54 protein-coding genes and 1 pseudogene (2 of these 55 only partly in view) are annotated in these 56,008 nt (G+C 61.5%); 21 read left to right on the forward strand and 34 right to left on the reverse strand.

Translation table 11 applies throughout. The annotated features are described in order from the left end of the window. Together Q0O99_RS03895 and Q0O99_RS03900 are read left to right on the forward strand one after the other, a co-directional pair. Window positions 1–252, forward strand: the 3' portion of a protein-coding gene (locus Q0O99_RS03895) for an SDR family NAD(P)-dependent oxidoreductase (RefSeq protein WP_293748745.1). It extends 528 nt beyond the left edge of the window; 252 of the gene's 780 nt are visible here — the last part of the coding sequence; its start codon lies beyond the left edge, outside the window; it ends in the stop codon at window positions 250–252. Window positions 253–343: 91 nt separating this feature from the next. Then, the gene (locus Q0O99_RS03900; RefSeq protein WP_293748747.1) at window positions 344–1,225 is read left to right on the forward strand and encodes an NAD(P)-dependent oxidoreductase; all 882 of its coding nucleotides are present in this window, start codon (window positions 344–346) and stop codon (window positions 1,223–1,225) included. Window positions 1,226–1,416: 191 nt separating this feature from the next. Here Q0O99_RS03900 and Q0O99_RS03905 read toward each other — a convergent pair whose 3' ends face one another. The 5 genes from Q0O99_RS03905 to Q0O99_RS03925 all read right to left on the reverse strand — a co-directional run bounded on the left by Q0O99_RS03905 (window position 1,417) and on the right by Q0O99_RS03925 (window position 7,358). Continuing rightward, window positions 1,417–2,910, reverse strand: coding sequence for a tripartite tricarboxylate transporter permease (locus Q0O99_RS03905; protein WP_293748749.1), 1,494 nt, complete (start codon window positions 2,908–2,910; stop codon window positions 1,417–1,419). Further along, window positions 2,907–3,374: a tripartite tricarboxylate transporter TctB family protein gene (locus tag Q0O99_RS03910; RefSeq protein ID WP_293748751.1), complete on the reverse strand. Its 468-nt coding sequence runs from the start codon at window positions 3,372–3,374 to the stop codon at window positions 2,907–2,909. The genes Q0O99_RS03905 and Q0O99_RS03910 overlap by 4 nt, the downstream gene beginning before the upstream one ends. Before the next feature lie 135 nt (window positions 3,375–3,509). After that, window positions 3,510–4,523, reverse strand: a complete 1,014-nt coding sequence (locus Q0O99_RS03915; protein WP_293748753.1) for a tripartite tricarboxylate transporter substrate binding protein — start codon at window positions 4,521–4,523, stop codon at window positions 3,510–3,512. A 305-nt stretch (window positions 4,524–4,828) separates the two neighbouring features. Then, window positions 4,829–6,550 carry an FAD-dependent oxidoreductase gene (locus Q0O99_RS03920; RefSeq protein WP_293748755.1) on the reverse strand — a complete coding sequence of 574 codons (1,722 nt, stop codon included), beginning with the start codon at window positions 6,548–6,550 and terminating at the stop codon, window positions 4,829–4,831. Between the two features lies 1 nt (window position 6,551). Next, a complete protein-coding gene (locus tag Q0O99_RS03925; protein ID WP_293748757.1) occupies window positions 6,552–7,358 on the reverse strand; it encodes a shikimate dehydrogenase in 807 nt (268 codons plus the stop codon). Window positions 7,359–7,463: 105 nt separating this feature from the next. Here Q0O99_RS03925 and Q0O99_RS03930 point away from each other — a divergent pair, with 105 nt between their 5' ends. The 6 genes from Q0O99_RS03930 (at window position 7,464) to Q0O99_RS03955 (ending at window position 15,670) form a co-directional block, all read left to right on the forward strand. Next, window positions 7,464–8,525 (forward strand): Gfo/Idh/MocA family oxidoreductase, encoded by a 1,062-nt coding sequence (locus Q0O99_RS03930; RefSeq protein WP_293748759.1) that lies wholly within the window; start codon window positions 7,464–7,466, stop codon window positions 8,523–8,525. Continuing rightward, window positions 8,522–9,355, forward strand: coding sequence for an IclR family transcriptional regulator (locus Q0O99_RS03935; protein WP_293748761.1), 834 nt, complete (start codon window positions 8,522–8,524; stop codon window positions 9,353–9,355). Before Q0O99_RS03930 ends, Q0O99_RS03935 begins: the two co-directional genes overlap by 4 nt. Window positions 9,356–9,371: 16 nt before the next feature. After that, window positions 9,372–11,780, forward strand: a complete 2,409-nt coding sequence (locus tag Q0O99_RS03940; RefSeq protein ID WP_293748763.1) for an FAD-dependent oxidoreductase — start codon at window positions 9,372–9,374, stop codon at window positions 11,778–11,780. Between the two features lie 6 nt (window positions 11,781–11,786). Beyond that, window positions 11,787–12,593 carry a TIM barrel protein gene (locus Q0O99_RS03945; protein ID WP_293748765.1) on the forward strand — a complete coding sequence of 269 codons (807 nt, stop codon included), beginning with the start codon at window positions 11,787–11,789 and terminating at the stop codon, window positions 12,591–12,593. Window positions 12,594–12,614: 21 nt separating this feature from the next. Then, window positions 12,615–13,775 carry an acyl-CoA dehydrogenase family protein gene (locus Q0O99_RS03950; protein ID WP_293748767.1) on the forward strand — a complete coding sequence of 387 codons (1,161 nt, stop codon included), beginning with the start codon at window positions 12,615–12,617 and terminating at the stop codon, window positions 13,773–13,775. Between the two features lie 320 nt (window positions 13,776–14,095). Continuing rightward, window positions 14,096–15,670 carry an acyl CoA:acetate/3-ketoacid CoA transferase gene (locus Q0O99_RS03955; RefSeq protein WP_293748769.1) on the forward strand — a complete coding sequence of 525 codons (1,575 nt, stop codon included), beginning with the start codon at window positions 14,096–14,098 and terminating at the stop codon, window positions 15,668–15,670. Window positions 15,671–15,688: 18 nt separating this feature from the next. Here the strand turns inward: Q0O99_RS03955 and Q0O99_RS03960 are convergent, their stop codons facing one another. The 9 genes from Q0O99_RS03960 to Q0O99_RS04000 form a co-directional block, all read right to left on the reverse strand. Then, a complete protein-coding gene (locus Q0O99_RS03960) occupies window positions 15,689–15,910 on the reverse strand; it encodes a 4Fe-4S dicluster domain-containing protein (protein WP_293748771.1) in 222 nt (73 codons plus the stop codon). Then, entirely contained in the window at window positions 15,907–16,740 is an 834-nt protein-coding gene (gene aroE / locus Q0O99_RS03965; protein ID WP_293748773.1) for a shikimate dehydrogenase, read from the reverse strand. Before aroE ends, Q0O99_RS03960 begins: the two co-directional genes overlap by 4 nt. Window positions 16,741–16,965: 225 nt before the next feature. Then, window positions 16,966–18,150, reverse strand: a complete 1,185-nt coding sequence (locus Q0O99_RS03970) for an MFS transporter (RefSeq protein WP_293748775.1) — start codon at window positions 18,148–18,150, stop codon at window positions 16,966–16,968. Then, window positions 18,147–19,100, reverse strand: coding sequence for a Gfo/Idh/MocA family oxidoreductase (locus tag Q0O99_RS03975; RefSeq protein ID WP_293748777.1), 954 nt, complete (start codon window positions 19,098–19,100; stop codon window positions 18,147–18,149). The genes Q0O99_RS03970 and Q0O99_RS03975 overlap by 4 nt, the downstream gene beginning before the upstream one ends. A 96-nt stretch (window positions 19,101–19,196) precedes the next feature. Next, window positions 19,197–20,075, reverse strand: a complete 879-nt coding sequence (locus Q0O99_RS03980) for a class III extradiol dioxygenase subunit beta (protein ID WP_293748779.1) — start codon at window positions 20,073–20,075, stop codon at window positions 19,197–19,199. Between the two features lie 36 nt (window positions 20,076–20,111). Beyond that, window positions 20,112–20,549, reverse strand: a complete 438-nt coding sequence (gene ligA / locus Q0O99_RS03985; protein ID WP_293748780.1) for a protocatechuate 4,5-dioxygenase subunit alpha — start codon at window positions 20,547–20,549, stop codon at window positions 20,112–20,114. A gap of 147 nt (window positions 20,550–20,696) precedes the next feature. Continuing rightward, window positions 20,697–21,644 carry an amidohydrolase family protein gene (locus tag Q0O99_RS03990; protein WP_293748782.1) on the reverse strand — a complete coding sequence of 316 codons (948 nt, stop codon included), beginning with the start codon at window positions 21,642–21,644 and terminating at the stop codon, window positions 20,697–20,699. Between the two features lie 194 nt (window positions 21,645–21,838). Beyond that, on the reverse strand, window positions 21,839–22,522 hold the full coding sequence (gene ligK / locus Q0O99_RS03995) for a 4-carboxy-4-hydroxy-2-oxoadipate aldolase/oxaloacetate decarboxylase (RefSeq protein ID WP_293748784.1): 684 nt from the start codon (window positions 22,520–22,522) through the stop codon (window positions 21,839–21,841). A 57-nt stretch (window positions 22,523–22,579) separates the two neighbouring features. Continuing rightward, complete coding sequence (locus tag Q0O99_RS04000) at window positions 22,580–23,608, reverse strand: amidohydrolase family protein (protein WP_293748900.1); 1,029 nt, start codon at window positions 23,606–23,608, stop codon at window positions 22,580–22,582. Between the two features lie 304 nt (window positions 23,609–23,912). On the opposite strand from Q0O99_RS04000, the gene Q0O99_RS04005 reads away from it, so the two are divergent. From Q0O99_RS04005 to Q0O99_RS04015, 3 genes are all read left to right on the forward strand, one after another. Then, window positions 23,913–24,824 (forward strand): LysR substrate-binding domain-containing protein, encoded by a 912-nt coding sequence (locus Q0O99_RS04005; RefSeq protein ID WP_293748786.1) that lies wholly within the window; start codon window positions 23,913–23,915, stop codon window positions 24,822–24,824. An 84-nt stretch (window positions 24,825–24,908) separates the two neighbouring features. Further along, complete coding sequence (locus tag Q0O99_RS04010) at window positions 24,909–25,391, forward strand: nucleotidyltransferase family protein (RefSeq protein ID WP_293748788.1); 483 nt, start codon at window positions 24,909–24,911, stop codon at window positions 25,389–25,391. Then, a complete protein-coding gene (locus Q0O99_RS04015; RefSeq protein WP_293748790.1) occupies window positions 25,376–25,708 on the forward strand; it encodes a DUF86 domain-containing protein in 333 nt (110 codons plus the stop codon). Before Q0O99_RS04010 ends, Q0O99_RS04015 begins: the two co-directional genes overlap by 16 nt. Window positions 25,709–25,930: 222 nt before the next feature. On the opposite strand, the gene Q0O99_RS04020 is transcribed toward Q0O99_RS04015, so the two are convergent. From Q0O99_RS04020 to Q0O99_RS04040, 5 genes are all read right to left on the reverse strand, one after another. Continuing rightward, complete coding sequence (locus Q0O99_RS04020; RefSeq protein ID WP_293748792.1) at window positions 25,931–26,098, reverse strand: DUF4113 domain-containing protein; 168 nt, start codon at window positions 26,096–26,098, stop codon at window positions 25,931–25,933. A 27-nt stretch (window positions 26,099–26,125) separates the two neighbouring features. After that, complete coding sequence (locus tag Q0O99_RS04025; protein ID WP_293748794.1) at window positions 26,126–26,275, reverse strand: hypothetical protein; 150 nt, start codon at window positions 26,273–26,275, stop codon at window positions 26,126–26,128. Window positions 26,276–26,403: 128 nt separating this feature from the next. Next, window positions 26,404–26,547, reverse strand: coding sequence for a hypothetical protein (locus Q0O99_RS04030; RefSeq protein ID WP_293748796.1), 144 nt, complete (start codon window positions 26,545–26,547; stop codon window positions 26,404–26,406). A gap of 172 nt (window positions 26,548–26,719) precedes the next feature. Next, window positions 26,720–27,694, reverse strand: a complete 975-nt coding sequence (locus Q0O99_RS04035) for an alpha/beta hydrolase (RefSeq protein ID WP_293748798.1) — start codon at window positions 27,692–27,694, stop codon at window positions 26,720–26,722. A gap of 79 nt (window positions 27,695–27,773) precedes the next feature. Next, entirely contained in the window at window positions 27,774–30,659 is a 2,886-nt protein-coding gene (locus Q0O99_RS04040; RefSeq protein WP_293748800.1) for an autotransporter domain-containing protein, read from the reverse strand. Between the two features lie 344 nt (window positions 30,660–31,003). Here Q0O99_RS04040 and Q0O99_RS04045 point away from each other — a divergent pair. Then, a pseudogene (locus Q0O99_RS04045) lies at window positions 31,004–31,363 on the forward strand (GTPase); the annotation flags it as partial. 97 nt (window positions 31,364–31,460) lie between these two features. Here the strand turns inward: Q0O99_RS04045 and Q0O99_RS04050 are convergent. Both Q0O99_RS04050 and Q0O99_RS04055 read right to left on the reverse strand, forming a co-directional pair. Next, window positions 31,461–33,059, reverse strand: coding sequence for an ABC transporter substrate-binding protein (locus tag Q0O99_RS04050; RefSeq protein WP_293748803.1), 1,599 nt, complete (start codon window positions 33,057–33,059; stop codon window positions 31,461–31,463). Window positions 33,060–33,149: 90 nt separating this feature from the next. Further along, complete coding sequence (locus Q0O99_RS04055) at window positions 33,150–33,368, reverse strand: hypothetical protein (protein WP_293748805.1); 219 nt, start codon at window positions 33,366–33,368, stop codon at window positions 33,150–33,152. Here Q0O99_RS04055 and Q0O99_RS04060 point away from each other — a divergent pair. After that, the gene (locus Q0O99_RS04060; protein ID WP_293748807.1) at window positions 33,367–33,894 is read left to right on the forward strand and encodes a heme-binding protein; all 528 of its coding nucleotides are present in this window, start codon (window positions 33,367–33,369) and stop codon (window positions 33,892–33,894) included. The two genes, Q0O99_RS04055 and Q0O99_RS04060, sit on opposite strands and share 2 nt — an antisense overlap. A gap of 87 nt (window positions 33,895–33,981) precedes the next feature. After that, window positions 33,982–34,338, forward strand: coding sequence for an HNH endonuclease signature motif containing protein (locus tag Q0O99_RS04065; RefSeq protein WP_293748809.1), 357 nt, complete (start codon window positions 33,982–33,984; stop codon window positions 34,336–34,338). Window positions 34,339–34,344: 6 nt separating this feature from the next. Here Q0O99_RS04065 and Q0O99_RS04070 read toward each other — a convergent pair whose 3' ends face one another. The 4 genes from Q0O99_RS04070 to Q0O99_RS04085 all read right to left on the reverse strand — a co-directional run bounded on the left by Q0O99_RS04070 (window position 34,345) and on the right by Q0O99_RS04085 (window position 37,788). After that, window positions 34,345–34,920, reverse strand: coding sequence for a pyridoxamine 5'-phosphate oxidase family protein (locus Q0O99_RS04070; protein WP_293748811.1), 576 nt, complete (start codon window positions 34,918–34,920; stop codon window positions 34,345–34,347). 53 nt (window positions 34,921–34,973) lie between these two features. Then, entirely contained in the window at window positions 34,974–35,843 is an 870-nt protein-coding gene (gene cho / locus Q0O99_RS04075) for an excinuclease Cho (protein WP_293748813.1), read from the reverse strand. Between the two features lie 174 nt (window positions 35,844–36,017). Continuing rightward, entirely contained in the window at window positions 36,018–36,833 is an 816-nt protein-coding gene (locus tag Q0O99_RS04080; RefSeq protein WP_293748816.1) for a fumarylacetoacetate hydrolase family protein, read from the reverse strand. A gap of 61 nt (window positions 36,834–36,894) precedes the next feature. Continuing rightward, complete coding sequence (locus Q0O99_RS04085; protein WP_293748819.1) at window positions 36,895–37,788, reverse strand: MBL fold metallo-hydrolase; 894 nt, start codon at window positions 37,786–37,788, stop codon at window positions 36,895–36,897. A gap of 96 nt (window positions 37,789–37,884) precedes the next feature. On the opposite strand from Q0O99_RS04085, the gene Q0O99_RS04090 reads away from it, so the two are divergent. Continuing rightward, the gene (locus tag Q0O99_RS04090) at window positions 37,885–38,565 is read left to right on the forward strand and encodes a transglutaminase family protein (protein WP_293748821.1); all 681 of its coding nucleotides are present in this window, start codon (window positions 37,885–37,887) and stop codon (window positions 38,563–38,565) included. Then, window positions 38,562–38,936 (forward strand): hypothetical protein, encoded by a 375-nt coding sequence (locus Q0O99_RS04095; RefSeq protein WP_293748824.1) that lies wholly within the window; start codon window positions 38,562–38,564, stop codon window positions 38,934–38,936. Before Q0O99_RS04090 ends, Q0O99_RS04095 begins: the two co-directional genes overlap by 4 nt. A gap of 16 nt (window positions 38,937–38,952) precedes the next feature. On the opposite strand, the gene Q0O99_RS04100 is transcribed toward Q0O99_RS04095, so the two are convergent. Continuing rightward, window positions 38,953–40,158 carry a C45 family peptidase gene (locus Q0O99_RS04100; protein ID WP_293748827.1) on the reverse strand — a complete coding sequence of 402 codons (1,206 nt, stop codon included), beginning with the start codon at window positions 40,156–40,158 and terminating at the stop codon, window positions 38,953–38,955. 150 nt (window positions 40,159–40,308) lie between these two features. Between Q0O99_RS04100 and Q0O99_RS04105 the strand changes: the two genes are divergently transcribed. Further along, window positions 40,309–41,811, forward strand: coding sequence for a M81 family metallopeptidase (locus tag Q0O99_RS04105; RefSeq protein WP_293748830.1), 1,503 nt, complete (start codon window positions 40,309–40,311; stop codon window positions 41,809–41,811). A gap of 107 nt (window positions 41,812–41,918) precedes the next feature. On the opposite strand, the gene Q0O99_RS04110 is transcribed toward Q0O99_RS04105, so the two are convergent. Then, on the reverse strand, window positions 41,919–42,581 hold the full coding sequence (locus tag Q0O99_RS04110) for a GntR family transcriptional regulator (RefSeq protein WP_293748832.1): 663 nt from the start codon (window positions 42,579–42,581) through the stop codon (window positions 41,919–41,921). Window positions 42,582–42,696: 115 nt separating this feature from the next. Here Q0O99_RS04110 and Q0O99_RS04115 point away from each other — a divergent pair, with 115 nt between their 5' ends. Then, window positions 42,697–43,665 carry a 4-hydroxythreonine-4-phosphate dehydrogenase PdxA gene (locus tag Q0O99_RS04115; protein ID WP_293748834.1) on the forward strand — a complete coding sequence of 323 codons (969 nt, stop codon included), beginning with the start codon at window positions 42,697–42,699 and terminating at the stop codon, window positions 43,663–43,665. Beyond that, entirely contained in the window at window positions 43,662–44,621 is a 960-nt protein-coding gene (locus Q0O99_RS04120; RefSeq protein WP_293748836.1) for a tripartite tricarboxylate transporter substrate binding protein, read from the forward strand. Before Q0O99_RS04115 ends, Q0O99_RS04120 begins: the two co-directional genes overlap by 4 nt. Here Q0O99_RS04120 and Q0O99_RS04125 read toward each other — a convergent pair. From Q0O99_RS04125 to tsaD, 7 genes are all read right to left on the reverse strand, one after another. Beyond that, entirely contained in the window at window positions 44,608–46,281 is a 1,674-nt protein-coding gene (locus tag Q0O99_RS04125; protein WP_293748839.1) for an FAD-dependent oxidoreductase, read from the reverse strand. The genes Q0O99_RS04120 and Q0O99_RS04125 overlap by 14 nt on opposite strands. Continuing rightward, on the reverse strand, window positions 46,278–47,474 hold the full coding sequence (locus tag Q0O99_RS04130) for an FAD-dependent monooxygenase (protein WP_293748841.1): 1,197 nt from the start codon (window positions 47,472–47,474) through the stop codon (window positions 46,278–46,280). The genes Q0O99_RS04125 and Q0O99_RS04130 overlap by 4 nt, the downstream gene beginning before the upstream one ends. Further along, a complete protein-coding gene (locus tag Q0O99_RS04135; protein WP_293748843.1) occupies window positions 47,471–48,472 on the reverse strand; it encodes a tripartite tricarboxylate transporter substrate binding protein in 1,002 nt (333 codons plus the stop codon). Before Q0O99_RS04135 ends, Q0O99_RS04130 begins: the two co-directional genes overlap by 4 nt. Before the next feature lie 30 nt (window positions 48,473–48,502). Next, on the reverse strand, window positions 48,503–50,245 hold the full coding sequence (locus Q0O99_RS04140; protein ID WP_293748845.1) for a thiamine pyrophosphate-requiring protein: 1,743 nt from the start codon (window positions 50,243–50,245) through the stop codon (window positions 48,503–48,505). Window positions 50,246–50,254: 9 nt separating this feature from the next. Next, window positions 50,255–51,700 (reverse strand): aldehyde dehydrogenase family protein, encoded by a 1,446-nt coding sequence (locus Q0O99_RS04145; RefSeq protein WP_293748847.1) that lies wholly within the window; start codon window positions 51,698–51,700, stop codon window positions 50,255–50,257. 185 nt (window positions 51,701–51,885) lie between these two features. Then, window positions 51,886–53,160, reverse strand: coding sequence for a branched-chain amino acid ABC transporter substrate-binding protein (locus Q0O99_RS04150; RefSeq protein ID WP_293748849.1), 1,275 nt, complete (start codon window positions 53,158–53,160; stop codon window positions 51,886–51,888). A gap of 92 nt (window positions 53,161–53,252) precedes the next feature. Beyond that, window positions 53,253–54,326: a tRNA (adenosine(37)-N6)-threonylcarbamoyltransferase complex transferase subunit TsaD gene (gene tsaD, locus Q0O99_RS04155; protein ID WP_293748850.1), complete on the reverse strand. Its 1,074-nt coding sequence runs from the start codon at window positions 54,324–54,326 to the stop codon at window positions 53,253–53,255. A gap of 88 nt (window positions 54,327–54,414) precedes the next feature. Between tsaD and Q0O99_RS04160 the strand changes: the two genes are divergently transcribed. Then, complete coding sequence (locus Q0O99_RS04160; protein WP_293748852.1) at window positions 54,415–55,104, forward strand: substrate-binding domain-containing protein; 690 nt, start codon at window positions 54,415–54,417, stop codon at window positions 55,102–55,104. A 52-nt stretch (window positions 55,105–55,156) separates the two neighbouring features. Next, window positions 55,157–56,008, forward strand: partial view of a DNA-binding protein YbiB gene (gene ybiB / locus Q0O99_RS04165; protein ID WP_293748854.1) — the 5' portion only. The gene runs 48 nt beyond the window's last position; 852 of the gene's 900 nt are visible here — the first part of the coding sequence; it begins with the start codon at window positions 55,157–55,159; its stop codon lies beyond the right edge, outside the window.

Consider the following 56,008-nt stretch of genomic DNA (forward strand, 5'->3'; position numbering starts at 1 on the left):
ATCGCGGTGGAGTACGGCGCCAGCGGCATCACGGCCAATGCGATTGCGCCTGGCTTTGTTCGAACCGAATTCACAGCGGGTCTGCAGCAGCGCGAAGGTTTTGAGGATTTCTTGCGCCAAGAAGTGCCACAAGCGCGTTGGGCCACGCCAGAAGACATCGCCCCTGTGGTCTTGTTTCTGGTGTCCCCCGCAGCGGGGTATGTGAATGGCCAGACGCTGGCCATTGATGGCGGTCTGCTGGCCCAGATGTGAAACGCTCAAAAGCGAAACACCCGAAGCGTCAGAGGTGACAGGACTGGCGCTTGGTACATTTCATACTTGCAAGCAATCACTTGGAGCAAGCATGAAAACAATCGGCATGATCGGCATTGGCATGATGGGCCATGGCATCGCGAGCAACTTGCTCAAGCATGAGCAAAGCCTGACGCTGCTGATTCACCCTGGCAACCAACCGCTGGACGCCCTGCTGGCCGCAGGCGCACGCACCTGCACCACGCCCCAGGCCCTCGCCGCAAAGTCAGATGTGATCATCTTGTGCGTGACCGGCACGCCACAGGTTGAGGCGGTGTTGCTGGGCGAAGACGGTGTCTTAAAGGGCATGCGCCCGGGCACCATCGTCATCGACTGCTCCACTGCCGTGCCCGCCTCCACCGAAAAAGTCGCGGCCTTGGTCATCGCCCAGGGCGGGCAGTTTCTTGATTCACCCATGACGCGCACCCCCAAAGAGGCCGCCGAAGGCCGTTTGAACTTGCTGGTGGGTGGCGATGCAGCCTTGTTTGAAAGCTGCAAACCCATCCTGGCCTGTTTTGCCGAAAACATCGTGCACACCGGCCCGATTGGCTCAGGCCACCGCATGAAGCTCTTGCACAACTACGTGTCGCTGGGCGCCGTGACCTTGCTGGCCGAAGCCGCAGCCTGCGCGCAACTTGCGGGCGTGGACGCCCACACCTTTGTAGAAGTGCTGTCCAAAGGCGGGGGCTGGGGCGCCGCGCTCGACCGCCTCAAGCCCACTTTGACGTCTGGCGACACCTCGGGCCTGCGCTTTTCGATGAGCAACGCGCTGAAAGACTTGAGCTATTACAACCAGATGGCCATCGACACGCAGGCCGACCACACCGTGGCTCAAGCGGTTAAAAATACGCTGGAGACCGCTTGCAAGGAAGGCGACCCGAATGCGCTGGTGCCTGAGTTGGTGGCGCTGCTGGTCAAGCGTCCAAAGGCCTGACCCTGAATGACCGTTGCGTCATAACCATTGGAGTCGCGTGATTGGCTTGCGGATCTGGAAAAAGGTCTTCTCATCACTGAGGCCAGTGAAGCTGCTCACCCGCGCCTGAGTGCCACCGAAATGGGTGAACGCTGCGGTATGACGGTCTTCAAGTCATTGGCTGGTCCTTGCAAGACAAGTCTGCAGAAAGATCAGTTCAGTCCGCGAAGACGCTTCCACCATTGCGTTTGGCTGACCACGGTGAACACAACTGCCGCCAAGATGACCGCAGAAAGGGGCGTTGTGAAAAACTCGGTGACAAACAACCACCCATCGTTGTTGGTGGCCATCATGGCCTGGCGGTAACTGCGGTCCATCATCGGGCCCAAAATCATGCCAAGAACCACGGGACCCACTTGGAAGCCGTACATCTTCAGGAAGTAACCCAACACACCGAAGCCCAACATCCAGTAAACATCGACCGGGTTGTTGTTGATGGCATAGGCCCCCACCGCCGACAAGACCAAAATCAAGGGCAACAAAACGGGCTTGGGGGTCTCCACAATCTTGGCAAAAATCTTGATACCAGTGAGGCCAAAGATCAGCAAGAAAATATTCGCCAAAGTGAGCGATCCCACCACAAACCAGAACAAGTGAGGGGTCTCGATCATCAGCATCGGACCGGGTTTGAGGCCATGAATGTAGAGCGCGCCAATGATCACAGCAGTCACGGCATCTCCCGGGATACCCAGTGTCATCATCGGAATATAAGCACCACCGACAGCCGCATTGTTTGCTGATTCAGGTGCCACAAGACCTTCGTATGCACCTTCGCCAAAGGGACGTGAAGGATTTTTGACCGTGCGTTTGGCATGGTCGTAGGCCATCAAAGCGGCAATATCACCGCCCGCACCAGGCAAAGCACCCACCACTACGCCAATCCCAGATGTTCGTGTGGCCAATGGCAGGTATTTTTTCAGCAAGCCCCATGAAGGGATGATTTTGCTCACGTTTTGCTTGACCGGCTTCAAATCCAACTGATGGATTTGCGCGATCACCTCGGCCACACCAAAAAAACCAATCATGGCGGCCACATAAGAAATGCCCGCCGACATCTGAAGGCTGCCAAAAGTCAGGCGGTTTTCACCGGTCATCGGGTCCAGGCCCACACAGGCAATCAAGGCGCCCAATGCGCCGGAGAATATCCCCTTGGACAGCGATTGGCCAGACAAGGTTCCCACCAGCAAGAGGCCCCACAAGGCCAACAAAAGGTATTCGCGTGGACCAAACATCAAGGCCAAATCGGCCACGGCAGGCGCTGCGATGGCCAGGGCCAAAATACCAATGAACCCTCCATAGACCGACACCACCGTGGTCAAACCAATGGCCTGCCCAGCTTCGCCACGTTTGGCCAAGGGATAGCCATCCAAACCTGTGGCAATGGCAGCGGGGGCACCTGGAATGTTCAACAAAATCGCACTGCGCGATCCGCCATACACACCGCCCAAATAAATACCCGAAATCAGTGCCAGCGCTTCGTTGATGTCCCACTTGAACGTGAATGAAATCAAAATGGACACGGCCATGGTGACCGACAGCCCCGGAATGGCACCGATGTAAATACCTGCAAAAGTTCCTGCTGCCGTCAGCAGCAACATTTTTACGTCCAGCCAGGACATGAAGAAATAACCCAACGATTCCATCATTTCAACCACTCCGGTGTGAAGGGTCCCAAGAAAGAACCTGCTGGCAAAATCACAGAAAACGCCGTTCGGAAAACAATGAAAATACAAATCAGAACCAAGGCACTGACCAGCAAATTGACAACCATCTTCTTGCTTCCCAAAACTTGCATCGACAGCAGAAGAAACACGTAGGATGAAACCAGAAACCCCGTCACCTCCAGCGCCAACATGTACGCCACGATCAGAGCCGTGAACAAAACCAGCTTCAAGGGTGCCAATTGAATGACAAATTGCTGAAACACCGATTGGCTGGCCTGCGCACTCGACGATGCTTTCCAAGCTTGACGCACACTCAACAGTCCCGTCACCACCATCAATGCGGCGCAAAGCATCGGGAAGACGCCTGGGGACGAGATTGAATCGAATTTGGAAATATGGAAAGACGTCCAGAGCATGAAAGCACTGAATGCCACCATCAATGCCATGAAAGTCAATTCACCCGGCAATCGTGGATGGTTGGTGTGCATGAAAAAAATTTCCTAAACAAAATGCACCCTTTACGGGTTCGGCAAAGCCCGCACATCAGGCCCACACAAAGGGGCCCAATGTGCCTGTCCGCATCAAGGCTTTGGAATGCCCAGGGTCGCTGGATCCACTTTGGCGGCACCTGCACCTTGGTACAACCACGCGGTGGTGGACTGGAACCGCTTGATGAACTGCTCGGCCTCAGTGCCGCTGAGGTTCAGCATGGTGGTGCCACGGCTGGTCATCATTTCTCGGTACTTGGGGTTGTCACCGGCCTTCTTGAAGGCTGCCACCAATTTGGCTTTGACATCTTCAGGTGTCTCTTTGCGCACAAAGACACCGTACCACGAGCCCCAAGGCAAGAACTTGGTGATGTTCTTGAGTGACGGCGCATCTGTCACGGGTGCAATACCCTGAAAAGGCTTGCTGTCCACCACACCCAGCGCTTTCAGACGACCAGCCTTGATGTGCTCGATGGCAGGGCCTGAAGCGACGAATCCGATGTCAACGTGCCCACCTTGAAGGGCAGCAATCGCAGGACCCTCTCCGTCAAAAGGTACTTTGATGGTTTCAAATTTGGTCAACGTGGTGACCATGGCGTTCATGGTGAAAGGCACCGTACCTTGTCCAGCAAGGTACTGCTTGACCTTGTTGGGGTTGGCCTGCACATGGCTGATCAAATCCTGCATGCTGTTCCACGGCGCATTGGGACGAGCCACCACCAAAATGCTGTTGGCCACGGCTGCGATGTTGATCGGGGTGAATTTGTCGTAATCAAAATCGGCCACACCCATCACGCGGAACAGCGCTTGTGGCTCGGCACCCATCAAAAGGGTGTAACCATCTGCAGGCTGTTGCAACACAAAGTTTGCGCCAATCACACCAGCGGCACCGGGTTTGTTTTGCAGCACGATTTTTCGGCCCAGTGCTTCTTCTGCATAGGGCGCATAACCGCGCATGGCCACGTCGGTACCGCCACCTGCGCCCCACTGGATCACTGCAGTCACATCACGGGCGGGATAGGCTTGTGCCAAGGCTTGACCACCCACGGTGACCGCAGTGACAGCAAGCAAGGCAGCGCTCAGAAATTGTCGTTTCTTCAAGGTCATTTTGTCTCCATCAAGTTTCATAAAAAAGACTCAAGTCCAATCACCCGGACTCATGGGTTTCACGCTTTTGCAGAACCCTCAGGTCAATGAACTTTAAAAGGGTCCAACCATATCTTGATCCATGCAGACCCTAAAAAGTATGGTTAACCTATTAGAAACCGTTCGACAAACGAACGCATCAAGGGTAAACGCTGATCTGTTCAGAGGCCTCAATCCAGCGGACTTGCAACCGTCAAATTTTGACAATGCCCATGCCACTGGGACACGACGATTCACGCCATGAACAGGACATTTCGTGCTCTTGCTCATGAGGCGTCTGCCAGTGCATTTTTCACGGCCAGGCTGGCAAAGACCAATGCCGGGCCAATCGTGATACCGGGCGCTGGGTAGACACCGCCCATGATGGAATTCATGTCATTGCCCACCGCATACAAACCGGCGATGGATTGGCCTTGTGCATTGAGCACCTGGGCATGTTCATTGGTCTGCAAGCCTTGCGCGGCTCCAATATCACCAGGGTAGAGCTTGACGGCGTAGTAAGGGCCTTGGCTGATCTCGCCCAAGTTGGCGTTAAGGCCACCGGCGGCGGCATCGCCAATGTTCTGCTGGTAGGCCGTCACGCCGCGCTGGAACTGGGTGTCCACCCCCACTCGCGCAAAGGCATTATTGTTGGCAACCGATAGGGCCAAACCGTCTGCCGAAATACTCAGCTTGTCCGCCAACTCTTGCAAGCTGTTGCCTTCGGTGAGGTAACCATCGGCCAAGAAAGGTGCCAAGCCTTTGCCACCCGGTCGCACCATGCCCATGCCATATTGGCGCAGGGCTTTGGCATCGGCGATCAAGTAAGCGGGAATGGCTTGCTGGGCCGACTGCATGCCCAGCGCAAACAGGTGGTAGGAAGTGCTTTCGTTTACAAAGCGCTCACCCGCCTGGTTGACGGTGATCATGCCGGGCTTGGCGCGGTCCATCACGAAGTGCGGGAACACGGCAGTGCTGCCATCCGCGCGTTGGCGCAAAGACACTGGCGCCCAAAATGCAGGGCTTTGTGCGCCCTGGCCCTCCACAGCGCCCAAACTGCGAGCCAAAGCCAACGCCTCGCCGGTGTGGCCAGGCGCACCTGGGCACCACCCGGCAGGAATACCGGGCAACTTCTGGGCGCGCAAAACCGGGTCGCGGTTGAAGCCACCACTGGCCAACACCACACCTTTTTGGGCCAGCACACGGGCATTGCCGGTGGCGCTGCCCAGACACACGGCCACCACACGGCCGCTTACATCGCGCTCCAACGAATCCACCGAAGTTTGCAGCGCGAGGGTAACCTTTTTGTGTTCAGACAAGGAATGCAACAAACGCCCCACCAAAGCATTGCCCATCACCAGACGGGTGCCACGCGCATGGCGCAGGCGGTCACCCAAATGGCGCAACACGATGCGAACCGAATACTTGAACGAGGCCCAGGACTTCGTCATGGCCAGCAAATGGTTGATGTCAGTGCGGTCCACCATCATGCCGCCCAGCACGGTAAATTCTGGGATGGGTGGGCGCAACAGTGGGAACAAGTCCCCCAGCAAGCGGCCATCAAACGGCACCGGCTCCAGCGCGCGACCGTTCAAGGTCGAGCCGGGCAAATCACTGATGTAGTCCGGGTGCTTGGGGTAAGGCCGGAACTTCACCGAGGACTGCGCTTCCATTTTGGCCACCGCATCGGGACCGTTCTTCAGGAAGGCGTCACGCAAAGCCGCAGGCGCTTGTGTGCCCACAGCATGGTTCAGGTAAGTCGTCACATCGGCCAGGGTGTCGTTTGGGTTGACTTGGGCCGCATGGTGCGTGCCCGGCACCCAAGTGGTCCCAGCGGACCAGGCGGTGGTGCCGCCGATCCATTCGGTGCGTTCGACCACCAGCACTTTGGCGCCATCCAAGGCGGCAAACAGCGCCGCCGACAAGCCCGCGCCGCCGGCACCGATAACCACCAAGTCAAACTCGGTGCCGTCTTGCAAGCCCTCCAGACCGCTCTTTAAAACTTGCACCTCATTTCCCCATCAAAAATTCGACCATCAGGCCTTTGACTTGGGCAAACATCTCTGTACCCGTCAGGGTGTTGCAACCCATCGCACGTGCTGCGGCAATCATCGGAGGCACAGCGGGCGCGGTGATCACGCAACCGACAAACATGTGCGGCTTGAACTTAGAAGCATCCATCGGGTGCGGATCGCCCTCTTTCATGCCGATGGGCGTGGCGTTGATGGCGATGTCAAAGCCTGTCGGGTCGCTGCTGCCTGCGACCACACTGCACTGACCCAGCGAGGCCAGGCGCTGCACCAAGGCATCGCGGCGCGCCGTGTCTTGGTCATGGATGGCCAGTTCGCGCAAACCGCCTGTGGCCAGGGCATACGCGATGGCCGAACCGGCACCGCCTGCACCCACCAGCAAGGCTTTGTGGTCCGCCAGCTTGAGGCCTTTCAAAGCCAAAGCCTGCACATAAGCTTGGCCATCAAACATGTCGCCATGCCAAGAGCCATCGGCATTGCGGCGCAATGTGTTGATGGATTTCAAAAAAGCACCCCGCTCCGAGGTGGTGGTGCACAAATCAAAGTAGGCGAACTTGTGCGGCACCGTGACGATGATGCCGTCCACGTTTTTGCACAAGGACACACCCGCCGCCCATGCGGCCAGATCGGCCGCAGCCACATGGGCCGGTATGCACAAGGCGTTCAGCCCCGCATCCTGAAAAGACTGGCTCACGCCCGCAGGCGATTTGACTTGGGCAATCGGATCTCCCACGATGAAATGGATGCGCGAAGCACCGTCCAGAGTCAAAGGTTTGTTCGTGTTCATGGCCGCGATGATACATAAAAACGGAATTAAATTCCATTTTTGAATTTATTTCCGAAAATCAATATACTTGCGCGATTGAACCCCCTTGCCACCCTGCAAAGCACCATGCAAAAGTTCCCTCTGGCCGTGATTGGCGCTGGCGTGATTGGCCGGACGCACATCGAGCGCATCCTGAAAACACCCGAGTTCGCTCTGGTGGGCGTGGCCGAGCCAGGTGAGGCTGGTCGCCAATGGTGCGTCGAACGGAACATCCCGGTTTTTCAAAACCACCAACGTTTGCTGGAAGCGACCCGCCCCCAGGGTCTGGTGATCGCCACCCCTAACGCCACGCATGTGGAGGTAGCGGCCGACTGCATGGCAAGCGGCACAGCGGTGCTGATTGAAAAGCCGGTGACCGACACGCTGGCCGCCGCCGAGCGGCTGATCCAGCTCGAACAAGACACCTGCGTGCCGGTGCTGGTGGGTCACCACCGCCGCCACAACCCGATCTTGCAAAGGGCACGTCAGCTCATTGCGGACGGTCGCTTGGGCCAAGTGATCAGTGCCAACGTGATGGCCAATTTTTATAAACCCGCTGCATATTTTGATGTGGCTTGGCGTCGCCAAGCCGGTGGGGGACCGGTGCTGATCAACCTGATCCACGACATCGACATGCTGGTGTTTCTGCTTGGCGAAGTGCGTGCGGTTCAAGGCAGCCTGTCCAGCGCCGTGCGGGGTTTTGAAGTAGAAGACACCGGCTCGGCCTTGTTCGAATTTGCATCTGGCACGCAAGCCGTGATGACGGTGTCAGACACGGCAGTGTCTCCCTGGTGCTGGGATTTTTGTGCGGGCGAGCAAAGCCAATACCCGCGTCAAAACGTGCAGTCGCACTTTTTGTCGGGCACGCAAGGCTCGCTGTCACTGCCCGATCTGGCGCTGTGGCGCTACGAGGGCGAGCGCCACTGGCACTATGAAATGATGCGCGAGCAAAGCCGGGTACACGAGATCGACGTGTACTTGCAACAGCTGCGGCATTTCCGCGCTGTGGCAGAGCGGCGAGAACAGCCCATCTGCTCGACCCTGGACGGCTGGCGCACCCTGCAAGCCACTTTGGCCTTGCTGCAGGCGGCCCGCAACGGTCAACGTCAAACCTGCCCCACCTTCAGGACATCAAGGAAACACACATGAGCGGCGTCCTCGAAAGAACCCTGGGCATTCTCGAGTTGCTCTCGCAACACGGCGAAGGCCTAGAGCTGGCCGCCATTGCCGATCAGCTCGACATTCCCCGCAGCGGCACGCACCGCCTGCTGACCGACTTGGTGCGCCTGGGCTATGTGCGCCAGACACGCGGCCACGGCGACTACCTGCTGACCACCAAGCTGGTGTCCATGGGGCTGAGCTACCTCAGCAACAGCGGCATCGTGGACATTGCACAACCGCTGCTCAACCGCTTGGCCGAGGTTTCGGGCGAGCTGGTTCGCCTGTCGGTGGTGGATGGCGAACGCCTGACTTGGGTGGCCCGTGCCCAAGGTGCTCGCCAAGGTCTGCGCTACGACCCCGACATGGGCAGCGATGCCCGCCTGTCCTGCTCGTCGTCAGGTTGGGCCTTGCTCTCCACGCTGAGTGATGACGCGGCCCTGGCGCTGGTGGCCAAACAAGGCTTGGGCTCACCTGAACAATTCGGCCCCGCTGCCCCGACCAGCTTGCAAGCCGTGATGGACGCCGTGACCCAAACCCGCGCGCGAGGCTACAGCATGACGACCGACACCTACAGCATTGGCTTGTCGGCCATGTCAACGCCAGTGCGCTTTGCCGGTCAGCCCGCATTTGGCGTGCTGACGATTGCAGGCCCCACGGTGCGCTTCACGCCCGAAAAAATGCAAGCCCTCGCGCCCGAGCTGATCAGCATCGCGCAACAGTTGGCCGCGTCCAGCGGTGCATCGCCCTTTTTCAGCCTGACCGCTGAGGTCGGCAACGCAGCACCCACCGATGGGCGCAAGCCGATTTACGCGCTCTGAGCCGAGCGGATCGCCAATGACTTCGAGCTTCACTCCTGACAACACCTGCGACTTGCTGGTGATCGGCTCTGGGGCCGGCGCCCTGTCTGCGGCCGTGACCGCGGCCCACTTGGGCCTCAAAGTCATCGTGGTCGAGAAAGACCCGCAATACGGCGGCACCACCGCCTGGTCGGGCGGCTGGATGTGGGTGCCACGAAACCCCCTGGCCGTCGAAGCGGGTCTGCTGGAGCGCATTGAAAAACCACTGTCGTACCTGCGCCGTGAGCTGGGCGACAAGTTCGACGAGTCCCGGGCCCTCGCCTTCCTGAACAACGCTCCGCGCATGATCGAGTTTTTCCGCCGCCACACTGCGCTGCAGTTCATCGACGGCAATACCATCCCCGACTTTCATGGCCACACCATCGATGCGGCCACCGGTGGCCGCTCGATCTGCGCCGCACCGTTTAACGCTCGCCAACTTGGCGAGCGCCTGCACGACCTCAAATCACCTTTGCACGAGACCACGCTGTGGGGCATGGGCATCGCCTCGGGTGCGGAGCTGCGCCACTTTTTGAATGCGCTGCACAAGCCAGCTTCGTTCTGGTACGTCACCAAACTGCTGCTGCGCCACGGACGTGACCTGTTGGTGCACGGCCGTGGCACGCGACTGGTCAATGGCAATGCCTTGATTGGCGGACTGGCCAAGTCAGCACTGGACCTTGGGGTGGACCTCCGGGTGAACAGCCCAGCCGTGCGTTTGCTGCAAGACGGAGCGCGTGTCACGGGCGCCGTGGTTCAAATGCCTCAGGGAGAAGTCAACATCCAAGCCCGCTGCGGCGTGGTGCTGGCCACAGGCGGCTTTCCGCACGACCCGGCCCGCAAGCAGCAACTGCTGCCCCACGCGCCCACAGGCCATGAGCACTGGTCTGCAGGCAACCGGGGCAACACGGGCGACGGCCTGCGCCTCGGCGAATCCGCAGGCGGTGTGGTGGCGGGCGATCTGGTGCAAGCCGCTGCGCTGGCCCCGGTATCACTGGTACCCCGTACCGATGGCAGCGTGGCGCACTTTCCGCACCTGATCGAGCGCGCCAAGCCCGGGCTGATTGCCGTCACGGCGCAAGGCCAGCGCTTTGCCAACGAGGCCGACTCGTACCACGACTTCATGCAGGACCTGCTGGCCGCGACACCCACTGGTCAGCCACCCGTGGCCTGGTTGGTCTGCGACCACGACTTCATCCGCTTCTACGGCCTGGGCGCGGTCAAACCGGCCCCCATGCCGCTCGGCCCCTGGCTGAACAATGGTTACCTGGTTCGCGGTCAGTCTCTGGCTGAACTGGCCCAGGCCTGTGGCATCGACGCTCAGGCCTTTAAAGCCACCGTGCAGCGCTACAACGCCCAGGCCCAGGACGGCAAAGACCGTGACTTTGGCAAAGGCGCAACGCCCTACAACCGCATCCAGGGTGATGCGATCAACGCCACACGACACGGCCTGCGCAACCCCTGCATGGGCCCCATCGAGCGTGGCCCTTTTTATGCCGTCAAAGTCGTCATGGGCAGCTTGGGCACTTTTGCCGGTTTGCGCGTGAACGACCACGCGCAAGTCACCAACGCCCAAGGCCAGGCCATTGCAGGTCTGTATGCCGGGGGAAATGACCTGAACAGCATGATGGGCGGCCACTACCCGGCCGGCGGCATCACACTCGGCCCGGCCATGACTTTTGGCTTCATTGCCGCGCACCACGCGGCTGGCTGCGACCCAGCCGCCACCTGCGAATACCCGATCACAACAACGTCAACCGACACCTCGAAAGCCCACACCATGTTCTACGAACTCGCCACCATGACCCTGCCCTTTGGTACCGCTGGCCAAGCCGCCACGAATGTGCAGGCCTTTGCCACAGCCCCCGAAGCGCAAGGCGAATTGCTGGGCTGCTGGTTCACCGACATTGGCGTGCTCAACCAGATGATCGTGTTGCGCGGCTTTGCCACGCTCGACGCCTTGCAGGCCGAGCGCGATCGCACCCAGCAAAGCACCAACCCCTTCGGATGTGGCGAGATTTATCAAACGCTGGAGCAGCACAGCTACAAAGGCTTTCCCTGGATGAAGCCCGTGCGCCCCAGCGCCGAATCCGGCATCACTGGCCCGGTCTATGAAATCCGCACTTACGGCATCAAGACAGGCGGCGTGCAACCCACCATCGACCTGTGGGAACAGTACGTGCCCGCACGCGACAAGCTCTCGCCATGCGTGATCGCGATGGTGGCACTCGACGGCCCGCTGCGTTTCACCAACATCTGGGCCTACGACAGCCTGAACGCCCGCAGCCAGATCCGTGGCGAAGCGGTGGCCCAGGGCATCTGGCCACCCAAAGGCGGCCCGGCGCAGCTGACCACGAACATGGTCTCGACCATCGCCATGCCCACGGCTGTCTCACCTTTGAAATAAACCCCCATGTCACGCATCTACTCCCTCGCCTACCTCGGCTCGCACCGCTGCTCGCCCGCCGAGGCCATCCGCGTCGCGGCGCAGACCGGCTACCACTTTGTGGGCCTGCGCCTGTGGCCCAACGCCCCCGGCGCACAACAGCAACACCTGCTGAACCAGCCAGAGGCCCTGCGCGAAACCCTGGCCGCACAACGCGACACCGGCGTGGGCGTGTTCGATCTTGAAATCATCCGCATCGGCGACAACTTTGACCCGCACACCTGGGACGCCTTGTATGCCGCAGGCGCAGCCTTGCAAGCCAAGGCCATTCTGGTGGCGGGTGACGATGCACACGAAGCCCGCCTGACGGAGAACTACGCCCGACTGTGCGAGGTGATGAAGCCTTTTGGCATGACGGCCGATTTGGAGTTCATGCCGTGGACAGCGGTGAAAGACGCCAAGACGGCGCTGCGCATCATGCAAAACGCAGGCATGCCTGCCAACGCGGGCATCCTGGTCGATGCCCTGCACTTTGGCCGGTCCACCACCACGCTCGACGACATCCGTGCCATCCCGCGAGAACTGCTGCACTACGCTCAAATATGCGATGCCCAAGCGGGACTTCAGTTCACGACCGAACAAATGATCCACACCGCCCGTTGCGAACGCCTCTTGCCTGGCGACGGCACGATTGACTTGCAAGGCCTGTTTGCCGCCCTGCCCTCGGACTTGCCGATCAGCGTCGAAGTGGTGAACCTGGGCCGTGAAGCCCTCACCTCGGAGCAAGACTGGGCCGCCGAATGCCTGGCCAAGAGCCGCCCCTTCACCGAATAAATTTCAAACACAGGACATCACATGGATTTTTCCCTCAATGAAGAACAGAAAATGATGATCGAAACGGTGCGCCGCTTCATCGCCGAAGAACTTCAGCCCCTCGAAAACGAGGTCGAGGAAACAGGTTTTCTGGACAAGACCAAAGCCCAGGCCATCCACGACAAAGCCAAAACGCTCGGCCTTTACGGCATGAACATGCCCGCTGAGATGGGCGGTGGTGGTCTGTCCAATATGGACCGCATCCTGTGCGAAGAGCAGTTCGGCCACACCACCGACATCCTGATCCGCCGCGCTTTTGGCAATGTGTATGAGCCTCTGCTGCACTGCAAGGGCGAGCAAATTGAGCGCTGGCTCAAACCCGCCGTGGCCGGCAAGCGCACCTGCGCCATCACCATCACCGAATCGGGTGCAGGCTCGGACGCGGCAGGCATCAAAACCAACGCCAAGAAAAATGACCAAGGATGGGTACTGAACGGCACCAAGCACTTCATCAGCGATGGCGAGTGGAGCGATTTCTTTTTGGTATCGGCCAAAACAGGCGAAAAAGAAATTTCGATGTTCATGGTGGACAAGGGCCTGGCCGGTTTCACCGTGGGCAAGGACCAGAAGATGATGGGTCTGCGCGGCACGCCACACTTGGAGCTGTTTTTTGACAACGTGCAAGTCGAAGACGCTGCCTTGCTGGGCGAGGCGGGTCAGGGCTTCAAATTGGCCATGGGCGCACTCAATGTGGTGCGCCTGGCCCAGGTGGGTGCCCGCGCCGTGGGCAAAGCCACGCATGTGTGCGAGCTGATGCTGAACTGGGCCAATGAGCGCAAGCAGTTCGGCACCAAGATCGGTGACTTCCAGATGGTGCAACAGATGATCGCCGACAGCGTGATCGAGATCAACGCGGCCCGCTGGATGGTGTACCACGCCGCCTGGATGCTGGACTGTGGGGCTGACGCACGCGAGCAGATTGCCATGGTCAAAGTGCACGCGGCTGAGACCCTGGGTCGCGTGGTGGACCGTGCAGTGCAGGTGTTTGGCGGCATGGGCTTTTGCAAGGAGCTGACCATCGAGCGCTATTACCGCGATGCCCGCATTTACCGCATCTACGACGGCACCAGCGAGATCCACCGGGGCGTGATCGCCAAGAGCGCGCTCAAGAAGGGTGCTGTGCTGTTTGATGTGAACCGCTGATGAGGGTGTGCCCGCTGTGTCTGCATGGCGGGGGCCGAGTGAATGGGATGGGCGGCCTCCTCATACTGGGGTACCAGAAATCGTCGGCCGCCCATCCCACTCACACGGCAGGTCTGCATAGACTTGAAAGATTGTCACCCCGGACTTGAAAGACTGTCACCCCGGACTTGATCCGGGGTACATGACTGCAAACCTGGATGCCGGATCAAGTCCGGCATGACAAAACCCGGCGACCACAACACCAAACCCGACCAACGCCAGAACAGACCCACGCAGCACACCAAAAACTGCCAACTCAGAAATAAGACGAGACTCAAAAAATGCAAACCAAATTCATGACCGCCACCCAAGCGGCTCAACTGATCCAAGACGGCGACACCGTGGGCCTCATGGGCGGTGGTGGCGGTCTGATGGAAGCAACCCACCTGTTTGAAGCGGTGCAAGAACGTTTTTTGAGCACGCAACAGCCTCGAAACCTCACCGTCATCCATGCCCTAGGCATTGGCGACAAGAAAACCAAAGGCATGAGCTGCTTCGCGCACGAAGGCCTGGTCAAGCGCGTCATCGGTGGCCACTGGGTCTGGTCACCGGCCATGCAACAACTGGCCCTGGCCAACAAGATCGAAGCCTATATCCTGCCCGGCGGCGTGAGCAGCCAACTCATGCGCGAGATCGGCGCAGGCCGTCCCGGCCTCATCAGCCATGTGGGCCTGGGCACCGTATGCGACCCGCGCCACGGCGGGGGCCGCATGAACGATGCCGCCCAAGACGACTTGGCCGAAGTCATCACCATTGATGACCGCGAATACCTCCGCTACAAGCCCTTCCCCATCCATGTGGCCATCGTGCGCGCCAGCAGCGCCGACGAAGACGGCAACATCAGCTTCGAGCACGAAGCGGCCAACCTGGATGCCCAATCGCTGGCCTTGGCAGCGCGCAACAGCGGCGGCAAAGTCATCGTACAGGTCAAGGAGCGCCTGCCCAAGGGCGCCCTCAAAGCCCGCGAAGTGCGCATCCCCTCGGCCTGGGTGGACGCCATCGTGGTCGATCCGCAGCAGTCCACCAGCTACGACATCCCGTTCGATGCGGCCTTCAGTGGCGAGCTGACCGGCGCTGAACGCTCGACCAGCGAAGCCCGGGACCACGCCCGTGAAGTGACCGCCTCGCAAGAGGCTTTCAGCGAGCGTCAAGCCGTGGCACGCCGTGCGCACCAGGAACTCTTCAACACCGACAAAGCCCGCCCGGTCATCAACTACGGTGTGGGCGTGCCCGACGCGTTGGCCAAACTGATCGCGACGCGCAACGAACAGCACCGCATCTACCAAACCATCGAGCACGGCACCTACGGTGGTACGCTCATGGACGGCGTGCTGTTTGGCTATGCCCGCAACGCCACCGCCATGCTGGACGCGGCCACGCAGTTCGACTTTTACGGCGGCGGCGGTCTGGACATCGCCTTTTTGGGCTTTGGCGAGTTCGACGAAAAAGGCTCCGTCAACGTGTCACGCTTGGGCGGCGTCACTGTCGGCCCCGGCGGCTTCATCGACATCGCGCAGAACGCCAAGAAAGTGGTGTTCTGCGGCACGCTCGCTGCCAAGGGCGTGAAGTTAGAGACCGGCGATGGCCAGATACGCGTGGCCACACAAGGGGCTGTGAAAAAGCTGGTCAAAAAAGTGGATCAAATCACTTTTTCAGGTCCCCAAGGCTTGGTGCGAAAACAAGAGGTGCTTTACCTGACCGAACGTGCCAGCTTTCGCCTCACACCCCAAGGGATCGAACTGTTCGAAGTCGCCCCCGGCATCGACTTGCAGCGCGATGTGCTCGACCAGATGGACTTTGCGCCTAGGGTAGCCCCAGATCTGAAGGTGATGGACAGCGCACACTTCAAAGCATGAAGTTCAAATCGCCCCGGATCAAGCCTGACGTCTGTCAGGCTTTTCTGTTTTTACCATCGTGATCACCCCAAACGGGCAGCGCCGCTCGCATTGGCTGCACCCGGTGCAGCCCTGCTCATCGTGCAGCACCGCATGCTTGCGCCAAGCCACCACCTGCAAACTCAGCACCCCCGGTGGACAAGCCGCCACGCACCAGCCGCAACCGGTGCAGCGGGGTGTGTGGATGTGGGGCAGCTTCACACCAAGGGCAACGTCAGCTGCGCAATCACCGCAGCGGTATCAGGCCGCACGCCGCGCCACCACGCAAAGGCCTCGGCCGCTTGTTCGGCCAGCATGCCCACGCCATCGGCCACTTGTGTCACCCCTACTTGTTGGGCCAGCTTCAAAAATGGTGTGAGACCTTTGCCATAGGTCAGGTCGTAAGCCAGGCAGCCGGGTGTAAACACGCTGGCGGGCAATGGCGGCAGCTCGGCCGTGAGGCTGGAGGATGTGGCATTCAGTACCACATCAAAAGCCTGCCCTTGCAAGGCGACGTAACCCAAGCCGAGCACTGGCACTTCACCTGTCTGGTGCTGGTTTGCCAAGGCCACCAACTCATGCGCCTTCGCCACAGTGCGGTTGACGATCACCAACTCGGCAGGCTGCTCGGCCAACAACGGCAGCAAGGCCCCACGCGTGGCACCCCCCGCGCCCAAAATCAACACACGCCGCCCTTGCAGCGGGCAGCCCAGGTTGTGCACCACATCGCGCACAAGCCCCACCCCGTCAAAGTTTTCGGCATACACCTTGTCGCCCTCGAACTTCATGGCATTCACGGCACCGGCCATTTGCGCGCTGAGGGCCAGGTCGGTGGCGTAGGCAAAAGCGTCAAGCTTGAACGGCGCGGTCACGTTCAGGCCCCGCCCGCCACTGGCGCGAAACGCGTCCACCACCGCCACAAACTCGCCCAAGGGGCCCAGCAACTTGCCGTAGTCGATGTCTTGCCCTGTGACCTGCGCAAAAGCGCTGTGGATCAAGGGCGATTTGCTTTGCGCAATGGGGTTGCCGATCACGGCGTAGCGGTCTGTCATGGGGTCATCTCGAACAACAATCCGTCGATCTTATCGCCGCAAAAGGCATGTGGTCGTCGTCTTGAGATTTGCCTCGCATCAAACATGCCAAAGCATTGATCATTCCGGGCAGATCCGACACCTTGGGACACGGCACCACCGGCAATTCGCGATTATTTAATTCAAAAAATAGGCAAATTGCTGCAGTCTGCCCCAAATTGCGGCGATGAAAAACCTACAGCACTTTCAGTGTCGCCCCACCAGCCGGTAAATCACCGCCCCCAGCACCCCCACCCCCACCGCAACGCCCGTGAAGGCATTGGCCAACCAGCCTATGTCCACACTTTGGGCCATGAGCAGCACCCCGATGGACTGGCCAAAAAACAGCGAGCAGGCAAACAAAGTCACCGCGGTGCCGCGTGCGGCCGGGGCCATTTGGGTGGCTTGTACCTGCAAGGTGTTGTGCAGCATGTAAAAGCCCAAACCCGTCATCAAACAAGCCAGCATGCCCACCCAGACACCACTGCCCCAGGCCAAGACCAGCAAACCGACCGCGACCAATGCCGCCCCTGTGCGCACCAGACCGCGCTCGCCCAGCCAGGCCAGCCAGCGCCGCGCCATCTGGCTGTAGAGCAAACCGCCCACGCCATAGAGCATCATCACCGAGCCGGCGGCCACCACACTCAAACCATACTGCTGGTGCAAATGCGTGGGCATGAAGGCCAGGGCGCCGATGACCAAGGCACCTTCGGTGGCCGTCACGCCCATCACCCAGCGTACCCGGGGCATGACCAACAACTGACCCGTCAAGCGAAACGAGTCGACGATACTGGGAGCCTGACTCGATGCGGGTGCGGATGACTTTTGTCGCTCACGCCACAACAGCAATGCAGGCCATGCGAACATCGCCGCCAACAAAACAAAGGCCGAGCGCCAGCCCAAGGTGTCGGCGGCAAAGCCTCCAAACCACAAGCCGCTCATCATGCCGATGACGGTGGCGCTCATCAGTTTGGCCAGGGTTTCCTGCCTGCGTTCATACGGCACCTGGTCGCCCACCCAAGCCATGGACAGCGGGATGATGCCCGCTGCCGCCGCGCCCATCAAGCCGCGCATGACCAAGAGCATGGGCAAGTTGACCGACAGCGCTGTGATGGTGCTGAACAGCGCACAAGCGGCCACCGCCAACGAGACCACACGCAGCTTGCCAAAACGCTCGCCCAAGGGGCCATAGAACAATTGCATCAAACCATAGACCACGGCGAACACCGAGACCACGCCCGATGCCTCGCCGGTGCTGACCTGAAATTCCTCACCCAGCACCACCAACATCGGATCACCAATGCGCATGGACGCCATGCTGGCAAAGCCAGCCAAGCCCAGCAATTGCAGGTGCCTGCGTTCTTGAGATGGCGTCAACAGGGTCAAGCTCAAGCCAGTTGCTGCTCCAGATCGTGCAAGATCTGGTAACAAGGCAAGACCTGTGCGATGCTCGAATTGGGCTCACGGCCTTCGTGGATGGCCGCAAAAAACTCGCGGTCTTGCAGCTCAATGCCGTTCATCGACACCGCCACTTGGGATACATCGATCTTTTCTTCCTTACCGGTGAACAGGTCGTCGTAGCGGGCCAGGTAGGTGCCGGTGTCGCCGATGTAGCGAAAGTAAGTGCCCAGAGGGCCGTCGTTGTTGAACGACAGACTCAAAGTGCAAATAGCGCCGTTGGCCGCCTGGAGCTGGATGCTCATGTCCATGGCGATGCCCAAAGCCAGGTGAATCGGACCCTGAACGGCGTTGGCTTTGACAATGGGGCTGCCGCACTGGTAGGCGAACAGGTCCACCGTGTGGGCCGCGTGGTGCCACAGCAGGTGGTCGGTCCAGCTGCGGGCTTGGCCGAGCGCGTTCATGTTGGTGCGGCGGAAGAAATAGGTCTGCACATCCATCTGCTGGATGTTGAACTCACCGGCCTTGATTTTTTGGTTGACCCACTGGTGGCTGGGGTTGAAGCGGCGGGTGTGGCCCACCATGGCCACCAAGCCAGTTTCCTTTTGGACCCGCAGCACTTCCTGGCCTTCTTTGTACACATCGCACAGCGGAATCTCGACCTGCACATGCTTGCCCGCCTTCAGACAAGCCAGGGTCTGGCTGGCGTGCATTTGAGTGGGGGTGCACAGGATAACGGCATCGACTTCTTTCAAAGCCAGTGACTCGTTCAAGTCGGTGGTGACGTGGCCAATGCCGTATTTGTCCGCCACCTCTTTGGTTTTGGTGAACTCGCGGCCGATCAGTGACACCACTTCCACGCCGTCGATGTTTTGGATGCCGTCCAGGTGTTTGATGCCGAAGGCACCTGCGCCAGCGAGGGCGACTTTGATGGTTTTGCGCATGGGTTGATCCTTATAGGGTTTCTGTAGGAGCGGTCTCTGACCGCGATGGGCTCGCGATAGGGCAGGGATCGCGGTCAGAGACCGCTCCTACGAGGTTCAGATGTTTTCGAGGATAACGTGCCCCACCGCCGTGTTGCTGGCAGGCACATGGTAGAAGCGGTGACGCAGCTGAGGCGCTGGGCCTGTGACTTTGCCGTCCTCGACGTCGCTCATCGCACCACGCGCGATCAACCACATGACCAGCTCAATGCCTTCGCTGCCCGCTTCGCGCACGTAGTTGATGTGTGGCGTGGCCGCGCAGGCCGCCGGGTCGTTGATGAGTTGGTCCAACCAGGCGTTGTCCCACGCGCTGTTGATCAGGCCTGCACGGGCACCCTGCAGCTGATGGCTCATGCCGCCTGTGCCCCAGATGTGCACGTTGAGGTCTTCGTCATAGCTTTCAACCGCCTTGCGGATGGCTTGCCCCAAATTGAAGCAGCGCTGGCCGCTGGGCACGGGGTACTGCACCACGTTCACGGCGAACGGGATCACCGGGCATGGCCAGGCGTCATTGACCGGGTCTTTTTCGCCGCACACCAGCGACAGGGGCACCGTCAGGCCGTGGTCCACGTCCATCTTGTTGACGATGGTCAGGTCAAAGTCTTGCTGAATGACCGACTGAGCGATGTGACTGGCGAGTTCTGGATGGCCTTTGACTAAGGGAACCGGGCGTGGCCCCCAGCCTTCGTCAGCGGGCTGGTATGCGGCAGCGGTGCCAATGGCGAAGGTTGGAATCAGGTCGGAGCTGAAGGCCGTAGCATGGTCGTTGAACACCAAGATGATCACGTCGGGTGGGTTGTCCTTCATCCACTGCTTGGAGAATTCATAGCCCGCGAACACGGGCTTCCAATAGTCTTCTTGCGTCTTGCCCAGGTCCATGGCTGCACCGATGGCGGGCACATGCGAGGTGTAGACGGATGCGGTGATTTTGGCCATATTTGTTCTCTCTAAATAATCGGGATCTGACCCCAATTAAAGTTTTTTCCCGGCTGCGCCTTGGGGCTGGTTGTGCGCCTGGGCGCTGCCGTTTTCGCCGATGTAGCGGTTGCCTTCCACGCTGCGGCCGCCTGCGATCATCATGTTGCGGTATTCCCCTTCGGTCATCCCGGTCATCGAGCCCGCCATTTGCTGGAAGCTCTTGCCATCGGTCGCGCCGATCTTAGCGAGGAAGTAAATGTTGCCGCCGGTGCGCATGCACCAGTTCAGGTCGCGCGCCAACACGGCCTGCTTTTGCTCTTCGGTCATTGGCCACTCGTCCAGATAGGCCCGCTCGTCGGCCTTGAACTTTTCACGGTTCTCGGCTTTCATGAGTGACATGCAGAATTGGTTGAGCCAATAGCCTTTGCGCGATTGCTCGGCATCAAAAATGATGGTGCCGGGCACGTCTGTGTAGGGTTTGTCTAGAGCCATCAGGTTCCTTGGGGTTTCAATGGTGGTTCAAAGCAGGATCGCCACGTCGCTTCGCTCCTCGCGATGACGGCGCACAATGATCCCTTCATAGAGATGGATGTCCCAATTTTCGTCATGGCGAGCGAAGCGTGGCCATCCATGTGGACGTCAAGCCATCTCTTCCGGCCAATACAAGCGCATCGGGTTGTCCACCAACAATTGACGTTGCAACTCGGCGGTCGGTGCGATGTGCGGGATGAAGTCGACCAACAGGCCGTCGTCGGGCATGTGGTCTTTCAGGTTGGGGTGCGGCCAGTCAGTGCCCCACAACACGCGATCGGGAAACGCTTGCACGATGCGCTGGGCAAAGGGGATCACGTCTTGGTACGCGCCCCGTTCCAAATCTTTTTCGCCATTCAAAGCCTTGGGGCCAGTCACCGACAACCGCTCGGGGCAAGACACCTTGCTCCAGACATTGGTATGCTCGCGCATGAATTTCTCGAACAACGCAAACTGCGGTCCATCCACAGGCAGCGACACATCGGGGCGGCCCATGTGGTCCACCACCACGGTGGTGGGCAGTGCGGTGAAGAAATCCCACAGCTCAGGCAGGTCCACGGCTTCAAAGTAAATGACCACATGCCAACCCCATTTCTGGATGCGGCTGGCGATCTCCATCAGCTCGTCCTTGGGAGTGAAGTCCACCAGGCGCTTGACGAAGTTGAAGCGCACGCCGCGCACACCGGCGTCGTGCATGGCCTGGATTTCTTGGTCGGTCACGCTGCGCTTGACGGTGGCCACGCCACGCGCTTTGCCGCCCGAGCTGACCAAAGCGTCCACCATGGCGCGGTTGTCCGCACCATGACAGGTGGCCTGCACCACCACATTGCGCGCAAAGCCCAAGTGGTCACGCAGCGCATACAGCTGGTGCTTGCTGGCATCGCATGGCGTGTACTTGCGCTCGGGCGCATAGGGAAATTCGGCGCCGGGCCCAAACACGTGGCAATGCGCATCCACCGCGCCTGCGGGCAGTTGGAAGCGCGGCTTGCTTGGGCCGGTGTACCAGTCCATCCAGCCCGGGGTTTTGGTGAAGTCACCAGTGGTCGGTTTGCTCATGTCGAATGCCTTTCAAATGTCTTTTGTAGGTCGGTGCCTTCAGGTCCGACATCTTCAGCCTCATCTCAAGGCCACGTCGGGGCTGAAGCCGCCGACCTACATGGAATCGGTCCTTTGTAGGTCGGTGCCTTCAGGTCCGACGCAGCGCACCCAAGGTCCTTGTCGGGGCTGAAGCCGCCGACCTACAAAGAAAATCAATCGATGTACTTCAAACCCGCAGCCGCCAGTGGCTCGCGCATCTTGTACATGTCCAAGCCCAACACGCCTTGGGCCAATTTTTCACGCTTGGCACCCTCATTGGCTTCACGCGCTTGCGACGCTTCCAGTGTCTTGGCCACCAAGGCTTGGGGGACACACACCACGCCATCGTCATCGGCCACGATCGCGTCGCCGGGGTGAACGATCATGCCCGCGCACACCACGGGGATGTTCACCGAACCGATGGTCGCCTTGATGGTGCCTTTGCTGCTGATGGCTTTGCTCCAGACGGGAAAGCCCATCCGTGTCAGCTCTTTCACGTCACGCACACCGGCGTCGATGATGAGAGCCCGTGCGCCACGGGCCATGAAGGAGGTGGCCAGCAGGTCGCCAAAGTAGCCATCGGTGCATTCGGCGGTGATGGCCGCGACCACGATGTCGCCAGGCTGAATTTGCTCGGCAGCCACATGCATCATCCAGTTGTCGCCGGGGTGCAGCAGGACCGTGACAGCCGTGCCGGACACCTGTGCGCCCGCATAGATGGGGCGCATGTAGGGCTTCATGAGGCCCACACGGCCCATGGCTTCGTGCACGGTGGCCGAGCCGAGGGTGGCCAAAGCATCGGTGCTGGCGCGGTCAGCGCGGGTGATGTTGCGGTAAACAACGCCGAGTTCGTACATGTTCTTTCCTTTGTTAATCAGTTGGTAAGAGAGCTAAAGATCTGTCACGCAAAGTCCTTAGATGCCTTTGGCCTTCAGCTGGTCGTCCAGCCGCTTGAACACTCGGCGCGCATTGCCTTCAAACACCTTATAACGCTCTTCGTCGTTCAGGTTGGCCGTGGCTTGCACGTAGCGCTTGGTGTCGTCAAAGTAGTGGCCGGTTTCGGGGTCGATGCCGCGCACCGCGCCGATCATCTCAGACGCAAACAAGATGTTCTTGACCGGGATCACCTTGGTCAGCAGGTCAATGCCAGGCTGGTGGTACACGCAGGTGTCAAAAAAGATGTTGTTCAGCAGGTGCTCGGTCAACAGCGGTTTTTTGAGTTCTTGCGCCAAGCCACGGAAACGGCCCCAGTGGTAAGGCACCGCGCCGCCGCCGTGCGGGATCAAAAACTTCAATGTTGGGAAATCTTTGAACAGGTCTGAAGTCAGGCACTGCATGAAGGCCGTGGTGTCGGCGTTCAGGTAGTGTGCGCCGGTGGTGTGAAAGCAGCTGTTGCAGCTGGTGCTCACATGGATCATGGCGGGGATGTCGTACTCGACCATCTTTTCGTAAATCGGGTACCAGGCCTTGTCGGACAGCGGTGGCGAAGTCCAGTGGCCACCCGAGGGATCGGGGTTGAGGTTGATGCCGACGTTGCCGTATTGCTCCACGCACTTGACCAGTTCGGGGATGCAAGTGGCCGGGTCCACACCCGGCGACTGGGGCAACATGGCCGCTGGCACAAAGTGGTCGGGGAACAGCTGCGCCACTCGGAAGCACAACTCGTTGCAGATCGCAGCCCAAGTCGACGAGACGTTGAAATCGCCGATGTGATGGGCCATGAAGCTGGCTCGCGGGCTAAAGATGGTGATGTCCGAGCCGCGCTCTTTCATCTTGGCCAACTGGTTGGTCTCAATCGTTTCGCGCAACTCGTCGTCGCTGATCTTCAATTCGGAGACTTTGGGCATGGACGCCGGGTCCTTGATGCCTGCAATTTGCTTGTTGCGCCACTCTTCCAGCGCCTTGGGGGCGGTGGTGTAGTGGCCGTGCACGTCGATGATCAAAGGTTTCGTTTGGCTCATGGCGGTTCCCTGCGTTGATGGTGTCGCGTCGGTCGATGACTGCCGGCCGGACTTTGCATGCCATGGTGCAATTTGTAGGTCGGAGGCTTTAGCCCCGACAGGCTTCACCGGTGCACTGTGTCGGGGCTAAAGCCTCCGACCTACAAAAGACATGCTTCAAATTTGAAGCCTAGATTGTGCAGGCACACCCTGCCCCCACAAAGGCCCATCACCATCTACCAGCTAGAACAAATTCGCATAGCCAAGCCCTGGGTATGACAAAATCAAACCCAGAGAAAGGCCGTTCATGGACCTCAAACAGCTCGAATACTTTGTGCGCGTGGCCGAACTGGGCAGCTTTACGCGAGCGGCCCAAGCCCTGAACATCGCCCAACCCGCGCTCAGCCGCCAGGTACGCCTGCTCGAAGTCGAGCTGCGGCAAAACCTGCTGGTGCGCAACGGGCGCGGCGCCACCCCCACCCAGGCCGGGCTGCTGCTGCTGGAGCATGGCCGGGGCATCTTGCACCAGGTGGAGCGCGCCCGCGAAGAACTGGGCCGGGTGCGCACGGGCCTGACGGGACGCGTGGCTTTGGGGCTTCCGCCCAGCGTGGCACGGGTGCTGACGGTGCCGTTGACCCGGGCTTTTCGCGCCAAAATGCCCGATGCCCAACTGTCCATCAGCGAGGGCCTGTCGAGCGCGATGCAGGAAAACCTGCAAAACGGTCGGCTGGACATCGCCGTGCTCTACAACCCCAGTCAAGTGGCTGGCATCCAGCACACGGCGCTTGCGAAAGAAGAGCTGCTGCTGGTGCAGCCGCGCCCGCCGGGCCTGCAAGAGGACCCGCCCCCGCCCGCCATCAGCCTGCAAGAAGTCGCCGCCCTGCCCTTGGTGATTCCCACGCGCCCCAACGCGATCCGCATGCACGTGGAGTCTGAAATGGCCGCCATCGGCTGCCGCCCCCTGATTGCGCTGGAGATCGACGGCGTGAGCGCCATCCTGGACCTGGTGGCCGACGGCGCGGGCTACGCCATCTTGCCGCGCAACGCCGTCATGCGCTCGGTGCGCCCATCGGCGTTTTCGGTGCGGCCCTTGAAGCAACCGGCGCTGCACATCCAGCTGACCACCGCCATCAGCGCGCAACGCCCCAGCACCCTCACCCAGCAAGCCACACTGGCCCTGCTGACCGAGATGGCGGTGCAGTGTCTCAGCCCGCCTTGACGGTTGCACGCCCTGCGCATAACGGCTACCGACAGGTGCCCTAACACGCGGCACCGCCCCCAGTCCGTATGACAAAATGATGCAATGCCAACCCCAACCGCACCGATTGAAGTCACTGCCCCAAAGCCGCCCGGCCAAGGGGTCGGCAGCACTGCGGACATCTCAGCCATTTCAGCCATTACGCAGTTGCCGCAAATCAGGCAAGCCCTGAGCGCAGTCGTCGGCTTGCGCTTGGCCATTGTTTTCGGGTCCTGCGCCAAAGGGCAGGCCAAACCCGACAGCGATCTCGACATGGCCTTGGCCTTTGACCAAGCCATGAGCGTGCAACAACACATCGCTCTGATCGAAGCACTGGCGCTGGCCACGGGCCGTCCCGTTGACCTGATCGACCTGCGCACCGTGGGCGAACCTTTGCTGGGCCAAATCATGCAACACGGCGTGCGCATCCTGGGCAGCGATGTGCTGCACGCGCAATACATGACACGCCACGTCATGGACGCCGCCGACTTCATGCCCTACCAGGCCCGCATACTGCAAGAAAGAAGGCAGGCATGGATGCACAAGTGATCGACCAAAAACTCGAATCATTGCGCCGTTGCCTGATGCGCATTGAGTCCAAACAGCCTTTTGATGCAGAACAACTGGCCAATGACTTCGACCTGCAAGACATCGTCTCACTCAACCTGACCCGGGCCGTTCAGATGGCAGTGGACATTGGCGCTCACATCGCAGCCAGTTACAACCAACTCGGCCCAGCCACCATGGCCGAAACCTTTGAACAACTCCATGGCATGGGTGTCATCAGCAGCGATCTGGCGATTCAACTCAAAAAGTCCGTTGGTTTCCGCAACATCGCGGTGCACAACTACAGCACCATCAATTGACAAGTGGTTCACGCCATGATCGCGGGCCATCTGGACGACTTCAAGGACTTTGCGCGTGCAGTGAGCCTGTGGCAGCACGGGTCATCGCGCCAAGCCAAAACCTGACCACCCCCATCAGCGCACAACGTTCCAGCGCCAGCGTGTGTCACGCTTGTGCGTCCGTGCCCACCATCAGCAATTTGGACCAATCGGTGGTGTAAGCCGACGACAGCCGCTCCTGTGTCATCCTGGTTTTGCCCCAATGCCACCAGCGCTGCTCAGCACCAGGCTGCCGCGTCCATAACGCTGGTTGATTTGGTCCATGGCTTGCATCAGGCGGATGCGGTTTTCGGGCATGGTGTCGTCAAAGTCCAGCGTCAGTTGTTGGCGGGTGGCCGGTTGCAGGTCCATCAGCATCACGCCGGCTTTGGCGTATTTCTAGCCGGGGCGGTAGATGTGTTTCAGGATGGCGCAGACCGTTTGGGTGATGTGCGCGCTGTCGCTGGTGGGGCTGGGCAGGGGGATGCTGGCACTGCGGCTGTATTGGGGGTCTTTTTCTCGGAAGGGGCTGGTGCGGATGAAGGCCATCAGTTGGCCGGTGTGGCTGTTTTATTTGCGCAGTTTTTCGGCGGCGCGGCAGGCAAATTCGGTGATGGCTTCTTGCAGTTCGTCCCACCGCGGATGCCGCTGAGGTCGACAAAGCTTTCGTCGAAGGATTAGACCTCTTGGTTGTGGCCCAGGCCTTCGGTCAGGCTCATCATGCGGTCGCTCATGTCGCCGTAGAGCGCAAAGTTGGCCGAGAGGGTGACGAGTCCGGCTTCTTCCTCCAAGTGGCGGATCTTGAACCAGGGCGCGCCCATCTTGATGCCCAGCGCTTTGGCTTCGTCAGAGCGGGGAATGGGGCAGCCGTCGTTGTTTCTGAATGACCCTAACTGTTAGTAAGGAATAAGTTCACAGCTATTTCACTAGCTAAGTCAGGACTAACACTTTTAGCAAAAAACATCACTCTAAAAAGCCAAATGTGTGCCCGGTTTAGGCACATAGCGGGTAATGAATGTTGCGATTTGACAGCCCTTTACCTGACATTGGTAAGTCGAGATAGATCGCCGGCTTTGGTGACCACATCATCCAAGTTGGAAGCTGCGATTTATCAGGTTTAATGTTTGAAATACTGCGCTCAATCTTTAATTTCATTCCATAACTGCGGCCAGTTTTTTCCCAGCAACAAGCGTGGTCGTATCCCTCCAGCACACGAACTTCCGGCCTACGCTGCGGAGAAAAGTGGGAGGAATAAGAATCTGCAACGAGCTTGGGCACCACTGTATCGGACGCCGCCACCAAATGCACCTGTTTGAGATGGGTCAGTTGCCCGGAGAAGTCTGCCGGATTCAAAGAACCATGGAGCGGCGTTGCACGAAAGTGCTCGGTCCAGGCCTGGGTGTCCAGGTTTCCAGCCACGGTCACCAGCAGTGTGACATCCGGCCGGTGCGCTGCAACCAATGCCGCGACCGCCCCACCACCGGAATAACCCACCAATTGAATCCGCCGTGCACCATAGCGACTTTTAAGTGCATCCACTGCGCTCGAGGTGGCCGCCACCACTTCTGGTGCAAAACGCTTGTCAGTCCAATAACTTAGCTGGCATGCAGATACATCGTCGCCAGCAACGTATTGGCAAGGGCGTGCTAGGTAAACCGCCACCCCGCCTGGATGTGCCAACGCCAGTTTCAAACCAACAGGGTCACGCGGCGTCGGGTCCGCAGAGGGCATGTCGCGGGTCACCCACGCCAGACCATCCCCCTCGATGTAAATAGTGAGCGTGTCTGTCGCAACGACTGCCACGGGAAGATAGGCAGTCAAGGTAAACATGCCGGCTGGCAAATCAGTACGTTGCCAACCTTTGGCGCCTGCCAGCGCACTGGCTGCTTGGCCGCGTTCCGAAGGCGTAGGCACGCTAACGCAGGCTACCAGGCAGCAGGCGCTCAACGCCAAGGATAAACGCAACATCAGGGCATTTTAGGCCTCAAGCCTTGCATCCAGTGCGCCGACAGCTATCAAATACGCAGCACTATTTTGCTGACCATGCTCAAAAAGCCCACCGCACCTTAGCGGACAGAGTCTGGTTTGTATAGCCCGCGCGGGCCTCCACGTCATAGCGGCCGGTCACCTCCAGCCCCATGGCATTCTTGCTCACCAACCCCACACCCAACCGGTAGGTGGTGGCCTCAACGTTCATGCCCCGCGTGGTAAACGCCAGGCCCGGGGCGCCCGCATACGCGGCCGTGATGCTGGACTGTTTCGCTTTGGCGTCATACGCCACGCCCAGGTTGACGTTGAGCGTGGTGGCCGGGCTGAGTGTGTGGGTTATCTTGCCGTCGAGGGCGTAGATGAGTTGTTCGCTGGTACGCCCGTTTACCACCAGGTTCAACACTCCCGCACCGGCCTCGGTATAGCCGTCGTCTTTGACCTGGGTGTAGTCCACCCGCACGGTGGGGGTGAAGCTGGTGGTCTCGTTCATGGGGTGGATGCGTCCCAGGCCTATGCCTGCATGCAGGCTCTGGCTCCTGTAGCTGGAGTCGGCGGCCAGGCCAAAGGAGGAGAGTTCGCGGCGCCCCTTGTTGGTGTTGTTGCCGATGCCACCCTGGTAGCTGAGTTCGGTATTCGCATCCAGGCTGGTACTACCGTAGCCGATGAGTTGGTAGACGTCGACCCGGGTGGCTTGAGGGGCGTTCGCCGAGTTGCTGTCGACTGCTGCATTCGCGTAGGCAAAGGCTGCGCCCAGCCGGGTGGTGTTGGATAGGGTGCCGTCGACGCCACCCGCGATGCCGTAGACACGGGCTTTGTAGCCGGAGACGCCACCGCTATCGTCCTGGCTTGCGGCGGAGCCAAAGGGTTTGAGCCAGACGTTTTTGTCGCCATAAAAGCTGTCGCCCGAGGACAGGCCGTTGTTGCCCTCGATGCGGGCCTGCACTACGCGGTTGATGCCCGAGAGGGCTCCTCTGGTGGCTACGGCGCTGTCGCCGGTGAGCAGGGGGAGGGTTTGCGAGGTGGCATCAGAGACTTTCTGCTCGGTGGTCAGGCGGCCGAACAAGCTGCCGATCGACCCAGTGGGATCGCTGTTGATGATGGCATCCAGCGTGGCCGCGGCACCCGTGGCGGGCGTATTGCTCTGGTTTGTCACGCTGGTCAGCACCGTGGTGGCCCGGGCAATCCGAAGGTCCACGGTATTGCCGTCCTTCACCGCGGAAAAATTGAACAATAGAGAATTGTCCGTTACCGCGAAGCTACCGTCTGAAACCAGCGTGGTAGCGCTGATGACGTCGGCCAGCGAGGTGGCGGTAAAGCTGAAGTTCGGGTCGGCGGCGTTGACGTTGATCTTGGCATTGCTGGGCAATGTCGCGGTGCCGTTCACCACCAGCTTGCCGTAGGTGGTGTTATCGGTCACATCGACACGGAAGGTGGCGCTGGCGGGCAGATTCAAGCTGCCATTGAGGGTGGCCGTGCCGGTGTTGACGCGCAGAACGTCGCCGCTGCCGCTGCTGCTGAGAACGACCCCGCCGTTCAGGGTCGAGCCTGCGCCGAGGATCAGGGTATGCCCACCGCCGGAAAATTCGATGGCATTGGCCCGCGTTGCACCCGCCAGGCCGCCAGAGATAGTGCCGAGGTTGGTGATCGTAGCCGTGCCGCCGGTGATCTTGATGCCCGCGCCGCCGGCGCCCTGGGTGCCGCCCGCGCCGCCCTCGATCAGGCCGCCCGCAAGGTTCCGCAGATTCAGCGTGCCGGCGCTGGAGAGCACTGCCGCACCGCCAACGCCGCCCACTGTGCCCGCAAGGCCGGCCGCCCCGCCAGTGCCGCCAGCGCCCCCAGCGCCGCCATTGCCGCCAGGGCCGGCATTGTCAGTCCCGGGAACATCTCCTCCAACCCAATTGCCGTCAGCGCCGTCAGCGCCGGCAGAGGCACCCAAACCCCCGGCATTGCCGCCAACACCGCCGAAACCGCCAGGGTTAAATCCATTGCCGCCATTGCCGCCATTGCCGCCATTGCCGCCATCGCCAGCAAGGCCGTTACTCGCACCAGGACCGCCCGCACCGCTAGCGCCGCCATTGCCACCAGCGCCGCCATCGCCACCAGCGCCGGCAAAGTCACCAACGCCGCCAACGCCACCAACGCCGCCAGTGGAGCCATTGCCACCGACGCCGTTCGCGCCCATTGCTGCTCCCGGGACGCCACCGGTGCCACCCCTAAGGACGCCCGCATTAATGAGCGAGAGTGTGCCGGTACCGGAATTAAGGACTGCCGACCCGCCAGTCCCGCCAATTCCACCATTGCCGCCATTGCCGGCATTTCCCCCACGGCCGCCAGCACCACCATTGCCGCCAGTGCCGCCATTACGGCCACCGGCACCACCATTACCGCCGGCACCACCATCACCGCCTATGCCACCGTTTCCACTTTCACCCCCTTCACCACCGGTGCCGCCCGTGATCGTGCCGGTGTTGTAAAACCCGGTGACATTTGCGGAAGTGTTCCCATAGGCTGCAACGCCGGTGCCGCCTGTACCGCCGACAGTGCCGTTATTGCCATTGCTGCCAGCGGTGCCAGCACTGCCGTTATTGCCAATGCTGTTAGAGGTGCCAGCGGTACCAACAGCGCCTGCGGTGCCATTGGTTCCAGAGACCCCATCCCCTGCGGTCGTACCAACGCTACCGGCGCCACCACTGACACTCGCTGCGTTCGTGTTGCCGCCGGTGCAGCCAGCCAGGTTGGTCTCGGTACAACTCGCGTTATCGGGGATATCCAAGGGCGCCGCGAAGGACACGTCAGTGCCGAGCGCCAGAACGGCCGACAGCGTGGCGAGTGCCACGGTAGAGCGCGCACTGCGCCCGCCCTTGCCTTTGGCAGTGGCTTTTTCATGGGTAACGATAAAGCAGCCGCGTGCTTCGCTCCACATCAAGCGAAAGTTCTTGTTCATGTGCATGCAACGGCGGGGCGCCATTTAGTGAGGAAAGTCTCCTCATTCTAAGCAAACCTGTGCGCCATGACACCAAACAAAATATGACGATATCTGACGTCTTATGACATCAACTAATGCGCAGCGCCTCCACGCAAACTGGGCGTGCTCAGCGCCCCGGCAAAGCGGTAGCCCACGCTATGCACCGTGATCACCGGAGGCTCGGCGATGCCCCTCTCGACAAAGCGCTGGCGCACTCGGCGCACAAGGGTGCTGAGCGCGGCCTGGGAGGACTCATCATCGCGGCCATAAAGGGACAGGCAGGCGACATTGCGCGGCACCGATTCGCCCACGCTTTTGCCCAGCAGGGCCACATCAAAGAGTTCATTGCCGCTGCGGGTGTGGGCCTGACCTCGCAATACATCGAAGAGTTTGGGCGCAAGCTGTTGGGCGGTTTGCTGGGCAAGGCCGGGGGCAAGCTGATCGGCGGTCTCGGCAGCCAAGCCACGGGTATGGCGTTTTCATTCGCCAGCACCTACGCGCTCGGCCATTTGGCCAAACGCTATTACGCAGGCGGTCGCGTCATGTCCACCGACTTGCTGCGCCAAACTTACCAAGGCCTGCTGGGCAGCGGCAAAACTCTGCAACAACAACATTTGGGCGACATCCAGGCCCGGGCGTCCACCCTGGACGCGGGCGAGGTGATGCGCATGGTCCGGGGCTGAATGGGTGCGGCGCCATCCAGCCAAGTCAAGCGCGCCAAGCCACAACCTCAGAAACCCGCAAGCAGCAGGTTTGCAAAGTGCGCGGCCCATAACGGGGTCACTTCTTGAACTTGACCCACTTGAACAGCATGAAACCGTCTGCACGCTGGTAAGCATCGACATTGGATTTGGCACCCCAGGTGACCATCTGCTGGTGCAAGGGGATGTGGCCGACATCGTTGGCATGCAGGGTCAGCGCCTCCTTGATCAGCCGGTTGCGCTGCGCCTCGTTGGTCTCGACCTGGATGCGGTTGGTGAGGTCATCGAGCTGCGGGTTGCTATAGGCACCGAAGTTCCACTGGCCCTGTGCGCCCGCCGGGGAGGCCAGCACGGTGAACAGCAGGTGGTGCGCGTCGAAGCCGGCCGGTGACCAGCCCAGCATGAAAAACGACAGCTCGCGCTTGAGCGCACGAGGGAAGTAAGTCGCTTTGGGCTCGGCCTGCAGCCGTACCTTCACATTGACGCGTGCCAGGTTCGCGGCGACCGCCTGGCAAATTTCACTGTCATTCGCATAGCGATCGTTGGGGCATTGCATCGTGATTTCGAATCCTGCAGGGTAGCCCGCATCGGCCAACAGCTTGCGAGCCGCATCCAGGTCAAAAGGCAAGCGCTTTTCCATGTCGGGTGAAAAGCCGCGAATACCGTCGTTGATCATGCCGCCCGTGGGCCGGGCCAGGCCGCGCATGACTTTGTTGGCAATGGTGTCGATGTCGATGGCCTGATAAAAAGCCATGCGCACCCGCACATCCTTGAAGGGATTTTTCCCTTTCACGCTGCTGCCCACCAGTTCATCGCGGTGCTGATCGAAGCCCAGAAAAATGATGCGCGCTTCGGCGGACTGCAACACGGTCAAGCCCTGTCGCTCCTTGACGCGCTGAAAATCTTGCAGGGGTACCGGATCAATCAAGTCCACTTCCCCTGAGACCAGCGCCGCGACGCGCGTGCCGTCGTTGGCAATCGGCATGAACGACACCTCGTCGATGTTGGTTTCGTGCTGTCCCCACCAGCTGGCATTGCGAACGATGACGGTGCGCACGCCGGGCTGGCGCTCTTTCAAGGTGAAGGGGCCCGTGCCGTTGGCCTTGAACGTGGCGGCGTTCTCCACACCTTTGCGCCGGTCGACCGGTCGGGTGGCGTTGTTGGTCTCGGCCCATTTCTTGTTCAGGATCAGGATGTTGGAGATCACATCCGGCAAGATGGGGTTGGGTCGCGAGGTCTCAATCTCGATCTGGTAGGGCCCCGTTTTGCGCACTTCCTTGACCGTGGCCAATTGCGAGCGCACATCCGAGCCCTCGCCCCGCGCGCGGTCCAGGGAGAACACCACATCGTCGGCACCAAAGGCGGCACCATCGTGAAAGACCACCCCTTGGCGCAAGTCAAATTGCCACACCGTCGGCGACTTGAGCCGCCAGGCTGTGGCCAGCGACGGCCCCAAGCGCAGCTGCTTGTCGCGGGTGACCAGCGATTCGAAAACGTTATTCAGGAAAGACAACTGGACCGCCTCATTGAGCGAGTGCGGGTCGAGCGACAGCACGTCGCCTTGGTTGGCCACCTTTAAAACCAGCGGCTGAGATGGGCTTTGGCTGTAGGCCGCTGGGGCCAGGCTGAGCCCAGCGAAAAGCGCAATGGCGATGGCGCGTACGAAGCGGTTTTTCATGTCTTAAGTCCCGAAAAAGTGTACGGTGATGAACTGTTGGCAAATGCTAACAGAGGCTCATTTTTCATGCGCCACACCTTGGCTTGTCTTTCAGGCCATCACCGCTAGGCAGCCGCACCGGGTCTGGCGTGATGGCGCACACAGATGCCTTAAAAAGCGGCTTGCGTGCGGTAAAAGACCGATGCTGCTACGATGAATCTGCTTCAATGCACCCACCCCAACACTGACTTTTTCCATGATGCGCTGGCTTTTTTCCTTATTCCCATCCCTCTTTTCATCCGTCTTGTTCCTTTTTTGTGGAGCCGCCATGGCCGTTGAAGAACCGCGCTACACCGTGCTCGTTTCAGACCCGCCATTTGAGGTGCGGCGCTACGCCGGCTTCACGGTGGCGCAAACGCAAATCAGTGGCGACTTCGACGCCGCCAGCAGCAGCGGCTTTCGGCGCATCGCGTCTTATATTTTTGGCGACAACCTGCAAGCCGGGCTGGGCGCACAGCGCAAGATTTCGATGACCGCGCCTGTCACCGTGGTGCCCGAAGATCAAGGTTGGCGCGTGCATTTTGTGATGCCTTCCGCCGAAAGCGTGCAGTCCCTGCCCCAGCCGCTCAACCCGCAAATCCAGCTGCGCACCGTGCCCGAGCACGAGGTGGTGGCGGTGCGCTTTAGCGGCTTCACCACGCAAGCGAGCATGCATGAGCAAACCGAGCGGCTGCGGGCCTGGGCGCAGGCTCGCCAACTCAAGCTCAGCCCCACAGCCCAAATCGCCCGCTACGACGACCCGTTCACCTTGCCGTGGAATCGCCGCAACGAGATCTTGATTGACCTGATGCCCTGAAAGCGACTGGGATCAATCGCCCGGTGCGGCCTGCGCCGCAGGCGGTCTGTTGTAGCCTTGAGCGATGGTCAACACAGTCTTGCAACCGTGACAGGGCGCATTCGCAAAAAACTCATTCAAGCCCAGCTTGAAGCCTTGCCCGCACCGCGCAGTGGCGACGTGCTGTGCCCCCTGTGTGACCGCCCCATTCCGCCCAGCCAGCAAGACGCGCACCATCTGGTGCCCAAGTCACACGGGGGCGCGCACACCGTGGTACTGCACCGCATTTGCCACCGCCAGATCCATGCGCTGTTCACCGAGACCGAATTGGCCCGCACCTATGCCACGCTCGAAGCCCTGAAACAACCCGAAGAGATGGCCCGTTTCATCCGTTGGGTGCAAACCAAGCCCGATGCGTTTTTTGAAAAAAGCCGCAAGAGTCAGCGGCTCAAAACTCGGCGCTGAAAGCATTCAGGGCGTGAGCCAATCCCAGGTGTTGGCGGCGAGCTGTGCCCGGCGATGCCCGTCGCGCGACAGCTCCAGCCAATCCATCTGAAGCACCTGCGCACGCAGCAAGGCAAAGCTGTGCGTTGGCGCGGGCACCTTGGCCTTGGCTGCATCGGCCATGCCACTGCCTGGTGGCAACACCGCACCCGGCGGCAGTGGCGACAAATAATCGCCTGCGGCGGCCGACTGCTGGACCCCTTGCCACAGAGCCTCGACCTCTGGGCCAGACGTGATGACCAAGCAGGCCACGCGCACCCGCAATTGCCAGCTCAAACGCGCACTCCAAAACACCAGCACCGCTGAGGCTTGAGCCTGCAGTTGGGCCACTTTGGGGCTGCGGCTGTCGGTGTAAAAAGTCAGTTGCCCAGCCTGGGCATCCACTTGGCGCAGCACCACGGTGCGGGCATCGGGCAAACCGTCTGCGTCGGCAGAGGCGAGCACCGGCGTGCGCCATTCGTGGTGCCGGTCCAAACTGGCACGGCCCAGCTCTTTCCAAATTTGCGGGCGAATTTCTTTGGGCGTTTGCAGGTGGATTTTCATAACTTTTGAGCTTGACGAAGTCATCTACCGAATGGGCTGATTGCAGTGCGGACTCACAACAACACAATGTCCACACTTTGCGTGAGCACCGGGCGGCACAAAATCTTGTAGCCGTCGGCATCAAAATGGGCGGCCACCTGGCTGGCTGACTGGCTCAGTTCGCGGGCCGATTCGGGGGTGGGGGCGCTGCCCAAATAACACCAGTGCTTCACCACGTGAATTTGCGTGAAATCGGCATCGCGCTCGACCAAACCCACCGCGCCCGGGTAGGGCCAGCATTCGACACGCAGCGCCAGCAGGCTGCTGAACAAGCGCTCGCGGTGCGCTTCGGGGGGTTCGTCTCCCCGACACACGCCCGCGCATTGGCGGATGGCCGCCCGAAAACAGGCTTTGCCAGGGCGTAATTTTTCCAGGCCCAGCGGTCCGTGACACAGCTTGTTCTGGTCAGCGATGGCGCGCAGGGCGGCCAGTGCCGCATGGCGGCTGGCGTACAAGCCATACAGCTCGGGCTGTCTTGCAAAGTCGATGTCACGGGCATAGACCACTTGCGGCACTTCGCCCGTCAGTTGCAGGCTGCACAGCTGCTGGTTGCGGCGCAGTTTTTGGTTGAACAAGGGGTGCTGGGCCTTGATCATTTGCGCCTCCAGCAGCAACGCGCCAATCTCGCCCGCCGTGCGGATGTGGCTGATGCGCTGGGTTTGGCGCAGCATGCGGGCCTCGTCGGGCGTGCGCAGGTGTGACATCAATCGCGCGCGGATGTTGATGCTTTTGCCGATGTAGAGCGGCAAGTCGCCTTCTTGGCCGTGGAAGATGTAAACACCCGCCCCGGTGGGTGCGTCTTCGATGGCTTGGCGCAGGTGCTGGGGGTATTCGTAGACCCGGCTGTCTTCAAAGTCGTCTCGGCGGCGGCGTGGCAAGGGCATGGTGGGTGAAGGGTGGATCAGGATCGAAGCTGGAAAATACTGTTTATATTTACAGTATACTGGCCTCGTCATGCTTCTTGCAATTGCCTGACATTTTTGTTGATTTACGCCCCGGACTTTGCGGCCCGGGGCGTTTTTTTGCCCCTGCCTTGTGGCACGCCTTGTGCTCCGCCATCAACGCATGTGGGCGCTCAGGCTGCCCAGGGGTGCAGAAAACTCGGCGCGCCAGTGCTCGCCCACTTGCAGCGGCCAGGCGTCGGTCCAGGTGCCGGTGGTGACCACATCGCCCGCTTGCAGGTCCACCGCGCCGGGGCATTGGCGCAGTTCTTTCAAAAAGTGGTGTAAGGCGTTGAGCGGGCTGTCGAGCACGTTGGTGCCCACGCCCTGCTCCACCGCTTGGCCGTTTTTGAACAGCGTGACGCGGGCCTGCGCCAGCAGGGTGTGCAGGGCCTGTGCATCGGCGGCCAGTTGCTGAACAGGCAGGCTTTGGCCCACCAACAGGCGGGCGTGCAAGCCGCTGTCGGCCATGGTGTCGGTGGCGGTGAACTTCCAGTCCAGGCCGTGCGACTGCACGACTTCAAAACCTGGTGCGATCCAGTCGATGGCTTCAAACAGCTGCTGCATGCTGGCGTTGGCCGCTGGCGTGGCCTTCATGCCGAAGACAACTTCGGGCTCCAGCCGGGGCTGACAGGTATGAGCCAGGTCGATGCTGCCTTCGGCAGTCCCCGATGCGACGGGCTCGGCAACGCTGAGGCCTGTATCCCAGACCGTGCCCCACATGGGGCCAAACACCTCGTAGCGCTGCCACAGCGTGCGGTTGGTAAAACCAATCTTGTAGCCTTTGGCCACTTCGCCACGCTGCTGGCGCAACTGGCGCACGGCCAAGGCTTTTTGATAGGCCGCCGCCGTGTCGGGGCCGCCCACCACGCCGGGGGGCTGGTCCCACAAACGGGCTTGGTCGTGGTGCTGCAAGAGTTGTTCGGGGGTCATGTGTTGTCTCCTGTTCGGGTGTGGGGTAAGGGCGTTGCAAAAAAATCAAAGCACCAGTCCATCAAACAGCCAAAAAGCGGCCATCGTCCAGCGTCTGGATTTGCCCCTGGGTCTGCAGCTCGGCCAGGTGCATGCCGATGGTGTTGCGCTCGGCGCAGGGCACAAAGGGCACATCGTAGCCTGTGGGGTACAGCAGGCGGCGGCTGACCAGCTCTTGAAGGCTGTGCGGGGTCTGCAGGTAGCCCAGCAGTTGCGCGCTGCGCTCATCGATCTTGCTGGCAAAGCGCGCCAAATCGGCCAGAAACTGCGCCCGGTCGGTGATCACCGCCTTGTGGTGCGAGGTGGCCCAGATGCGGGCGTCCAGCTCGGCCACCTTCTTCAGGGTGCGGCGAAAGTCGCTCAGGCTGGAGGTGGCGTCGCCGTAATAGGGGCCAAAGCCGCTCAGGTCGATGTCGCCAATGAAGGCCAAGCCTTCACTTTCCACCACCAGGGCGCAGTGGCCTGCCGTGTGGCCCGGCAGGTGGTGCGCCCGCACGCGCACGCCGCCGCCCAAGTCCCACAGCGCGCCATCGCTGTAGCCGGTGGCGTCGGGCCGGGGCTGGTAATGGAAATCCTTTTGCACGATGGCGTGCATGGCGTCCAACACGTCGGCGGGGTAACCGTAGTGTTGGCACAGGCCATCCCACGATTGGGCGGCGGCCAGATCGGCCTCGTGCACCTGAACCGGGGCGTGGGGCAGGCGGTGCAGCCCCGCCATGTGGTCCTCGTGCACATGGCCCAGGATGACCAGGTCGACCGTGTCCAGCTCGGGGCCGATGCGGTTGGCCACCTCGGGCGTGTCAAAGGCCACGCGCATGTCGGCCCCTTGCACGATCAGCTGATTCCCGTCGGGGTATTTGCCCGATTTTTCGCCCAGGTGCACACGCACCGCTCCGAAATTCAACACCGACGCCATGAGGGCCTTTCCTGAATTGCGCCCCGTCCAGGGCACGACAAGCCACTATAGCCAGCGTGACAGCTCGGCGCTGGCACACGCGCTACAGTGATCCGCATGACCGACGACCTGCCCTCCCCCGCCACGCTGGCCGCCACGGCCTTGATCGACAGCGACCACCCTGATGTGATTGCCTTGGCGCGCCAGCACGCGCAAGGCGCCACCGACCGCGAACGCGCTGTGTCGCTGTACCTGGCGGTGCGCGACCAGTTCCGCTATGACCCCTACCGCATCGAGCTGTCCACCGAAGGCATGCGGGCCAGCTCGGTGATGGCCCAAGGCTCGGGCTGGTGCGTGCCCAAAGCGGCCTTGATGGCGGCGGCTTGCCGCGCCGCCGGTCTGCACGCCCGCCTAGGTTACGCCGATGTGCGCAACCACCTGAGCACCGAGCGCTTGCGCCAGACCATGCAGACCGATGTGTTCATCTGGCACGGCTATGCCGACATTTGGCTGGACGGCCAATGGGTCAAAGCCACGCCCGCCTTCAACATCGAGCTGTGCGACAAGTTCGGCCTGTTGCCGCTGGAGTTTGATGGTCGCAACGACTCGATCTACCACCCCTTTGACAAGGCGGGCAACCGGCACATGGAGTACGTGAACCAGCGCGGCACCTTTGACGACATGCCGCTGGCCCAGATCGTGGCCGATTTCCAAACCGTCTACAGCGGCTGGATGGCCGAAAAAGCCCCCTTGAAGGCTGCCAACTTCGAGCAGGATGTGGCAAGAGAAACGCGATGACGCAGCGCGCACTGGTTTTGTTGGACTCGATTGCGCTGGTCAACGCCAGCCATGCGGACACAGTGATCGTGTCGGGCTCGCACGGGGGCTTGTCGGCCTCGCATTTTGTGACCGCACAAACCCACAAACCTTTTGCAGTGGCCTTCAACGACGCCGGTGGCGGCAAGGACGATGCTGGCCGCGTGGCGCTGCATGAATTGCAGGCGGTGGGTGTGCTGGCGATTTTGTATGCGCACACCTCGGCCCGCATTGGCGAGGCGCAAGACGGGCTGGACAACGGCGTGGTCAACGGCCTGAACGCGCTGGCCCTGGCGCAAGGCCTGCAGCTGGGCATGTGCGTGTCAGACGCGGTGCGGCACTTGGGCGCCTGAGCGCCCAGCAGCTCCCTCAGGCAGGCAGTGCCGCCCTGGCCAGAGGCACCGATTCAAACGCCACGCGCGAGGGCACGTCGCAGGCCACCCACATGGCCGGGGGCTGGGTGTGCATGACGATGCCGGCCACGCTTTCGACCCGGCTTTCAGGCGGCACGCTGGGGTCGGGGCTGCGGCAGATGGACAAAAAGCCATCCGATTCGTCGCGCAAAAAGTGTTCCAAATCAGCCTGACCGATGGGGGTTTTCAAAGCGTGTTGCCCGGCGGTGCTCAGGCGGTTGTGGCTTGACAAACCCGGGCCCATGGGGGCTTGTTCGGCCAACAGCGATTCACACACGAAATGGTTGGTGTGCACCACCACGCCGTCGGTGGGCGTGACTTCGGCCCAGCCTGCGGGTGAGACTTCAAAACAGGCGACCTGGCCCTTGGCGTCGGCGCAGGGCACGTTGGAAGCGGCACCAAAACCCAGCCCCAAATCTGACTGCAAAGCCTGCAAACGCTCACGGGCATGCGCCACGGAATCGCAATCGAGCAAATGCCGCAGCAGCACATGCACTGGCACGCCCAGGCGGCTGCCGTCGCGGTGGGAGCGCAGGATGTTCAGGCCCAGCGCAAAGCCCGACTGGTTGATGCCGATCTTGGCCAGCATGCCGGCCTCGGTCAGGGTGGTGATGCTTTGGCCGCTGGGGCCTTGGGTGTGCAGCAGCACCAGGGCTTCGCGCTGGCGGCCCATCCAGTCCCAGTTTTGCGCAAGCCAGGCTTGGCCCGTGCGGCTGGCGGCGGCGGTCACGCCCATGGCGGTACATTCGCCGTCTTTCAAAGCGCCGTCCCAGGGCGCATCGGCCAACCAGTCGGGCAGGCCTGCGGCGCGGTTGGCGGCCATGGCGGCCAATGCGGCTTCTTTCTGGTGTGGGGCGTCCGTCAAAAACGTGGGCGGCAAGATTTCGGTGCGGCAGTTCAGCGCCATCAGGCTGCCCAGGCTTTGGCCACTGCCTTGGGCCATGCCGCGCAACTCGGCCATCAGGTCGGCGTCAACCTGCTCGATCACCGGCTCAAAGCGCATGGCGCGCTCACAGGCGTTGGCCCAGTCGATGCCGCAAGCGGCAAACAACCGTGCGTAGGTGATGACGCTGTGCTGGATGCGGTCTTGGGCCTGGCGGCCATAGATTTGGCCGCGCTCGTGGGCCGATTCCGCGCTGAGTGTGTCGATGCAAGGGAACATGCCTCATCTCCTTAAGGGCGTTCAGTCTTGATCCCGCGAGACTGGCTGTCAATCCGGACAAACGCACATCCTTGACCACGCTGGCACCTCGGTGACTGTGCCCTGCCAGCGCACGGGGCGATCATGGGCGTCTGTTGAACTGGAGGCCCTATGCGTTTGCTGATCGCGATGATGATGCACGAGACCAACACCTTCTCGCCGGTGCCCACCGACTTGCAGCGCTTTGCGCTGGGGCCAGGTGAAGCGCCACCGCGAGGCGAGGCGGCCATTGCAGCGTTTCGCGGCACGGGCACGGCCACCGGGGCGTTCATTGATTTGGCCGAGCAGGCGGGGGCCGAGTTCGAGCTGGCCCTGGGTGCGCACGCCGCGCCCAGCGGGCTGGTGTTTGACCAGGCCTATGAGGCCATGAGCCAAGCGATTTTGCAGGCCGTGGCGCGGGGCGGTTTTGACGGCATCTTGCTGGACCTGCATGGCGCCATGGTGAGCCAGAGCCACGAGGACGGCGAAGGCGAGTTGCTGCGCCGCATCCGCGCCCTCGACCCCCTCACCCCCATCGGTGTGGCTTACGACATGCACGCCAACGTCTACGCCGACATGGTCGAGCTGGCGCAAACCGTGGCGGGTTACCAGACCTACCCGCATGTGGACATGTACGGCACCGGCGTGCGGGCGGGATCGGCCTTGCTCAAGCTGCTGCAGGGCCAGGCGCAGCCCACCACGGCCTGGGGGCGCTTGCCGATGATCCCGCACATCATGCGGCAAAGTTCCCTGGACGAGCCCAACCGTTCCATCCAAGCGCGCGCCCAGCAAATGGAGAAAGAAGGTGCTTTGTGCGCCAGCGTGTTCACCGGTTTTCCGCATGCCGACATCGAAAACGCGGGCCTTTCGGTGGTGGTGGTGACCGACAACGACCCAGCGCTGGCCCAGCGTCTGCGCGACGAGCTGATGCAAATGGCCTGGGACAGCCGGGCGCAGTGGGTGTACGAACTGGAACCGCTGGCCGCGTCGGTGGCCCGCGCCAAAACGCTGACCGACTTTCCAGTGATGCTGCTGGACCATTACGACAACGCCGCTTCGGGCGGCACCATGGACACCACCGCCGTGCTGGCCGAGGTGTTGCGCCAAGGCTTGCACAACGTGGCGGTGTTTGCGATTTTTGACCCGCAAGCGGTACAAGAAGCCATTGCAGCGGGCATCGGCGCGCAGGTGCGATTGCAAGTGGGCGGCAAGATGGCCATGCCGCTCATGCCGCACCACAGCGCCCCCATCGAGTTGTCGGGGGTGGTCAAGCTGATCTCGAACGGCAAATACCGCAACAAAGGCCCGATGAGCCAGGGCGCCCGGCAGAACATGGGCCAAGCGGTGGTGATCGACACGGGCGATGTGGAGGTGGCGCTGATCTCGCGGCATGTCGAGCCCTTTGACGTGAACGCCCTGCTGTGCCTGGGCATGGACCCAACGCAAAAGCGTTTTGTGGTGCTCAAAAGCCGGGTGCACTGGCGCGCAGGCCTGGGCCACCTGGCCGGTGCCACGGTGGAATGCGCAGGAGCCGGGGCCTGCACATCGGACTACAGCGAGCTGCAGTTCAAAAATTTGCGGCGACCGATTTACCCACTGGACGCGGGGGTGGACTGGTCAAAGGCCGCGCAGTAAGCGCCAGGCAGCCCCCCGCAAAGGTTTTTTTTGGCGCAAAGGCGTGATCCGTCTTGCGCGGAAGTCATGGGCCAACGCGGGACAAGCCCAGTTTGCCGCAAATGGTCTCAGTTCACCACATCCTGGATGCGCGGCCAGGTGTTGCGGATGTGCTCGCCCATGATGCGCGAGAGGGCCTGCCCGTCGCGGGCGGCCAGGGCCACCATCATCTGCTCATGCTCGGACATGGCCGCAGTCCAGTTTTCCGGAGTGGAATTGCCGCTGTAGCGCAGGCTGCGCATGCGTTTGCTCAGCGTGGCGTGAGTCATGCTCAAGGTGTCGTTGTCGGCCAGCGCAATCAGGGCTTCGTGGATGCGCTGGTTGAGCGCGAAATACGCCAGCCTCTGCCGGGCTTCAAACAACCGCTTCATCTCTTGGTGCATCTCCAGGATCGCGTCGATCCGGGCTGGGTCGGCCTGACATGCCCGCTCGCCCGCATAGGTCTCCACCAGAGCGATCACCTCCAGCATGTCGCGCGCATCCTTGGCCGAAAAAGCCTTCACGATGGCGCCGCGCAAAGGCAAAAGCTCCACCAGGCCTTCGGCCGTCAAGACCTTGATCGCCTCGCGCACCGGTGTGCGAGACACGCCCAACAATTGGGCCACCTCCAGTTCCTGGATGCGTTCACCCGGCCGCAGGCGCAAGGACACGATCATGTCGCGCAATCGGTGGGTGACTTCTTCGTGGAGCGGGACGCGCTCAATCTGGCTGGAGGGGTCTTGTGAGGGCATGGGGTGGAAGTATGGGGGAAAACCAGAGCTTGACCGGGTTCATCCGCCAACTTAGCATTATCCGTAATTACGGATTACGCGCATCCGCCAGTGCCCCTCACCCACATATCCATCCATGACACTCCCCACCTTGGCCCTGTTCACGGGCGACCCTGCAGGCATCGGCCCTGAGCTGGTCGAAAAAATGCTGCAAAACCCCTCGTGGACAACGCACGCTCGGGTGATCCTGATCGGCCAAAAGGGCGTGATTCAGGCCCCCCCCGAAGTGGTCTGGCACGACTGGTCTGGCGCCAATGCCTCTATTTTTGAACGCGGTGTGGCCAACGCCCACAATGGCCGCTACATGATCCAGGCCTTGGCCGCCGGGGTGGACCTGGTGACCTCAGGCCAAGCCGATGCCTTTTGCTTTGCCCCGCTGAACAAGTCAGCCCTGCGCCAAGGCGGCATGACACAAGAAGACGAACTGCGCTGGTTTGCCGAACACATGCACTTCACCGGCGTGTGCGGCGAGCTCAATGTGCTGAAAAACCTCTGGACCGCGCGCGTCACCTCGCATGTTCCCCTGAGCGAAGTCTCCAGCTTGCTCAGCCCTGAGAAAGTGGCAGACGCCATCCGCATGATTTCGCAGGCCCTGCAGGCCTCTGGCGTCGCCAGTCCGCGCATCGCGGTCTGTGGACTCAATCCGCACAACGGCGACAACGGCAACTACGGCGACGAGGAAGGCCGCATCATCACGCCGGGTGTGCAGCAAGCTGCTGCCCTGGGTTTTGCCGCCGACGGCCCCTTCCCAGCGGACACCACCTTTGTGCGTGCCATCCGTTCGCCAGGCGGTTACGACGGTGTGGTGACCATGTACCACGACCAAGGCCAGATCGCCATGAAACTGATGGGGTTTGAGCAGGGCGTGACGGTGCACGGCGGCCTGCCCTGCCCCATCACCACCCCGGCCCATGGCACGGCGTACGACATTTCAGGTCAGGGTGTGGCCAATCCCCAAGCCATGATCAACGCTTTTGAATTGGCCGCCCGCATGGCCACCTCACACCGTCAAAACCTCACCAGCCCCCAGGAGACCTTGTCATGAAGTTGAAGAAAATTTTGATCACCGCCCTGCTTGCCGCCCCGTTGCTGGGCCTGGCGCAAAGCTACCCCAACAAGCCGGTGCGCATCATGGTGGGGGCCAACGCAGGCGGCGGCACCGACATCATTGCCCGGATGCTGGCCGAAAAAATGGGCGAGGCCTTCAAGGGCTCGTTTGTGGTCGATAACAAACCCGGTGCCTCCAACACCATTGCCGCCGACCTGACGGCCAAAGCCCCAGCCGACGGCCACACCTTGCTGGTCGCCACCAACACCGGCCAGGCCATTGCTCCGCATCTGATCAAACTCAGCTTTGACCCGATCAAGGACCTGACTCCTGTGGGCCTGATCGTCACGGTGCCCAACGTGCTGGTGGTGGGGGCCAACGTGCCTGCCAACAACGTGGCCGAATTGGTCTCTTTGATGAAAGCCAAGCCCAACGAGTTCAAATACGCGTCGTCCGGCGTGGGCAGCACCCAGCACATTGCGGGCGAGGGCTTCAACCTGGCCGCTGGCGTCAAGAGCATCCATGTGCCCTACCGGGGCAGCAGCCAGGCGCACCTGGACATCATCGGGGGCAACGTGCAGATCATGTTCGACACCACCTCGTCGGCCATGGGCCAGATCAAGGCCGGCAAATTCAAGCCCTTGGCCCTGACCACCGCCACCCGCAGCAGCGAGTTGCCCCAAGTGCCCACGCTGGCCGAGGCCGGCGTGAGCGGCTTCGAGATGAGCACCTGGTACGGCATGTTCGTGACCAGCGGCACCCCACCCGAAGTGACGCAGCGCCTGCAAACCGAGCTCGCCAAAATCCTGAAAATGCCCGACATCCAGACCAAACTCAAAGGCCTGGGTGGCGAGCCGGGCAGCATCTCGCCCGAGCAATTTGCGCAATTGAACCGTCAGGAATTCACGCGCTTTGGCGATCTGATCAAGAAGGCCAACATCAAGCTGGAGTAAGGCCGACTCGGCCACACAAAGTGGCCACCAAGGCTTGGGCTGACGCGTCATCCAGCCCATGCCCACGCCACACGGTGTGGGCGTCAGCCCGCACCATGAGCAAGGGGTGCTGGTATTCGGCCGGCAAGTCGTTCAGGCCCGACACGTCCAGCACCCGCAGCGGCATGCCCTGGTGTTCGGCCGCGGATTGCAGGGCCTCCAGTGCGTCGTCATGCCCCGGCTTCAGGCAAAGCAAGGTGTAAGCGGGCCCCAAGGCGTCGTACAGCGACTGGCCTTCACCCAGCCAGAAATGCGGTGCACGGCAACCGGGCACGGTGGACGCCGTGAAACTGCCCATGCTGTACTCGGGCGCTTGGTCGCCGTCGTACACCATGACGGGCGACTGGTCGTAGTAGTAGCCAAAGTTCAGGCCCGCGCAGCAGTATTGCTGCACGTTCAGGTCGTATAAATTTTGACCAAAGGCCTCGCGAGCGGCTTGCCCCTCTGGGCTGTCGTCTTCCAGATTCAAAGGAATCTCGCGCCGACGCTGGCTCATGGCGTGCGCGTGGTTCATGGCAAAGCGCGAGACCTGCTCGGTGATCGGGTGGCGTTCTTTTGCGTAGGCCGACAAGGCTTCGGGCGCGGCCCAGCCTTCGATTTGCGCCGACAGGTGCCAAGCCAAGTTGGCCGCATCGGCCAGCCCCGCGTTCATGCCATAACCGGCGTAAGGCACCCACAGGTGCGCGGCGTCTCCGGCCAAAAACACGCGGCCTTCGCGCAGTTTGTCACTCACCAGGCGGCGGCCAATCCAGTCTTCGCGGCTCATCTGTTCGTACTCGAAGTCTTCGCCCACGCCCAAAATGGTGCGGATGGCCCAGTCGCGGTCCACCGCGTCAAAGTCGGCTTCGTGGTCGCGCAGGTAGTTGTGGATCAACCAGACCTCTTGGCCGTCGATGGCGTAGATGTTGCCGCTGCGCCGGGGGTTGACAGTGAACATGGCCCAGGCCGCCGGGGCCTGCAGGCGCGCCATCAAGCCAGGCGCGCGGATGCAGGTGCTTTGCACCCGCTGCACCACCTCGTCGCCCACCAGTTGGGCCCCAATGGCTTTGCGCACCGCCGAGCGGCCGCCGTCGCAGCCCACCAGGTAGGCCGCTTGCAGCTGCAGCGGTGGCGCATCGGGCGTGTCCAGGTTTTGAATGCGCACGCCCACCTGGCTGTCGGTTTGCGCGAAGTCGAGCACTTGGTGCCGGTACAGCATGGTGATCAAAGCTTGCTTTTGCACATGCCCCGCCAAAATCGGCTCGATGTAGCGCTGGTTGATGCGGTGCGGTGGCTCGGGCGTGGGCCAATCGCCGTCGGGGCCGGAATGGTCGGTCAGGCGGGTGCTGCGCCCGGGAATGTGGATGCGGGCAATTTCTTGCCCCACGGTGCTGGTGCGGTAAGACACGTCGTGCGGATAGTCATCGGGCAAGCCTGCGGCACGCAGGTCTTGGGCCACGCCCAAGGCGCGAAACAGCTCCATGCTGCGGGCCGAGATGTGGTTGCACTTGACATCGGGCAGCGCGCCCGCAGGCCGCATCTCGACCAAGGTGCAGGCGATGCCACGGCGCGCCAGGCAAAGCGCCAGGCTCATGCCCACCGGCCCTGCGCCCACTACCAACACAGGCGTGTCCAGGCTCATAGCGGCACTTTCAAGGGGTCGTATTCAAACAGCCAGTCATAGCGGCGGCGCACTTTTTCGGGCGCCCACTCGCTGCTGACATAGTCCACCGCTTTGGCGGGGTCCGACAGCTGGGGGTTGTGAAAGCGCTGGGCATTGTCACGCGACAGGTTGACGATGTCGGCGGTGCGCTGCCAGCGCAGTTTTTCAAAGCGGGCCAAGGCGTGCTCGGTCGGTTCATCCAAGGCCAGGCAGCGCGCCATGACGGCGGCGTCTTCGATGGCCATGTTGGCCCCCTGCGCCAAAAACGGCAAGGTGGGGTGCGCGGCGTCTCCCAGCAGGCAGATGTTTCCCAGCGCCCAGCCGGTTTGCGGGGCACGGCCGAGCAGGGCCCATTTGAAAGGCTGCTCAATGGCCGACATCAGCTCGCACACATCGGCATGCCAGTGGCCAAAGTCTTGCAGCAGCTCGGCGTGGGTACCGCGCTCGGTCCAGGACTCGCTGCGCCAGCCTTCACGCTCGATGATGCCCACCACGTTCATCAAGGCCCCGCCACGCACCGGGTACGTGATGACGTGCGCGCCCGGGCCGACCCAATTGGTGCCAACCTGCGCCCGAAGGTGTTCAGACACGCGCTCCACAGGCACCAGCCCGCGCCAGGCCAGCAAGCCGGTGAATTGCGCTTTGTCTTCGCCCAGCAACTGCTCGCGCAGCACCGAATGCACACCGTCGGCCCCCAGCAAAGCATGGGCGCTGTGCTGCGAGCCATCGTTCAATTCAAAAGACACGCCCGAGTCAGTGCTGCGGGCCTTGACCACCCGCGCGTTCAAGCGCACGGGGCGGTCCGCCCGGGCCTCGAAAGCGTCTAGCAAGACCCGGTGCAAGTCGCCCCGGTGCACCATCCAATAAGGCGCACCAAAACGCACCAGGCAATCGTCGCCCAGGTCAAACAACTTCCAGCGCTGGCCGGTGTCCCACATGCGGATTTCTTTGCCCCGGGCCTGGCACACACAGGCCTGCAAAGCCTCACCCAAACCCAGCGACAGCAAGACGCTTGAGCCGTTGGGCGAGATTTGCAAGCCCGCGCCCAGCTCACCCAGCTGCGCGGCTTGCTCGAACACATCGACCTTGAAGCCTTGCTGCAGCAAGGCCAGTGCGGTGGTCAATCCGGCAATGCCCGCCCCGGCGATGGCGATGCGCTGAGGTGTGCTCATTGCGCCTTGATGTTGTTGTCTTTGGCGACCTGGGTCCACAAGGGGATTTCTGTGGCAATGGTTTTGGCGAAGTCTGCACTGCTGCTGCCCACGGGACGGATGTCCAGCTTGGCCATGCGCTCGACCACGTCCGGCAAGGCCATGATGCGGGCCATCTCTTCTTGCAAGCGCTTGACGATGGGCGCAGGCGTGCCCGCCGGGGCCAGCAAACCGCTCCAGAAATTCACCGCCAAATCGATGCCCTGCTCTTTGAGCGTAGGCACTTGCGGGTAGCTGGCCAGGCGTTGCTCGGACGTGACGGCCAAAGCGCGCAACTTGCCGGACTTGACCAGCGCGGCGATGGGGCCCGAGTCAATCAAGGTCATTTGCACTTCTTGCGTCAGCACCGCGTTGATGGAGGGCGCGCTGCCCTGGTAGGGCACATTCAGGGCTTTCAGACCCGACTTGGCCTTGACCAGCTCCATCACCAACTGGAAGGAGGCCGAGGGGTAGGAATAGTTCGTTTTGTCCGCGTTGGCTTTGGACAAGGCGACCAACTCGTTGAAGGTTCTGGCTGGCGAGGCTTCGTTGACGGCCAGGATCATGGGGAAAGAACCTGCCAGAGAAATAGGCACCAGATCGGTGATCGGGTTATAGGACAGCTTGGCCACCAGTGCCGGATTGAACACGATGGGGCCACTGGCGGCCATGAGCAGGGTGTAGCCATCGGGCGCGGCTTTGACCACAAATTCGGTGCCCACGGCGGCACCCGCGCCGGGTTTGTTCTCGACCAACACCGGCTGGCCCAAAACAGGGGCCAACTTTTCTGCGACCACGCGCGCCAAAATGTCGTTGGCACCACCGGGTGCATAAGGCACCACGATGCGCACAGGCTTGTTGGGCCAGGCCGCTTGTGCCCAAGACAGGGCCGGGGCCAAAGTGGCCCAAGATGCGGCCAACGACAAGGCGGCGGTGGCCACCAGCTTGCGGCGTGCGGGGGATGTGAGGCGGGTGGTCATGGTTTGTCTCCTGTTTTATCGGGGTGAAAATCAAATCTTGGCGACAGAAGTCACCAGCAAGGCGGCGCGGCCTTGGTCCAGCGCCTGCAGGCAACGGGCGATGGCCGCTGACAAGTCTTCGGCGCGGGTGACCCTTTCGCCATGCGCACCAAAGGCCTGGGCCACCTGTTCAAACTGGCGCTTGTCGCCCTTCAGGCGGGCCTGAAACTCGCCCGCTTGGGCCGCGGGCCCGTCGGGGTGCATGCGCAGCACAGCTTCCTTGACCGCTTGCCAGCCGCCGTTGTCCAGCACCACGGTGAAGATCGGCAGGCCTTGGGCTTGCGCCACCGCATAAACGGAAGTGGGGGTCGAAAAATGAAAGCCGCCATCGCCTTCGATGTGCACCACCCGGTCGCTGGGCCTGGCCAGCTTGACGCCCAGCGCCATGCCGGCGCTGTAGCCCAGGCCCCCGCCCGCACCCCCTAAGAAACTCATGGGGCGGGTGCGTGGGATTTGCTGCAACACCGCAGGCGAATTGCGGATGGCTTCGTTGATGACCACGTCGTCTGGACGCAGCTGCAGGCCGATTTGGGCGCAGACCCAAGCCGGGTTCAGGGCGTCTTCTATCCCCGGATTTTGTGCGGCGGCGGCCACACGTTCCAGCCGCTGCTGGCGCTGCGCAGGCCAGCGGGCCATGCGCTCAGCGACCTTCCGGTGAAAGGCCTCGTCGGCCAGCGACAGCACGGCCTGGTGCAGGTCGCGCAAGGCCTGCGCGCAGTCGGCAGGCCAGCGCACATCGCTGGCAAAACCCCAGGCCGGAAAGTCTTTCTTGATCGGGTCCACGTCGATGTGCACCCATCGGGTGTCTTCGCGGGGGCGGGTTTGGTGGGGCAGCCAGGGCACGTCGATGTCCAGCAACAAACCCCAATCGGTCTCGGGCAAAAGCGGCGTGGCGTCAAAGCCAAAAAAGCACGGCGATTCGCGCGAAATGCACAGCCAAGTGGGGCTGAATTCCACCACCCGAATGCCACACACTTCGGCCAAATCCTCCAGCGCCTGCACCGCCTCGGGCTTGCGACCTAAATAAGAAGTGATGACCAGCGGGTTCTCGGCCGCCATCAACTCGCGGGCAATTTGCAGCGTGGCTTCGGCAGGCAAGGCGCCCATGTGCACCGCGCCATAGCGGGCGGCGGGGTAAGACTTGACCTGCTCGGGTGCCCAAGTTTCAGCCAAGGTCTCGCGCGGCAGCGTCATGTACACCGGACCCGCAGGCTCGGTGTGCATCACGCTGTGGGCGCGGCGCATCACCTCTTTGGCCACCACGCCCGAGGGCAGGTTGTATTCCCACTTGACGTAGGGGCGCACCAGCGAGGCCATGTCGAACGGGTCTTGCACGTAGTGCACATAGTTGTCGCGGGCACCGGGCACTTCGCCATGCAGGGCATAAGGGGCCTTGCCCGCCATGAGCAGCACCGGCAAACGCGCCCGCATCAGGTTGTGCATGCCCATGGCCGCATTGGCGGTACCAGCATCCACATGCACCATGACGCCCTGCCCTTGCCCTGTGACGGCGGCGTAACCGCCCGCCATGTGGATGGCCACGTTTTCATGCGGGCACAGCACCACCTCGGGCATGGCCTGGCCCTCGGCTTGCAGGCGGGCCATCTCGTCGATCAGGGTCACATGGTCGGTGCCCAGGTTGGAAAACAGGTAACGGATGCCGGTCTCTTGCAGACCTTCCAAGAAGAAACGGGCGGTGGTGTGTGGCGTCTTGGGCGGAGTCGAATCGGTCATCGGCGAGGGTCAATCGTGGCAGGGCATGAACACATGCTTGGTTTCCATGAAATCGTTCAGGCCTTCCACGCCATGCAAACGGCCAAACCCGCTTTGCCGGTAGCCACCGGTCTCGATTTCGGCAAACAAGCGGTTGTGCGCGTTCACCCAGACATTGCCAAATTTGACACGCCGTGTGATTTGGCGAGCCGCCCGGTGGTCGGCGGTCCACACCGAAGCGGCCAGGCCGTAACGCGTCGCGTTGGCACGTTGCACGGCTTCCTCGTCTGAAGCGAAGGTCTCCAGGGTGATCATGGGGCCAAAAATTTCGTCCTGCACAAAATGGCTGCTCAGGTCTTGCGTGGCCACGAGCGAGGGCGTGATGAACGCACCCCCGCGGGGCGTGTCAGCCGGGACTTGGCCCGCCAACAGCACGCGGCAATCGGTCGCAGCCGCGCGCATCTCTTCCAGCAAACGGGCTTGGTTACGCTGGTCAATCAAGGGGCCCATGCCAGAGCTCGGCTGGTCGCCTGGCCCCACTTTGACCTGGGCCAAAGCCTGGGCCAGTTGCGCTGAGAATTCGGCGGCCAGCGATTCGTGCACCAGCACCCGGCTGATGGCGGTGCACATCTGCCCGGCCATGACGCAAGCGCCGCCCACAATGCCGCGCACAGCAGCGCTCATGTTGGCATCGGCACGCACAATGGCGGGTGCCTTGCCGCCCAACTCCAGCGACAAACGGGTCAGGTTTTTGGCAGTCGACAAGGCAATTTGTTGGCCCACATGGGTCGAGCCGGTGAAGCTGATGACATCGACTTCGGGGTGGGTGCACAGGTGCTGCGTGGCCACGATGTCCTGCTCAATGAAGGAGTTGATGACGCCTGCCGCAATGCGCTCGTCGGCCACCAGACAGGCCAACACTTGGGTGTGCACCAGCGCGGTCTGGTGCGCCGCCTTGATGACCACGGTGCAGCCTGCGGCCAGCGCCGGAGCCAAAGAGCGCACCAGCAAGGTCACAGGTGCGTTCCAGGGCACGATGATGGCGGCCACACCGATGGCTTCGCGCTCGATGTGCGAGTAAACATCGGGCTCCATCTCGATGACCCGGCCAAACAGGTTGCGCGCCAACCCGGCGTAGTAACGCAGCTCGGAAATGCCGGCCATGACTTCGCCCTCGGCCTCGCGCTGCAATTTGCCATTGAGCTGCACCAGCGTTTGCACCACTTGCGCCTTGTTATGCTCCAGGCGATCGGCGAACAAACGCAGCACGTCCGAGCGCAGCTTGGGTTGCTGCGCCCAAGTGGTGGATTCAAAGGCGGTGCGGGCGCTGGCGATGGCGGCGTCCACCTCTTGCACGCTGGCGGCTACAAATTGGGCCGCTTTTTCGCCTGTGGCCGGATTCAAGGAATCCCCGATGGCGTGAACGCCGCTGGGCTTGAGCCATTGGCCGTCGATGTAATTGTGTGCGATGTGCATGTCAGGGGGTGCTGGGATGGTGCTGGCGGGTCTTGAACAGAACACGGCAAACCCAAGGCGGGAGCGCCAACGCCAGATGCTTAGCAAGTTAAGTAAATCAGGCCTTTATGCTAGCTGCTGTGACGCCATCGGCCATTGGGTCAAACCCTGCGTCAGGGTCATTGAAAAAAGGCCGGAAAAATCCCTCAGGACCCTGGCCGCACCATCTGGCAGGTGCTGGGCAGGCGGGCCTGCTCAGCCTTGATTTGGCGCACCGCTTTGAAACCGTAACCCGAGCCTTCTGCGTCAAAAGGCACACCCGGTGTGCCCTGGCGGGCCATCACGCCCACGACCAGTGGCTGTTGAAACTGGTGGTCTTGTGCCCGCATGCTGCCGGATTGCCCAGCGATGGTGATGCGGGCTTTTTCCAGCTGCAAGGCCACCGCCACCGGATCGGTGCCCCCGGCTTTTTCCACCGCCTGTGCCAAAGCCTCGATCATGAGTTGCATGCGCAGGTGCACATAGTCCTCGGAAGGCTTGGGAAAGCGCTGGCGGAACGACTTGTAAAACTGCGCACTGGCCTCGCCCGGCACATTGGGCAACCAGTCAGCCACCGCAATCACACGCCCCAAACCGGCCTCGCCGATGGCGGCAGGCGCGCCCAAGGCGTTGCCATAAAAGGTGTAGAACTTGCCTTCGTAACCCGCTTCGCGCGCGGCCTTGACCAAGAGCGTCAGGTCATTGCCCCAGTTGCCCGTGATCACAGCCTGTGCACCGCTGGCCTTGATCTTGGCAGCGTAGGGCAAGAAGTCTTTGACGCGGCCCATGGGGTGCAGCTCGTCGCCCACGATCTGAACATCCGGGCGCTGCGCGCCCAACTGCCGCCGGGCCTCGCGCAAAACGGCCTGACCAAAGCTGTAGTCCTGACCGATCAAATAGGCCGACTTGACGTTTTGGTCTTCGCGCAAGACCTGCATGAGCGCTGCCATGCGCATGTCGGCATGGGCATCGAAACGGAAATGCCAGAAACTGCATTTCTCGTTGGTCAAGGCCGGGTCGACTGCCGAGTAATTCAGAAAAAGCACGCGCCGGTTGGGCTCGCGTTCGTTGTGCTTGTTGATGGCGTCGATCAGGGCCGCCGCATTGGCCGACGAATTGCCTTGCAACACGACCTGTGCGCCGTCGTCGATGGCCGATTTGAGGGCCGACAAAGCCTCTTCACTTTGCCCTTTGCTGTCGTGGCGAGTCAACAGCATGGGTCGAATGCCTTGAGCGGTGGGGACGCCACCGCGGGCATTGACCCGCTCGACCGCCCAGGCGATGTTGCGCACCACCGATTCACCCGTGTTGGCAAAGGGGCCGCTCAGGCCCTCGATCAGCGCCAGACGAATGGGCGCAGGAGAGGCATGGGCAGGCGCCCAACACAAGGCAAAAGCCAAACTCACCCAAGTGCGTCGAGAAAAAAGAAACAGTGAAACCATAAACAGAGTGACGCCAGGCCGTGACCCATCGCGCGCTAGCAAAGGGCCGGAGTTTAACCAGCCCAGGCACACACCCTCGGGTTAACCCGCATTCAAACGGGGCTTACACAGGGAACTCTAACGGGGCTAAGTTCCTGCAAGGGCCAGCGCGGTTTGACGTCAAAGCTGTAAAGCGCTTGGGCGGTTTGCACCCCGGCTTGCAAACGCATGGCCGCGGCCATGGCGATCATGGCGCCGTTGTCGGTGCACAGGTGCAACTCGGGGTAATGCACCCGCACTTGGGCTTTGGCGCAAGCCGCATTGAGCTGGGCGCGCAGCTCGCGGTTGGCCCCCACGCCACCGGCCACCACCAAGCGCTTCATGCCAAAGGCCTTGAGCGCGGTCGTCGATTTTTTGACCAGCACTTCGACAATCGCAGCCTGGGTCGATGCGGCCAGGTCGGCCCGCTCGGGCGCGCCCTCAGTGCGGGCAGCAGGGCCAATTTTCTGGCTTTGGGTCAGCACCGCTGTTTTGAGGCCCGCAAAAGAAAAGTCCAGATCCCCGCTGTGCATCAACGGGCGCGGCAGCTTGTAAGCGGCTGGGTTGCCCTGCTCGGCCAGACGCGACAGGCCCGGGCCACCCGGGTAGGGCAGGCCCATGAGCTTGGCCGATTTATCAAAGGCTTCGCCCGCGGCGTCGTCGATGGTTTCGCCCAGCAATTCATAGCGGCCCACGCCGTCCACCCGCATCAACTGCGTGTGGCCCCCCGACACCAACAAGGCGATGAAGGGGAATTCGGGCGGGTCGGCGCTCAAAAATGGCGAGAGCAGATGGCCCTCCAAGTGGTGCACACCCAGCACCGGCTTGCCCAGGGCTGCGGCCAAAGCACAGGCCACGCCCGAGCCCACCAGCAAAGCCCCGGCCAGTCCTGGCCCCCGGGTGTAGGCCAGCACGTCAATCTCGGCCAAAGTGGCCCCGGCCTCGGCCAGCACCTGGCGCGTGAGCGGCAACACCCGGCGGATGTGGTCGCGGCTGGCCAACTCGGGCACCACACCCCCATAGGCCTGGTGCATTTCGATCTGGCTGAACAGCGCGTGCGACAACAGGCGCGGCATGGCACTGCCCGTGGTCTCCACCAAGGCCACGCCTGTTTCGTCGCAAGAAGATTCGATTCCCAAAATTCTCATGACCGCGAGTTTAAGCGGCGCACGGGTGCGGGCCAGGCCTTTGGCCATAATCCAATGGCCAACGAAGCCTCTTTTCAAAGCCCCCACCATGACCACACTGCGACTGATTTCTTCCATGGCCACCAAGCCTTTGCTGGCCGATCTGACGGCGCTGTACAAGGCGCAAGCGCCTGACGTTCAGGTGCTGATCGAGTCGGTCGGCGGCGTCGATGCCGCCAAGCGCGTGCAAGCCGGTGAAGCCTTTGACGGCGTGGTGCTGGCCAGCGACGCCATCGACAAACTTGTCGGCAGCGGCCATGTGTTGGCAGGCAGCCGCGCCGACCTGGTGCGCTCGGGCGTGGCGGTGGCCGTGCCTGCGGGCCAACCCGTGCCCGACATTTCGACCGAAGCCATGCTCCAAGCCGCTGTTCTGGCCGCGCCCACGCTGGGCTATTCCACGGGCCCAAGCGGCGTGCAATTGGCCAAACAGTTCGAGGCCTGGGGCATCGCCGAAAAAATCAAGGACCGCCTCGTTCAAGCCAAACCCGGCGTGCCGGTGGGCTCGCTGGTGGCGCAAGGCGAAGTGGCGCTGGGCTTTCAGCAGCTGAGCGAAATGTTGGGCGTGCCGGGCATCACCATCGTGGGCGGACTGCCCCCGTCGGTCGAGATCATCACCACCTTTTCGGGCTCGGTGGCGGCGTCTTGCGCCCAGCCTGATGCCATGCGTGCGCTGCTGGCCTTCTGGCAGTCGCCTGCCTGTGATGCGCTCAAGCGGCAGCACGGCATGGCACCGGCCTGAGCGCCATACACATATAACGAAAAGTTATCTGGTATCCCGCACAATCGCCGGCATGGGAATCGGCCACTACATCAAGGACATTGGACGCGGCAAAGACGGCGCGCGTGCGCTTGGCCGCGCGCAAGCGGCCGACCTGATGGGGCTGATCCTGGACCAGCAAGTGAGCGACCTGGAGCTGGGCGCGTTTTGCATCGCCATGCGCATCAAGGGTGAGACTGCTGAGGAGATGGCCGGTTTTCTGGACGCCACCCATGCGCGACTGAACAAGGTCCGTAACGGCCAAGCGCCCACCGTGGTGCTCCCCAGTTACAACGGCGCGCGCAAACTGCCGGTGCTCACGCCCTTGTTGGCCCTGCTGCTGGCGCGCGAAGGCGTGGCGGTGGTCCTGCATGGCACGGCCACCGAAGACAAGCGCGTGAGCAGCCAAGCGGTGCTGGCCGAGTTGGGCATGGCCGCTTCTGGCCAATCACCGCAAGCGAAAGCCGGTGAAGTGGTTTTTGTGCCCACGGATGCGCTAAACGCCGGGCTTGAACGCCTGCTTTCCGTTCGCCGCGTGGTGGGCCTGCGCAACCCCGGGCACAGCTTGGTCAAGCTCATGAACCCCTGCGATGGACCCGCGCTGGTGGTGAGCAGCTACACCCACCCTGAATATTTGTTGTCAATGTCGGCCACCTTTGCCCTGACCGGTCAGCACGCCCTGCTGCTGCGCGGCACCGAAGGCGAAAGCGTGGCCGATGCCCGGCGCACGCCTGCGATGGATCTTTTCAAAGACAGGCAAACACGGCGCGTGCAGGCCCCACAAGAAGGCGCGCTGTGGCAAGTGCCCGACCTGCCTGGCCCGGATGCTGCGGCCACGGCGGCTTACATCCAACATGTTTTGCGCGATAAATTGCCCGTGCCCCAG

The sequence above is a fragment of the Limnohabitans sp. Rim8 genome (genome assembly GCF_945901735.1).
GTDB lineage: Bacteria > Pseudomonadota > Gammaproteobacteria > Burkholderiales > Burkholderiaceae_C > Limnohabitans_A.

Bases quoted from the DNA above. Each gene is read 5' to 3' on its own strand.
- Q0O99_RS04005 (WP_293748786.1), top strand. From the start codon at position 23,913: ATGGACCTCAAACAGCTCGAATACTTTGTGCGCGTGGCCGAACTGGGC.
- tsaD (WP_293748850.1), bottom strand. From the start codon at position 54,326: ATGAGAATTTTGGGAATCGAATCTTCTTGCGACGAAACAGGCGTGGCC.
- Q0O99_RS04055 (WP_293748805.1), bottom strand. From the start codon at position 33,368: ATGGCGGCTCCACAAAAAAGGAACAAGACGGATGAAAAGAGGGATGGG.
- Q0O99_RS03910 (WP_293748751.1), bottom strand. From the start codon at position 3,374: ATGGCATTGATGGTGGCATTCAGTGCTTTCATGCTCTGGACGTCTTTC.
- ligK (WP_293748784.1), bottom strand. From the start codon at position 22,522: ATGTACGAACTCGGCGTTGTTTACCGCAACATCACCCGCGCTGACCGC.
- Q0O99_RS04035 (WP_293748798.1), bottom strand. From the start codon at position 27,694: ATGTTGCGTTTATCCTTGGCGTTGAGCGCCTGCTGCCTGGTAGCCTGC.
- ligA (WP_293748780.1), bottom strand. From the start codon at position 20,549: ATGGCTCTAGACAAACCCTACACAGACGTGCCCGGCACCATCATTTTT.
- Q0O99_RS04115 (WP_293748834.1), top strand. From the start codon at position 42,697: ATGACACTCCCCACCTTGGCCCTGTTCACGGGCGACCCTGCAGGCATC.
- Q0O99_RS03930 (WP_293748759.1), top strand. From the start codon at position 7,464: ATGCAAAAGTTCCCTCTGGCCGTGATTGGCGCTGGCGTGATTGGCCGG.
- Q0O99_RS04140 (WP_293748845.1), bottom strand. From the start codon at position 50,245: ATGACCGATTCGACTCCGCCCAAGACGCCACACACCACCGCCCGTTTC.
- Q0O99_RS03935 (WP_293748761.1), top strand. From the start codon at position 8,522: ATGAGCGGCGTCCTCGAAAGAACCCTGGGCATTCTCGAGTTGCTCTCG.
- Q0O99_RS04025 (WP_293748794.1), bottom strand. From the start codon at position 26,275: ATGGCCTTCATCCGCACCAGCCCCTTCCGAGAAAAAGACCCCCAATAC.
- Q0O99_RS03925 (WP_293748757.1), bottom strand. From the start codon at position 7,358: ATGAACACGAACAAACCTTTGACTCTGGACGGTGCTTCGCGCATCCAT.
- Q0O99_RS04030 (WP_293748796.1), bottom strand. From the start codon at position 26,547: ATGGGCGCGCCCTGGTTCAAGATCCGCCACTTGGAGGAAGAAGCCGGA.
- Q0O99_RS04130 (WP_293748841.1), bottom strand. From the start codon at position 47,474: ATGAGCACACCTCAGCGCATCGCCATCGCCGGGGCGGGCATTGCCGGA.
- Q0O99_RS04020 (WP_293748792.1), bottom strand. From the start codon at position 26,098: ATGGACCTGCAACCGGCCACCCGCCAACAACTGACGCTGGACTTTGAC.
- Q0O99_RS04085 (WP_293748819.1), bottom strand. From the start codon at position 37,788: ATGGCGTCGGTGTTGAATTTCGGAGCGGTGCGTGTGCACCTGGGCGAA.
- Q0O99_RS04105 (WP_293748830.1), top strand. From the start codon at position 40,309: ATGCGTTTGCTGATCGCGATGATGATGCACGAGACCAACACCTTCTCG.
- Q0O99_RS03940 (WP_293748763.1), top strand. From the start codon at position 9,372: ATGACTTCGAGCTTCACTCCTGACAACACCTGCGACTTGCTGGTGATC.
- Q0O99_RS04070 (WP_293748811.1), bottom strand. From the start codon at position 34,920: ATGAAAATCCACCTGCAAACGCCCAAAGAAATTCGCCCGCAAATTTGG.
- Q0O99_RS03980 (WP_293748779.1), bottom strand. From the start codon at position 20,075: ATGGCCAAAATCACCGCATCCGTCTACACCTCGCATGTGCCCGCCATC.
- Q0O99_RS04125 (WP_293748839.1), bottom strand. From the start codon at position 46,281: ATGAGCCTGGACACGCCTGTGTTGGTAGTGGGCGCAGGGCCGGTGGGC.
- Q0O99_RS03950 (WP_293748767.1), top strand. From the start codon at position 12,615: ATGGATTTTTCCCTCAATGAAGAACAGAAAATGATGATCGAAACGGTG.
- aroE (WP_293748773.1), bottom strand. From the start codon at position 16,740: ATGACAGACCGCTACGCCGTGATCGGCAACCCCATTGCGCAAAGCAAA.
- Q0O99_RS04110 (WP_293748832.1), bottom strand. From the start codon at position 42,581: ATGCCCTCACAAGACCCCTCCAGCCAGATTGAGCGCGTCCCGCTCCAC.
- Q0O99_RS04135 (WP_293748843.1), bottom strand. From the start codon at position 48,472: ATGACCACCCGCCTCACATCCCCCGCACGCCGCAAGCTGGTGGCCACC.
- Q0O99_RS04095 (WP_293748824.1), top strand. From the start codon at position 38,562: ATGACGCAGCGCGCACTGGTTTTGTTGGACTCGATTGCGCTGGTCAAC.
- Q0O99_RS04090 (WP_293748821.1), top strand. From the start codon at position 37,885: ATGACCGACGACCTGCCCTCCCCCGCCACGCTGGCCGCCACGGCCTTG.
- Q0O99_RS04145 (WP_293748847.1), bottom strand. From the start codon at position 51,700: ATGCACATCGCACACAATTACATCGACGGCCAATGGCTCAAGCCCAGC.
- Q0O99_RS03915 (WP_293748753.1), bottom strand. From the start codon at position 4,523: ATGACCTTGAAGAAACGACAATTTCTGAGCGCTGCCTTGCTTGCTGTC.
- Q0O99_RS03955 (WP_293748769.1), top strand. From the start codon at position 14,096: ATGCAAACCAAATTCATGACCGCCACCCAAGCGGCTCAACTGATCCAA.
- Q0O99_RS04010 (WP_293748788.1), top strand. From the start codon at position 24,909: ATGCCAACCCCAACCGCACCGATTGAAGTCACTGCCCCAAAGCCGCCC.
- Q0O99_RS04160 (WP_293748852.1), top strand. From the start codon at position 54,415: ATGACCACACTGCGACTGATTTCTTCCATGGCCACCAAGCCTTTGCTG.
- Q0O99_RS03975 (WP_293748777.1), bottom strand. From the start codon at position 19,100: ATGCGCAAAACCATCAAAGTCGCCCTCGCTGGCGCAGGTGCCTTCGGC.
- Q0O99_RS03900 (WP_293748747.1), top strand. From the start codon at position 344: ATGAAAACAATCGGCATGATCGGCATTGGCATGATGGGCCATGGCATC.
- Q0O99_RS04150 (WP_293748849.1), bottom strand. From the start codon at position 53,160: ATGGTTTCACTGTTTCTTTTTTCTCGACGCACTTGGGTGAGTTTGGCT.
- Q0O99_RS03905 (WP_293748749.1), bottom strand. From the start codon at position 2,910: ATGATGGAATCGTTGGGTTATTTCTTCATGTCCTGGCTGGACGTAAAA.
- Q0O99_RS04120 (WP_293748836.1), top strand. From the start codon at position 43,662: ATGAAGTTGAAGAAAATTTTGATCACCGCCCTGCTTGCCGCCCCGTTG.
- cho (WP_293748813.1), bottom strand. From the start codon at position 35,843: ATGCCCTTGCCACGCCGCCGCCGAGACGACTTTGAAGACAGCCGGGTC.
- Q0O99_RS04080 (WP_293748816.1), bottom strand. From the start codon at position 36,833: ATGACCCCCGAACAACTCTTGCAGCACCACGACCAAGCCCGTTTGTGG.
- Q0O99_RS03945 (WP_293748765.1), top strand. From the start codon at position 11,787: ATGTCACGCATCTACTCCCTCGCCTACCTCGGCTCGCACCGCTGCTCG.
- Q0O99_RS04050 (WP_293748803.1), bottom strand. From the start codon at position 33,059: ATGAAAAACCGCTTCGTACGCGCCATCGCCATTGCGCTTTTCGCTGGG.
- Q0O99_RS04100 (WP_293748827.1), bottom strand. From the start codon at position 40,158: ATGTTCCCTTGCATCGACACACTCAGCGCGGAATCGGCCCACGAGCGC.
- Q0O99_RS04015 (WP_293748790.1), top strand. From the start codon at position 25,376: ATGGATGCACAAGTGATCGACCAAAAACTCGAATCATTGCGCCGTTGC.
- Q0O99_RS03990 (WP_293748782.1), bottom strand. From the start codon at position 21,644: ATGAGCAAACCGACCACTGGTGACTTCACCAAAACCCCGGGCTGGATG.
- Q0O99_RS04040 (WP_293748800.1), bottom strand. From the start codon at position 30,659: ATGAACAAGAACTTTCGCTTGATGTGGAGCGAAGCACGCGGCTGCTTT.
- Q0O99_RS04060 (WP_293748807.1), top strand. From the start codon at position 33,367: ATGGCCGTTGAAGAACCGCGCTACACCGTGCTCGTTTCAGACCCGCCA.